The organism is Nostoc sp. CCY0012, assembly GCF_963920855.1.
Classification (GTDB): domain Bacteria; phylum Cyanobacteriota; class Cyanobacteriia; order Cyanobacteriales; family Nostocaceae; genus Cyanocohniella.
On record NZ_CAWUDM010000052.1, the window covers coordinates 1 to 42,296 of the forward strand.

Below are 42,296 nucleotides of genomic sequence, written 5' to 3' on the forward strand. Positions count from 1 at the left end.
TTTTCTCAAATTGTTGCCACATCTCATCTTCAACTGCCTTGTCACCCGTTAAGCCTGATGGCAGACTGTTTATTGTCACAGATTTAGTGAATATTCAAGAGTATGAGTCTAAATTAGAACATTGGTGGCAAGGTGGAGCCGCCCATAAATTAGTGTTGGGAACTGCCGATCGCAATGATATTCTGTTCTCAGTTCCTCACTGTCATACAGCTTTTAATCAGACTTGGGATGAATACAACACTGAGTTAGACCAATGGCTACAAAATTTCCATACCACTGGTTTAAGGACTGTCAACTTTGGTTATATTCTCATTTGTCGGGTGGATAATATCGGCTCATATTACAGCCGCACGATCCACAATCCCCATCAGCCAATTCACCAGCAAGTACAAGAATATTTCCAGCAACGGCAGTTATTAGAAGCAACGCCAATCCAAGATTACTTTTTGGTAATGTCTCCAGATTTGCGATTTAGATTAGAGACGAGTCCCCGAACCGGAGAACGCCAAATTGAGTTATTTGCTCCCAATAATCCTTATTTCACCACTTATCCCATCAGCGAACAAATGTATCGCTTGTTGCAAGATGTCAATCAATGCCAACCTACGTGGGCATCTTACGTCACCGCAACTAACCAAGAATGGCTGCGGGAATTAATTTATAAGGGCATCCTTTATCTAACTGTGGAAGCACCCAATGTCAACCGAAATCGCCGATTAAATGACCCAGCTCCCATTCACGGGTTAACTATTGAAGAATTGCAAACTAAAACAACTCCTACCTGCGTTTCTTCGTATTTAAGGTAGATAGGTGGTAGTAAATAGAAAAAAATCATATCCCCGACATATTCAACAAATCGGGGATTTTTTTGTGGTTGTTTTTTCCTTAGATTTCAATCTTCATAAGGTTGTGGGTCAAGAATTTCTATTTCTCTAGGTGATACTTGCCTAACTCCACCAGTTGGAGATAAATCTTCTCCATTGAGAATTTCCACAATTATTTTAGAACCCTTACTTCCCAATTGATATCCACTAAAAACTGCCAATTCACCTGTATTTTTTATTCTTAAAATTAACTTGTAAATTTGCCCTGAAGGGTTAACAGTTTTATACTCTTCTCCTAACATCTGTTTCTCCTGATTCAAAAGATTTTTCAGCAATATTGCAGCCTGTTCGTTACCTGGGGGTAAAAATTTTGGTAACCAATATAACGCCCTAGCTACTTGCTGAGGCTGTTCTAATAATTTGTTAGATAGAATGGCTATAACGCGCCGGAAACCAATACGTGGAAGTAAATACTTTAGCCAAAGTTCTATTTCACTGGCATTTGCTTTATCTAATCCTTGGTCTAAAAGCAGTTCAAGATATTTTTTGTTTTTCAGAACAGCATTAGCTAACTTTAAACCAATGAGAGAATCTCGATCTAAAAGGGCGTTTATTTCCTCGAACTGCTCTGACTCTGCTAAACTCCTGAGCCTCCGTTGTAAAGCCTTATAATCGGCAATTTTTGTATCAGGAATAAATCGGTTAGTCATATTATCTTTCCTATTCATATCTTATGACATTTCTTCTTCCGACTTAAGTGCATCCTGATGTCATCTTGCAGTGGCTATTCTGTATTAATCATTATCAGGGAGTAAAATTACACTGATTAGGCTTTTGAATTGACCTGGCTCAAAAAGTTCTTCGGGTAAACCTGCGTTGCTCATCAAGTCAGGGGTAGGTCGATAATGTCCAGATTCATTAGTCCACTTGCGGAGAATACCTCTTTTAGTGCGTCCCGAAAAGTAAAGCCGACCAGCGTAGTCTACATCTTTTCCCATTGCTAAATCTACATGACCAACTGGTCTGCCTCCTACTCTAGCACTGGCTCTACAAATGAATACTTTTCCCTCTAGGGTGACAAAATTATATACTCCTGATGCGGTGCGTTCTTCACGTTTGTATCTCACCTCTCGCCATTTTCCTTCTCGGAAGACAAGCTGCGATCTTTGGATGATTCTTGGCAAGTCCTCCGGAAAAAGATTAGCGAACTTCCTCAGTCCCAAAGCTCCTCACAGTTTGCTACCCTCCACATCATGATATTAATTTGTGCATTTCTGAGACAAAGTTCTTAAACAAAAATTAGATTAATGCCAATGTGGACAAAACGGTTGTCACTAATTTACAACAGGTGGGAACCTGCTTGACCGTAATATGAAACGTCTTTTATTAATTACAGAACGGTTTGCACCAGATTTGGGAGGTTTAGCTACTAGTGCGACACGTCTTGTAACGACACTCTGCCAATTGGGGATAGAAGTTGATGTTGTTACCTGGAGCCGTTATTTACAGCCGGGTGAAGTGTTACCACCGGAAACTCTAGATACTAAATCTCGAATCTATCGTATAGGCTTATACCGTCATTGGGATATGACAATGCCTCATACACTAAATTTTCTCGATTGGTTGCACCAAACTCATCACTATAATGCTGTGTGGGGACATTATCTTTTTCCTTGTGGCTTTCTCGCTACTTGGTTTGCTGCACTCCAAGGAATACCGAGTACAGTCAGCGCCCGTGGTAATGATATTGACAAAGAAATGTTTCCTCCAGGAGATTTTGCTCGTCTACAATGGACGTTACAAAATGCCAGTGTCATTACTGCTGTCAGCGCTGATATGTCTCGCAAAATTCAGTTACTTAGTGGGCGAAATGATGTGTTGGTGTTGAAAAATGCAGTGGATACAGATATATTCTGTTTGCCGAACTTTCAATCACCAGGAGAAATCACTAGGGAAACGTTAGGAATTGCGCCTGATGAAGTTGTCATGGGATTTTGTGGCGAATTACGAGAAAAGAAGGGACAGCAGTTTCTTTTAAATGCTTTGACAACAGTTCGCAGTCAGCGCCCGGCTTGTTTATTAATTATCGGTGAGGTACGGGCTTCTCAGGAATCGGTGTTGCAAATTTATCAAACTCAACAGCCAGAACACGCCCAAAGAATCATGATTACGGGACATTTAGGAAATTCGCGGTTAGTTGCTGAACATTTACGACTTTGTGATATTTATCTCCAGCCTTCACTGTGGGAAGGAATGCCAAATGCACTGTTAGAGGCCATGGCTTGTGGTTGTTGCTGTATTGCTAGTGATGCGGGGGGGATTCCAGAAGTGATTTTACATGGTGAAAATGGTTTTTTGTTGCCTCGTTCTCAGTTGCATAGATTGGGTGAAGCGGTGTTGGAATGTCTGACAATGCCAATAGCGCAAAAAAATATGCTGATTCAGGCAGCAGGCGATCGCATTCTCAATGAATATTCTATCGCCCAGGAGCAACAACGACTTCAAACTGTGATTGATCGTTTAATCCCCAATTCTCCATAAGCAGCGGTTAAAGCTTCACCAGCACGTTGCCAAGTGTAATATTGCTCAATGCGCTGACGGGCGTTGGTTGCTAGTTGGGTGGCTAATTCTTTCTGGTTTTGCAATTGCAACACCGCATCTTTAATGGCTTTGGCTGAACCAGGCTTGACTAACAAAAAATGTACTTTGTCTTCTCCAAGTTCCCGTACCACTGGTAAATCACTAGCAATTACAGGAACTCCCGTCGCCATACCTTCTAAAATTTTTAGGGGACAGCAACCTTGGACTAAGTTGCGATCGCTAGGCATTAATGGTGCCAAAATCATATCAGCAGCATGGATATGTTCTATTAACTGTGTTTGTGATGTGGGTTCTAAAATAGTTAGTTTATCTGTAACTCCCAACTTTAATGCCAGTTGCTTTAACTTTTTGATTTGATAATCTCTGGCTTGTCCTATTACTGTTAAATAGGCAGGAAAATCTTTATTTACTAGTTCTAAGGCTTCAATTGCTAAGTTGACACCTTGCCACGGTGAAAGTGTGCCAAAATATATCATTTGTAAGGCATTTGGTGCGTCATTCTTCAGTGTAGGTAATGTGTTTGAGTGTTTATAAATAAATACATTTAAATCTACACCATTGGGAATTACTTTAATTTTCTGGGCTGGTATACCCCGACTTTGTAAATATGCCGCTGTCACACTACTTGGTGTCACAATTAAGTCGGCTGCTGTTAAACAAATTTGTTCTTGGGTATGTAATTTGTGAAGTAACACTGGATCATCCGTAACCCCAGGATAGCGATATTTTAGTTCAATTGAGGGTAAACCATTGACTTCAAATATCAGGCGATCGCAATATTGCTGTTTATTACTGGCGATGATCAAACCTTCGTAAATTGAACGAATATGAACTACAGCAAATCTCTGATCTTGCAACCATACCCTTAATGAATTTTGAAAATACAAAACTCTGGCAATCAAGTTTTTACCTAAAGCTGGCAACATTGTTTGCCTTATATGTGGATACATTTCGTTGACATCTATCCTAGCCGCTGTAGGTGAAACTGTCACCAACTGAAGATGATCAAAATCTCCAGCTAAGGCCATAGAGAACGCCATAATATGAATCGCTGCCCCTTTGGGAGCGGGAACAATATCAAAACAAATATAAGCTATCTGCGGTTTATTCATAAAACTTTATATACTTCGTTGACACTTAGTTTTCCCTTTGTTATACTGGCGGCTATTTATACGAGTTTTATCCAAAGTCTTTTGACAAAAATCAATTGTAAAATACTTTGAATAAAGTTAACAAAAATCTATAAAATTGCACAACAAAACAAGATGTCTGGGATTAATTTAAATTAACGGGGTTTGCATAATATGCCCATTGAATTACAGCAATTTCGTAAAAATTTAACATATGAGGTCAAGGCACCTTTAACTATTATCACAACTGATTTAAATGATTTAGACGCACTTTCTCAGTTAGCAGAAATCAGGAAAAATAAACACGGTAAAAAAGCTATTTACTATTTTGTAGGAGCAGCCGTATTAGGTGTACTGAGTTTGATTGTATCTAGTCTCAGTATACTATCGTTGTTACTAAAATTGGGCTGTATAGGTTTGGGTATCGCCTGGGTTTATTCCTTAGCAATGATGTCTAAGTTTAGTAGACTCAATATTCTTAATTATCGCTATAAAGTCACTAAGCAAATTTTAGATATGCTAGTTCGAGATTTAGATGAAATATCTGACGTTTATCTAAAGTTATCTTTTCAAAACGATGAAATCAACGAAAATAAAATAAATACAATACCACATCCCTATCGATCAGGATGGAAAATAGATATTTATCAAAATCAGTGGTTAAATATTCAAGGAATATTTTTAGATAAAACTCGCTTTAAATTAACTACTATGGGGCTAACCAAAAAACAATATGGCTGGAAACGTGGTAGGAGTGGCAAGAGTAAGTATAAATCAAAAGTTAAATCAGTAGGCTTAGATATCAATTTAAGTTTAACTTATCCTCAACGTCGTTATGGAGCAGTAAAAATTTTAAAAAATGAAATTAGAGATGCCATCAAGCTACCTCAAGTAGCTGTTATCAGAAATTTAAAAATTACAGATAAAGCTATGCATCTTATTGTGAGAATCTCGCCCAATCAATCAGAAATTCAAGAAGAGATATATCAAACAATTGTAGCTATGTTTTTGAGTTTATATCAAATCCTCAATTTAGGAAAGATGCTTTCTAAGGATAAAGTATGAAAATTATTTTTCTGATTTCGGCTTTTTTAATAACCTTAATTTTAGGGTGTAATAAACAGACAGTAAATGAGTTACCACAAAAAAATATTTCAGAAACCACACCTACGGCAATTGCGGTTACTAACTCTACAGAAAAAATTAAATTTAAGACTGAGTTTGGAGCAGATTTATTTTCCTTAAAGCAGCAAGCAAATGGAGCTAAATTAGTAGATGGTAATGATCAAGAATTAGCCAAAATGCGAGAAGAAGAACCAGGAAAACTTAAAATTAAAAATGCTTCAGATAAAGTTTTAGGTTACGTAATTAGAGAAAAAGGCCTGTGGACACTAAAAAACCCAGAACAAACTCAATCGTTGTATATCCTCAAGCGACAGAATGATCAAAACTATACTTTAGAAGATACTGCTAAAAAAGAAATTTATCAGATAAAAACGCAAAAGGATAGGTGGGAAATTAATACAACACAGCAAAATTTAGTGTATCAAATCAGGATTAGAGATGGTAAAACTTCTTTAAGGAATGCATCTGCAAACACAGTATTTTCTACAAAATCGGAAATAGCACCCATTGCATTTGCTTGTTTTGGATTAGACATTCTCACGCGTGAACAACAAGCGGCTTTAGCTTATGCTGTAAATTTAACAGGGGGGCAATAAAACTTGCAAATTCAACTTACTTGGATAGATCCAAATACCGCAGAACGCCGAGAACCATTATTAGAAACACCAGTGGTGATTGGGCGCAGTTTTCAGCAAATGCCACAGGAAATTAATGGTAAACGAGTTTCTAGGGTGGTAATTAATGATGATTTAGTTGCAGATTATCATGCTTTGATTGATTGGCATAATCAAGAATTAATGATTATTGCTCAAAATACAAATCTGGGCATAAAAGTTAATGGTTTATTCGTAAATGATGGTAAATTGAAAAATGGCGATCGCCTGCAAATTGGTAACTGTGAAATAGAAGTCAAGTTAGCCTCCTCAGCAGGATCAAATGTCTGCGATCGCCTGGTAGGATTTCTATTTAAACGACGCTGCGATCGCACTGATAATATTGGCTGTCCTCACTGTGATGAGTCCTACGAAGAAGACTATGCCTTTTACGGTAACTATGGCAATTATGGCTCTGGTGACTGGGGTCATAGCTATTACGAGAATAAAGCTTATTATGTCTATGATCCCTATACAGGTAATGTCAATTTTACAGAAGCAGATGCTGTAAGTTTAGAACATGAAAGTGATACAGATTTTGAATATGATATGGGAGCTAGTTGAACAGTTATTATAGATTATTTGTATTTTGCAAAAAACTTGGTTAATTTATGCTTTAGGTGGTGGATGGGGGCATTTAAATCGGGCGTTATCTCTAGGAAGAATTGCTGCACACCACAGAAAAGTTAGGATTATTACCAATAGTCCTTATACACATTACATGAATCATGAAGGGTGTGTAATACATTGGATTTCCAACAATATCAGTTTTTCGGCAACCTGTTTACAAGTCCGAGAAATTTTACTGAATACTCGCTACGATGGCTTAATTATTGATACCTTTCCCAGAGGCTTGGGGGGTGAATTGGCAGATATATTACCGCAGTTGTATCCTATCCCCCGGATTTTAATTCATCGGGATATTAACCCAAAATATATTACTGCCAAGGGTTTAGAGTCTTTTGTCAAGAAAAATTTTGATGCTGTGATTGTACCAGGAGAAGGTACAGATTTAGGGTTGTGTGACTTACCTGGTGTTCACCACACAGCACCTTGGTTGATTCGTAATGCTGAGGAATTACCAGAGAGAAATGTCACGCGATCGCATATCCTCAGAGTAGATAAGTCCGTAAAAACTATCCTTGTGTGTGCAGCCGGGCAAGCATCCGAGTTAAGTATTTTTACACAAATAGCCCTGGAACTACATCAAAGATTTCCCGAATGCGCCGTGAGAATTTTAGCACCTGATTGTCCGGTAGATGTTCCACAAGCTTTGTGGGTGTCTCACCATCCAGGTATTGAATGCCTAGCCGCAGCCGACGTAGTTATAGGTGGGGCTGGATACAACACAGTTTACGAATGTGCCGCTGTGGGTGTACCTTTAGTAGCATTAGCTTTTCATCGACTGTACGATCGCCAAAAAAAACGAGCCAGCAAGGGTTATTGGGTCAAGAATATTCAAGAAGCTGTTGCCACTGTGAGCATACTTCTAGATCAAGTAGCAACACAAAAAACTTCCGTTGTCTCAACTTATATTAACGGTGCTGTGCAAGCAATGCATCAGATTATGAGTTATAAGTTGTAAGTTATGAATTTTATCTTCTAATTACTAAATTTTTACCTGTATTGAATCGTGAATCTACGCCATCTGATTCCCATTTTTGATAATTCCGTCGCTACTTGGGCCTTAGAAGCGCGATTACTGCGCTGGTTAACATTGATTTGGCTGTCTGTAGGACTAATCATGCTATTTTCAGCATCTTATGCCGTTGCCGATGCGCGTCAAGGAGATGGACTATATTACTTTAAGCGTCAAGTCGTTTGGGCTTTAGTGGCCTTAATTGGATTCAACATAATTGTGAATCAACCCCTCAGGAAAATTCTGGGGATGTCCCATTGGTTTTTAGCAGTATTTTTGGCGTTAATTTTTGCCACCTTGATTCCCGGAGTAGGGAGAAAGGCTTTTGATGCCGCACGTTGGATAGCCATTGGGCCCATTCCCCTCCAACCTTCAGAATTAATTAAACCCTTTTTGGTGCTGCAAAGCGCCCGACTGTTTGGACAGTGGGAACGTTTGACTTGGCTAGTGCGTTTAATTTGGTTAGGTATTTTTGGTTTAGTACTTTTGGGAATCCTCGCCCAGCCTAACTTAAGTACAGCTGCACTCTGTGGGATGACTATGTGGTTAATTGCTTTAGCGGCTGGCTTACCTTACAAGTATTTAGGAGGAACAGCAATTGGTGGTATACTCCTAGCCGTACTCAGTATTAGTATCAAAGAGTATCAGCGAAAGCGGGTGATGTCGTTCCTCAATCCTTGGGCTGATCCTACAGGTGATGGTTACCAATTAGTACAAAGTTTGTTAGCTGTAGGTTCTGGTGGCCCTTGGGGGGCTGGATTTGGACTTTCCCAACAAAAGCTGTTTTATTTGCCAATTCAGGACACTGATTTTATCTTTGCAGTGTTTGCCGAAGAATTTGGCTTTGTTGGCAGTATCGTACTTTTGATACTTTTAACTTTATTTGCCGCTTTAGGACTAATTGTGGCATTAAAGGCGAAAAACCCAGTAAATCGCCTCATAGCCAGTGGTGTAATCATTGTGATTATTGGGCAATCATTGCTACATATTGCTGTGGCGACAGGTGCCTTACCAACTACAGGCTTACCGCTACCCATGTTTAGCTATGGCGGTAATTCTATTATTTCCAGCTTAGTTTCTATTGGATTACTAATTCGGGTAGCGCGTGAGAGTAGTGAAGCTGAAGTAGTACCGTTGCGACAAAACAAATCTGAGAATGGACGTCAGCGCCGGACGTTAGCGAAACAGAAAATCTTAAAACGCTAGACTCGGAAACTGTTGTCTTAAATTCGCAGCCCCATAATAATCAAGTCCCGTTCTGTACCATCAAGTTCTGCAACTTGTGGCAAATATCCCCATTGTTGAAACCCGAAGGATTCAAATAACCGTAAACTAGGTTGATTATGGGCAAAAATAAAGCCCAAAAGCGTTTTTAAACCCAAATTAGGACTTTCTTGGATGGCTTTGGCTAACAGTTGTCCTCCTAATCCACATCGATGAACAGCAGGGGCAATATAAATACTAATTTCGGCGGTGGAATTATAAGCTGGCCGCCCATAAAAAGATTGAAAACTCAGCCACCCTACAACTATACCTTCTACTTCTACCACCCACAACGGTCGATGTGAAGGCGATCGCCCTTGAAACCAAGCAAAGCGACTTTGCACAGACACTGGTTCTAAATCAGCGGTTGCTGTGCGGTGGGGAATTGCCGCATTATAAATTGCTACGATTGCAGGTAAGTCAGTTTCAGTCGCATGGCGGATAGTCATCGCTGCCGTTTCAGAGAAAGTTTTGCACAAATATTTCAGAATAATACAGTTTTTGGCGAAAAAAATAGCAGAGAACCAGGAATTATGTCTGCAACACCTAACCTGATTTTGCTGAATGATTATTCTCTAGAAGAAGTAATTGGCTATACAGTAGTTGAACTAAATTTGGGTAAAGATAAACAGGCGATCGCTAAACCTTTTCACCCTTTGAACTAGCCGAGAAAATTAGTCAAGCACTACAATGGGGTGCCTGAGGTAGCTGCTAAGAAGTATTTTCGTTAAAACTCTTAAAATAGTCACAATTATGACAACTACTCTGATCACAGGCGCATCAGCAGGAATTGGTGCTGCTTTTGCCCAAGAATTAGCCTCTCGTCATCACAATTTAGTTTTAGTAGCTCGTTCAGCAGATAAACTAGAACACCTCAAGTCTACGCTGCAAGAAAAATACAAAATTCAAGTGGACTACATAGTCCAAGACTTAACAGCACCACAAGCGGCACAAGTAGTATACGATGCCGTCAGCAACAAAAAAATCACCATTGACCTGTTAATTAATAATGCTGGTTTTGGTGATTATGGCGATTTTGCTGAACAAGACGACGAACGGCAAGTTAAAATGATACAACTAAATATTTTGGCATTAGTTGATATCACGCAAAAATTTCTGCCAGGAATGCGACAGCGAAAATCGGGAGGAATCATCAATTTAGCTTCAACTGCGGCGTTTCAACCCATTCCTTACTTTTCAGTTTATGCTGCCAGTAAAGCTTTTGTCTTAAGTTTTAGTGAAGCACTATGGTCAGAGAATCAACAACATGGTGTGCGTATCTTAGCCGTTTGTCCTGGGCCAACAGAAACACAATTTTTTCAAGAAGCACAATTTCCCAATGTTCTGATGGATTCTTTAGGTAAAAATTATACTTCTCCAGAAGAAGTAGTACGTACAGCACTCCAAGCATTAGAAAAGAATAAATGTAATGTAGTTCCTGGTACTATCAGCCAAAAAATACAAGTGAATATACCCAGATTTTTCCCGCGACAAGCTGTAGTAGGATTTGTACATAAATTCTTTAGCAGTTAGATACTCACAGACAAAAGACCACAACAAGGACATGAAAATATTTTGTCCCTAGTCCCTAATTTTAATTTTGGCGTGTAAACTTTGACAAGTAATCTCTTGAAAGAAATATCCACGCCATGAAAAAAATCACTGCTTTCATACTGATGAGTGCTACATTGGCTATCAGTACAGAAGCCTTAACGCCCAGACTTGCCAATGCTCAATTGTTTTATCCCCCAGCAAGCGATCGCAATTCCTTGATGGTTATTGGTCAGGGTATAGTCAAAGTGCCAGCCGATACAGCAGATATTGAATTAGTCATCGGTACTGATAGTAATAATAATGAGTTGGAATCGCAACTATCATCTCTACCAATCAGCCTGCGCTCATCCTCAACAAATGTACTTTTAAATCAGCAAAAACCAGCACCAATTTCACGTAAACTAACTTTAGCTAGCCAAATAGCCCTAAATCAAGCAACTCTTAAGCCTATAGTAGATAGCTTAGTGGCTAAAGGTATTAGAGCTAACAACATTAAAGTACAACCCAGTGAAAATCAAGCCAAAATATTGGTGAGGTTAGAAAAACCAACAAGTGATCGAGTCAAAGAAATAATTGCTACAGCAAATGCAGCAACTAATAAACTTGATAATCTAACAATTAATAATGTCGGTGTAAATTATGCAGTAACCGACTGTCAGGCTTTGCAGAGTGCAGCATATCAATCAGCCATGAAAGATGCTCAAAGCCGCGCTCAAGCTTTAGCTACAGCTATGGGTGCAAAACTTGGTAATGCTTCTGTAGCCGAGCCATTTTATACATTGCTATATCCCTCATGTAGTTCCAAGGCGGGATTACCTTTACCTTCTTTTGGGGGGTTATTATCTTTTCCATCTTTCAATCCAGATAATCCCGCAGAAGTAGAGATGAAGAAAGATATTTTTGTTACATATACAGTGCAATAGTTTTACAAGCGATCGTGCTTTTTATTAGAGTGTAATTAGAGTGCGATCTGCTTGCAGTTAACTAATACGACTTGCCCATAAACACAGATTTAGAAGGTTGTCTTGATAGAATATGAATAAATTAACTGGTGAACAAGAATGTCAACAGTAAAATTAGAAGTACAACTGTCATCAGCAGAATTAATAAAAGCTGTTGAGCAGTTAAGTCATGAAGATTTAGAGCAATTTGTTTCTCAAGTTATTATGTTGCAGGCACAACTAAAAGCATCTAATTTGCAAAAATCAGAGGCAGAATTATTATTAAAAATTAATCAAGGTGTTCCTTTAGATATTCAAAATTACTATAATGAATTAATTGTAAAAAGAGAAAATGAAACTCTCAATTCAGACGAGTATCAGGAATTGTTGAGGTTAACTGAACAAATAGAAAACCTGCAAGTACAACGTATTGAATATTTGGCAGAATTATCTCGTTTGCGTGAAAAATCACTCACGGAATTGATAAACGATTTAGGCATTAACACACAAATATATGTCTGATATTTAAAGCATTAAATGTAGGTTGGGTTAAGCGCAGCGCAACCCAACATTGATCTGAGAAACTCAACAGGGATATTGGTGTTGGGTTTCCTTGCGTCAAACGCCACTCGCCCCAAGCCGGGAAACCCGCCCACGTGAGTGGCGCTCCAACCTACTGGCGTGACAAGCTGAAAATGTTGGGTTCATCAGATGGAAGAAAAATTCAATTATGATCATTGATTATTTAACCCAATAAATTAGACTAGACGCGCTACTACAATTTTTTTTGCATCAATTTAGTCAGATCACGCTAGTACTCTTCATCTAATCTACACAAAATTTTCCTAGTTTATACGAATTTCAAAAAACGACCATGCTAATAACATTTATATTATCTAGTTTTTTCTACTAATTTAAATTTATCTAAATATATAGAGAGAAATTATGGCACAAGGAGATCACATTTACTGTCAAGCTAACCGAATTGGTCATTCCATAATATATCATCATGGAATTGATTGTGGTAATCAAACTGTTATTCATTACCAAAAAAATTATAAAAATGAAAATTGTGGAATAATCCGCTGGGTTTCTTTTAATGAGTTTGCCAAAGGAAACAAAATTTATACTGAGCCATACGATTTATGCGATCAATCGCTAATTGTAATCGCTAGAGCAAAACGAAGACTAGGGGAAAAACGGTATAATTTTTTTTATAATAACTGTGAGCATTTTGCTCGTTATTGCAAAACAGGTCAACACACAAGTTCTCAAGTAGACAAGGCTAACAGCATAATAGGAGATAATGGAATTGCTATTCTTAATAATCTCAATCATTGTAGAAATCATAGTATAAGTTGTATTAAATCAACAACAAACACTACTAAAAACTATATTAATATGTTAATTAACTCTAATAAAAATAATGAAAACGATAACGATTTACCATATATAATTTGAACGTAAATTAGGGAATCTGGGATGTGTTATGGCAAAGCATAAAAACCCACAATAAATAGTGTGTTTCTATATCTTATAAAAAATTATTCTATAAGATACCTTATTTTAATTTTATCTTACACTAAGGATGATATCGCCTGAAATTTCAAAAAAATATCTTCTTAAGAAAATAACCATAATTCACAGATTCATAAACCTCTAATAGCAACTTCTAAACCTTCACAAACACCTGTGAGAAAATCTAAATCTAAAGTAGCGATCGCATCACTAGGTTTATGATAATGAGGATTCCTTAAAAACGCCGTATCTGTCACCATAATTGCTGCATAACCCAAATCCCAAAACGGCGCATGATCACTTTGTCTAGTTTGGGGAACTATCAAACCGCGATTTGGCGCTGGTAACCATTGACTAGATACACCAGCTTTACGAATACTCCGACTCATCCCAATTAAGTCACGGATGGTGCGTAAGTTACCAATCAACGCAATAAAATCGCCCTGAGGCGGATAAAAGCGTTGTAGAGGAGATGGATAGCGCTGAGAACCAGGCGTAAAATCACGATATCCTAACATTTCCAAAGACATCATCAAGCGTAGTGGTTGCTGTTGTTCATGCAATAAGGCTGCATATTCGGCACTACCCAGCAAGCCATATTCTTCCATATCAAAAGCAACCATCCGTAAAGGATATTTGCCTGGTTCAGCAGCAAATTTTCTGGCTAATTCCAACAATACTGCCACACCTGTAGCATTATCATCTGCCCCTGGTGTTCCGGGAACAGCATCATAGTGAGCCGCAATTAAAATCGGAGGTAAATTCTTCTTTTTTGATTCACTTTGGCACGGTAAATCGAGAATGAGATTTTTACAGGTTTTGCTGCCTACTTGAAAGGTGTGGAAATCCACACTTCCCCATTGAGAAAATTCTTGGCGGATGTATTCTTGGACAAAAAAATGACCTGCCGTCGCTAAGTAGGGATCGCGTTCTCGTGCTATCTGCCGCAGATGATTTTGTAATCTCTGTTGTAAAATCAAATGTTTAAAATAGTTGCCATATCAACTTTTTGAATCGATAAAAAGGGAAAAGCAACTTTTATGAGGGTGGATTTCCCAACTTGAAGCCATGATAAAGCCCTGTGTTGAGGCGATAAGATTTGCGGCTGCTTGGACATACTCAGCATCGTCAATGTTATCCTAGTCTTGCAACTAGCTCCTCAAGCTTAAACTTTTCTACTTCTTACCTTAATGATGATTATCATACCATTGAGGTGTTTTCATCCGATAGCAAACAGCTAGAGGTAGTCCGGCATAATCAAATTAAAAGTACAAGACACGCTAGGAGAAGAGTAACGCATGGGCAAGGTAGTCGGCATCGACTTGGGTACAACCAACTCAGTAGTCGCCGTAATGGAGGGTGGCAAGCCGGTGGTGATTGCCAATGCAGAAGGAATGCGAACAACCCCCTCCGTTGTCGGCTTCAGCAAAGAGGGCGAAAAGGTGGTTGGCCAAATGGCAAGACGGCAAACCGTCCTCAACCCACAAAACACATTTTTTGCAGTTAAACGCTTTATTGGTAGGCAGTATAGTGAACTGAGTCCGGAATCTAAGCGTGTACCTTATACTATCCGCAAAAACGAATTAGGTAATATTTCTATTCCCTGTCCCCGTTTGAAAAAGAATTTCGCCCCAGAAGAAATTTCGGCCATGGTGCTGAAAAAACTGGCTGATGATGCCAGTACATATCTAGGAGAACCAGTTACAGGGGTAGTAATTACAGTTCCTGCTTATTTTAATGATTCTCAACGACAGGCCACCCGCGATGCTGGCAGAATTGCCGGTTTAGAAGTGTTGCGGATTCTTAATGAACCTACAGCCGCATCTTTGGCTTATGGATTAGATCGGGGGACAACCGAAACTATCCTCGTATTTGACTTGGGTGGTGGCACCTTTGACGTGTCGATTTTAGAAGTAGGCGATGGCATCTTTGAAGTAAAAGCCACTAGTGGAGATACACAACTAGGCGGTAATGACTTTGACAAACAAATAGTAGATTGGTTAGCAGAGCAATTTCTGGAAACTGAAGGTGTAGACTTAAGACGCGATCGCCAAGCGTTACAACGTCTGATGGAAGCTGCGGAAAAAGCAAAAATAGAACTTTCGGCAGTTAGCGTCACCGATATCAATTTACCCTTCATCACCGCTACTGAAGACGGCCCCAAACACCTAGAAACTCGCCTCACTCGCGCCCAATTTGAAGGTTTGTGTCTTGATTTAATTGGACGCATACGCACACCAGTCAAACGCGCCCTTAAAGATGCCGGACTTTCAGCAATGGACATTGAAGAAGTTGTCCTAGTTGGTGGTTCCACACGGATGCCCATAGTTAAGCAGTTAGTGCGCGACTTAATTGGTATAGAACCCAACGAAAACGTCAACCCTGATGAAGTAGTAGCTGTGGGTGCAGCCATTCAAGCAGGTATTCTCGCAGGTGAACTCAAAGATGTGCTGCTGTTGGATGTCACACCCCTATCTTTAGGATTGGAAACCATCGGCGGCGTGATGAAAAAACTCATTCCCCGCAACACTACCATCCCAGTGCGTCGTTCTGACATTTTTTCCACATCAGAAAATAACCAAAACACTGTGGAAATTCACGTAGTCCAAGGTGAGCGGGAAATGGCAGCAAATAATAAGTCACTGGGGCGTTTCAAGCTCTATGGTATTCCCCCAGCACCACGAGGCATTCCCCAAGTACAAGTATCATTTGATATTGATGCCAACGGAATTTTGCAGGTAACAGCCCTCGATAGAACCACGGGTAGAGAACAAAGCATCACAATTCAAGGCGCTTCCACCCTGAGTGAATCAGAAGTGAATCGGATGATTCAAGATGCTCAAAAATACGCCGATGTTGACCGAGAACGCAAAGAAAGAGTAGAAAAACGCACTCGTTCTGAAGCTTTGATTTTACAAGCAGAACGACAACTTAGAGAAGTAGCACTGGAATTTGGAATGCAGTTTGCCCGCAACCGCCGCCAGCGCATTGATAGTATTTGCCGGGAACTGCGTGACAGCCTCAAAGAAGACGACGATCGCGGCATAGATCAAGCATACGCCGATTTACAAGATGCACTGTACGAACTAAACCGGGAAGTCCGCGAGTATTACGCTGAGGACGAAGACGAAGACTTGTTTGGGACAATTCGGGACATTTTTACAGGTGGAGACAAGGAACGCGATCGGGATTTTTCCCGTGATACATATCGAGAACGTGATTCCTATGGCAGAGATTATTACGGCAAAGACTATGGCAGAGACTACGATCAGAACTACGGTAGAGACAATAACCGTCCTCCAGCCTACGACAACCGTCCCCCAGCCTACGACAACCGTTCTTCTCGCAAACCCTCTCGCCCCAGCTATCAAGATAACTGGGATGACGATGACGATGATTGGTTGTAGTCATTAGCCCTATGACTACCCTCAGGGTAATATTGCTCATTAGTTACCCCCAATCCCCATTGCCCCTGATCCCCACAGGGGGTTCCGAGTTTTTCCCATCTAAAATTTCAAGTTAAATAACCGAGCTATGCAAAATTTGCAGAATTTTCGCGATTACTACGAAATTCTAGGAGTACAGAAAGATGCTTCCGGTGAGGAAATTAAAAAGGTTTATCGGCGGTTAGCCAGACAATATCACCCTGATCTTAATCCCGGAAATAAAGCAGCCGAAGAAAAATTTAAAGATATTGGTGAAGCGTACGAAGTTCTGTCTGATGTCGCCAGGCGATCGCAGTATGACCAATTTAGCCGCTACTGGAAACAAAAAGGTTTTACTACTAACAAGGCACCCAAGACTAAAAGCTGGTCTGGGGCATCCAATCGCAATAACACTCAAGAAGTTGACCCCAGCCAATTTTCTGACTTTGAAAGCTTTATTAATCAAGTTGTGGGTGTCGGCGGCGGTCGTAAAGACAGCAGAAATGGGGGTAGTAGCACCAAAACTGATCCATTTCGTTCTCCGAAAAGCCGAGTTGAATATACAGTACCCAAAAGCCCACCACGCACTCCGCGCCGAGATATTGAAGCCAGATTAACCTTACCCTTAGAAAAAGCTTATCAAGGCGGTAACGAACGCATTCGTTTAGAAGACGGGCGATCGCTAGAAGTAACTATGCCAGCCGGAATGGTTACAGGTCAAATTATCCGTTTACGAAACCAAGGTATTGGCGGCGGTGACTTGTACTTAAAAATTACCGTTGAGCCACATTCTTTATTTAAACTAGACGGTTTTAATATACTCTGCCAAGTTCCAGTTACCCCTTGTGAAGCAGTATTAGGAGGACAAGTAGAAGCACCAACTTTAGATGGCCCAGTCAAAATGACAATTCCACCAGGAGTCAGATCTGGCCAAAGACTGCGTTTAGCCAATAAAGGTTACCCAAGCGAAAACGATAAACGTGGCGATCAATTAGTAGAAATCCAAATACTTACCCCTAAAAACATCAGCCCCGAAGAACAGGAACTTTACGAAAAATTGCGGGAAATAGAAACCTTTAAACCCCGCACTGATTTGTTGCGTTAAATAAAGTAGAGTTTATCTGAATATCTTCAGGTGATGTTGAACCCGCAAACCACAGCAGATGTTGTCCTGGAGTACCTCGGACTTGAGATTTTACCAGTGCCTGGGAAACTCCAATACCTGCCATTATAAGTGCTGTGGCATAGCTCTTAATTGCTCGATTACTTCGTCAATTAGTCATACTGAACTCGCTTCATGCTTATTTTAGCCTGGACTTACAATAGGCCATTTAAGATAAGTAGATTGAATTAAACGTAGGATGGGTTAGCCTAGCGTCACCCATGCTGGTCAAGGATTTAATGCTTTATTAAGAGAATTACACATCTTACAAACAATGAAGCATTTCTACTTAATTTATTTTTTATTACTTTTCTTTTTTTATTTTTAGATGTACGAATTTTTTAACTACTTATTCTCTTAACTACTTATTCTCTTATTGAAAAACATAAGTTTATAGCAATGATTAATCTGCAATAAATACGCTAGGATCAACATGAAAAAAATTGCCTAAAGCTTGCGCTTGAGATTTACTAATTTCTCGCTGACCATTTATGATTTCTAAGAGAATATCATGAGAATCGAAAACATTTACTAAATCTGATTGTTGTACATTCTTTTCCTCCATTAAAAACAGCAACATAGAATGAGGTGTAGATTCCCTCCCTGGAGCGTAAAATTCTTGCTCGAATTTTTCAATTAACGTAATTAACAGTTCATAAAGTTCATTTTCCTCTGGACTGCGATTTTGAATATACATTAGTTCTTCAACTATAGCCAGAGCTTTTTCATTGTCTGCTTCATTTTTTATTAACTTTGGTTGATGTTTAATTAATAATTCTTTGTATTTATCGGGATTAAAAATAAGGGTCATTTTTCCATTCATCCTTATCATATTCAGCATGGGTAAGAATATTTTTGATGTAAATCAATTCTTTTTCATAATCTATACTCACAATTAAACGATATTTATTACCTTTGATATTGAAGATAGTAAAATTACTCACAGCTTCAGCTTGAGGAAAAACAGATTGCACCTCAATTAAATTAGACCAATCGGCTTTGCTGGAAATTTTATACCAGTTATCAACAGCTTGACGACAATCAGCGTGCCTTTCACAAAATTCTCTTAAACGCCGGTAGCTGATAACATGCATTTTTTATAACTAATTAATTTTAACTCAATTATCTCTCCATCCCAGGACAATATTGATTGCATCAGTAGTTTAATAGTTGTCCACAAAAATTATTTGTCACCCACCGTGGTGTATCAGGTTTACAATATGAGAAAAAACTCTATTGCAAAGTAGCTCAAACAGCCGTGAATCAAAATGGGGCAATGTCACAACGCAGTGAACCCACCTATTACTCCCTGTTAGGACTACATCCTTCAGCATCAGTAATAGAAATTCGTCGTGCTTATCGGGAACTGAGCAAACGCTATCACCCCGATACTACAGACTTGCCTGCTGCCTTAGCCACCACTAAATTTCAGCAAATCAACGAAGCCTACGCCACCCTTAGCAGTCCAGAACGCCGACAAAGTTATGACCTGAAAATTGGCTATTCCCGGTTTACAGTGATTCAAGCACCCCCGGACTTGAACCATCCTGTATCCCAGCCATACAATTGGTCAAAATCAGCTTATCTAGACGCAAGCGATCGCCCTCTGTCATCTGGTGAAATTTTTGCTTTATTTATTTTGGTATTAACCTTTGTAGGTTGTCTACTGCTGGCGATCGCCATTGGTTTCACACGTGGTGAAGCGGCTTTCCAAAGACAAACACAAGCAACTCCCACAATCAACCAGCAAGTTAGCCACTTATCACCACCAACCATCTCCTGGGAAAGTAGAAATTTTCCCGCAAAAAATACTTAATCTCAAATTATTATGTCTATAATTTCATCTGACACGCCCTTATATAGTCATCCATTACCACAAATTGAGCAGTGGTTAAAAGACCAAGGTTGTCAACAAGACGAAACACAACTACATTGTTGGCGTATACAGCGACCTACTTGGCAAGCCGAACTATGGCTAGATATTGAGCAACTTGTAGTTCGATACATCCAAGCTGGGGAAAATGGGCAAGATATTCAACGCTCATTTAAATATTCCCTCAGTCGGGAAGATATAGAACAAGCCGTATTCTCTGGCCCGTGATGGGGAGATGGGGAGATGGGGAGATGGGGAGATGAAAAACAAAGATTTTGGTACTAATGCGAAGTCTTTCCCCCCTGCCCCCCTGCTTCTTCTAAACCTTCCCAAATCTCCGCTCCCGTTGCTGGTAGGCACACAAGGCGCGGTGAAACTCAATACGATCAAAATCAGGCCACAGCGTATCGGTGATATAAATTTCCCCATAAGCCATTTGCCAAAGCAGGAAATTGGAAAGACGCATTTCGCCGCTGGTACGGATTAATAAATCAGGGTCAGTAATTCCGGCTGTGTACAAGTGACGCTCAAACAACTGTTCATCAATTTCATCAGGTTTGAGGATACCTTGCTGGACTTTTTCGGCGATCGCCCGACAAGCTTGTAATATTTCTTGCCGTCCGCCATAATTAGTCGCCACAGTAAAGCGAATAGCACGATTATTCTGGGTTTCTGCCATTGAGCGGGAAATTTCTGCTTGGAGCGATCGCGGTAAAGCATCCAAATTGCCTACAAACTGAATTTGCACATTCTCCTCGATCATTTCTCGCAGTTCTTGACGTAAGACTGTTTGGAACAAAGTCATCAAGAAATCGACTTCTTCCTGGGGTCTTTTCCAATTTTCCGTGGAAAACGCATAAGCTGTGAGTGCTTGAATTCCCCAATCTTGACAACAGCGCAGCAACTCCTTGAGGGCATCTACTCCTCGCTTATGTCCCATGATTCTGGGTAAACCTTGACGTTTAGCCCATCGACCATTGCCATCCATAATCACTGCAACGTGCTGTGGTAGCAGTTCTTGTTTCAAATCAGGGGGTAAATATTGCAGTTCAGTTTGTTGTGCTGTCATTTTTTATTTCGAGAAGCGGTCGATGGTAATCCGAGTAAACGTGAAACCAATATTAATGCCTTGCCGCCCATTTGACGACCCAAACTGAATAAACCAGGAGCAACAGCTTCCCGATCTACAGTGGTCGATAATCGAGCTTCTAATGACTCTTTAAGTGTCCTAATGGTCAGTGGTCTATTTAAGATTCCCCTTTCCGCTAAGGAAATAGAACCCGTTTCTTCTGATACAACGACACAGATACAATTTTCGACTCGCTCAGTAATTCCCATCGCCGCCCGATGGCGTGTTCCCAGCTGGCGCGAGGCTGTGCGTCCCGAAAGTGGTAAAATTATACCTGATGAGACAATACGTGAGCCACGAACTAACGTCGCTCCATCATGCAATAAAGTTTTTGGCTGAAAAATTGTTTGTATTAGTTCTTTAGAAACGTCAGCATTCAGCTTGACTCCAGGCACAGAAAAATCCCGTTCGTCAATCGGGCCGCTTGTTTCCAAAATCAACAAAGCTCCTATTCGGTTTTTCGACAGTTCTTTAACCGCATCCACAATTTCATCAATTACACTATCAGACTTCGGGATGGTTAAAGTGGATGGTTTAAATAGCTGCTGGAATTCACCACGCCCCACTTGTTCTAAAAAGCGGCGAAACTCTGACTGGAGAGCAACAGCCATCGCTACAGCACAGCCAATCACTAACTTTTCTAGAACAAAATTTAATAGTGGTAGACCCAATCTACCACTGAGTGCTGAGGCTAGCATCAATATAATAAATCCCCGCACCATCCACAGTGTCCGGCGCTCACTAATAATCACTAGTATCATATACGTCAGTGCCAGCACCAACATGATATCCAGAGTCCCAAGCAGCAAGGACTGTGACCATCCCAGGTTTGTCAGCCATTGCTTCCACCAATCTCTCATGACATCTGGATTACTCTTTGTTCTGCCTCAATAATCTGTTATTACCTGTGTCATTTTCATGCACCAAAGGTTAACACTTTGGTAGGAAGTAAATGATTAGTCATCAGCTAATAGTGATGATTTATTAGCTAGTGGCTAATCATACGTCAATTCGACAAAGATTTTCCTTCTCCAACCCCACTATAGGTGAGGACACTTAACACTCCCATTTTTCCCATCGTTGTGAGATGAGACAAACAACAAGGTTACAGACTATTTAAGTCTTTCTCATTGTGGTCAAGCGGTTTGTAGAAGGGTCAAATAAAATTTGTCGAACTCACATGAATATCACTTCCAATTTTCCACCTTTGAGATGTTTATTTTTGCACGTTGAGTCTTTCTGGTAGACAATCTTGTCGAATCAAGTCCTGATAAGTTTCGCGGCGCAGTATTAAATTAGCCTCGCCATTCGCCACAACAACGGCGGCTGGCCGAGGTAAGCGATTATAGTTAGAAGCCATACTGTAATTGTAAGCACCTGTTCCCATAATTACGAGAATATCCCCGGATTCAGTTTTTGGCAGTTGGGCATTTTTAATGATAATATCCCCTGATTCACAATGCTTCCCGGCAATTGTGACTGTTTCTGTACAAGAAGCCGACATTTTGTTGGCAACTACCGACCGATACACTGACTGATAAGTAATTGGGCGTGGATTATCAGACATACCACCGTCAACTGAAACGTAGGTACGAATTTCTGGGACAACTTTCGATGATCCAATAGTATAGGCGGTGACGCACGCTGTGGCAATGAGCGATCGCCCTGGTTCGCACAATAATTTCGGCAAAGGTAAATTTTCGGCTGCACAAGCTTCCTGAATAACTTCACAAATTGCCTTCACCCATTCTTCAATGCTTGGGGGATCATCCGATTCGGTATATCTAATCCCTAAACCACCACCCACATTTAATTCTGTGATAGCTAAACCATAATTTGCCGCTTTCTTTAACCACTGCACCATGACAGCAGCTAAATCCCGATGGGGCTGGCGTTCAAAAATTTGGGAACCAATATGAGCGTGTAACCCTACACAGTTTAAAGCAGGTTGTTGGCTGACAAAGGTAAATACCTCATCTAAGTCATTGGGATCAAAACCAAACTTACTATCTAAATGTCCCGTACGAATGTATTCGTGGGTATGGCATTCAATCCCCGGTGTTAACCGCAGCATGATGCGGATGGGGGATGCTTTATCGGTAATTTCTACTAAGGTACGTAGTTCTTGCCAATTATCCACAACAATAGTCACACTGGACTGGATTGCGAAAGTTAGCTCTTCACGAGATTTGTTATTACCGTGGAGATAGAGTTTATCAGGGCTAACTCCTGCACTTAAAGCTGTGTAGAGTTCACCGCCAGATACGATATCTATGCCTAATCCTTCCGATGCTGCGATCGCACAAACTGCAAGACAATTCCAAGCTTTTGAAGCATAGAGTACCTGAGATTCACCCTGGTAATATTGCTTAAAAGTGTCCCGGTATTGCTGACAAGCTAAACGCAGGGTTTCTTCATCTAAAATATATAAAGGTGAGCCAAACTGCTGAACTAGAGTTGTGACATCACACCCACCAATTTCCAGGATGTCTTGACTATTAACTTTGGCAGTCGAAGGCAAAAGTTCCTGGTTAGGCGAAAAATTCACATTGTTTTGGGCGGTTGTGCTGCGCCTTTGAGGTAAATACTGACTACCAGCATGTTGAACCCCAGTGGGGTGAGTCGATACCATAGCTATTATGAATTGTCCTTGCTCAAAATTACGGGCATGAGTAAGTCTCCCGATTCTCAGTTTACCGAAAATAGGGCGGGAACATAAAAAGCTCAGTGACTAACCCTATCTCTCTATCTCTCCACCTCCCCAACTCCCTATCAATAGTGATCTCATTAGACTTAAAACTTAAATCACTGACTGTAGACGATCTCAGTGCCATCTTAGAATTAGACCAAGCTTGTTTTGGTGGTTTGTGGACTCTAGAAGGTTACCAACGCGAATTAGACAGTCCTAACAGTGAGTTATTAGGTTTATGTTCCCCTCTCTCGAGGTCAACACTGCTGGGAATGGGTTGCTTTTGGTCGATTTTAGAAGAAGCACACATTACAATTTTGGCCATTCATCCCCAATATCACCGTCAAGGCTTAGGGCAGGCTTTACTATATTCTCTACTGAAAACAGCTAGCGATCGCGGTTTGGAACGAGCTACCCTCGAAGTTCGCGCTTCTAATGTAGAGGCCATATCTTTATATCAAAAATTTGGCTTCAAAACCGCAGGGCGACGGCGACGCTATTACCAAGATAACGGTGAAGATGCCCTGATACTATGGTTATCAGATTTACAGCATCCCCAATTTATAGCCACTTTGGACAACTGGCAAACTATTATTAGCGATCGCTTGAGCAAATATTCTTGGCAGATGCTGTAGTCATTGGTCAATCAATTTTAGATTAAATGTGCTGCGTACAGTTTGCTCAGAGACTGCCAAAATCCACAATTCTTCAGTCACCATCACATTAATGCGAAAAAAAATTTAGTTTTCATTTGCCCACTATCATTAAAATAATTAATAGTTTTTACTTTTTACTTTTAAAAAAGATATCAATTGTATAGAAAAATTGACAATGCCACTATAAGGATGCTAACAATTAATATTTGTGATTGGTTAAGTGAATACTTATCCAATAGTGGTCTGCTGCATAGTAGTCAACCCGGAAAACACTGGTAAACTCAAGCCCCTCAGTATAGCAGCCACACAAAAAGTAATAAATATTGAGTAACTGCACCATCACCTTGGGCGAGATTTCTGGGAAGCCTATAATCTTTATACAGGCATCCAAATTCTAAGCCTGTGCTAAAATCAGCATACCGGCACGACGCAGGTGATGGGAAAAATGCCATGTTTGAACGCTTCACAGAAAAAGCCATTAAGGTAATCATGCTGGCCCAAGAAGAGGCCCGCCGCTTAGGTCACAACTTCGTTGGAACCGAACAGATCCTCCTGGGTCTGATTGGGGAAGGCACAGGAGTTGCAGCCAAAGTGTTGAAATCAATGGGTGTCAACCTTAAAGACGCCCGCATTGAGGTAGAAAAAATCATAGGCCGGGGTTCGGGCTTTGTTGCCGTGGAAATTCCGTTTACGCCACGGGCAAAGCGTGTTCTAGAACTATCCTTAGAAGAAGCGCGCCAATTAGGGCATAACTACATTGGCACCGAGCATCTGCTGTTGGGCCTGATCCGGGAAGGGGAAGGTGTAGCAGCCAGGGTGCTAGAAAACCTCGGGGTGGATCTATCTAAGGTACGAACCCAAGTCATCCGAATGCTGGGAGAAACAGCAGAGGTTTCAGCCACTGGACAATCGGGACGCACCAAAACTCCAACCTTGGATGAATTTGGCTCGAACCTGACCCAAATGGCGACGGACAACAAGCTAGACCCAGTTGTCGGACGCGCCAAAGAAATTGAGCGGGTGATCCAAATTTTGGGTCGCCGGACTAAAAATAATCCAGTATTAATTGGTGAACCAGGGGTTGGTAAAACAGCGATCGCTGAAGGTTTAGCATCGCGCATTGCCAACAAAGATATCCCCGATATCCTGGAAGATAAACGCGTAGTCACTCTAGATATTGGCTTGCTGGTAGCAGGAACCAAGTACCGGGGTGAATTTGAAGAACGCCTCAAAAAAATCATGGATGAAATCCGCTCTGCGGGTAATGTCATTCTGGTAATTGACGAGGTACACACCCTCATTGGTGCAGGTGCAGCGGAAGGTGCCATTGACGCCGCAAATATCCTCAAGCCAGCTTTGGCCAGAGGCGAATTGCAGTGTATTGGTGCGACAACGTTGGACGAATACCGTAAGCACATCGAACGAGATGCAGCTTTAGAGCGACGCTTCCAGCCAGTAATGGTCGGTGAACCATCAGTGGATGAAACCATTGAAATCTTGCATGGTTTGCGCGAACGCTACGAGCAACACCACAAGTTAAAAATCTCCGACGAAGCCTTGGTAGCGGCGGCAAAATTATCTGACCGTTACATAAGCGATCGCTACCTCCCAGACAAGGCCATCGACTTAATCGATGAAGCTGGTTCTCGGGTACGTTTGATTAACTCCCAACTGCCACCAGCAGCTAAAGAGTTAGACAAAGAACTACGGCAAATCTTAAAAGAAAAAGACGACGCTGTACGCTCCCAAGACTTCGATAGAGCTGGGGAACTACGCGATCGGGAAATGGAAATCAAAGCCGAAATCCGGGCGATCGCTCAAAGCAAGACCAATGCCTCTGGTACTGAAGGTGAAGAACCTGTAGTAGATGAAGAGGACATTGCTCACATTGTTGCTTCCTGGACTGGCGTACCGGTGAACAAACTCACCGAATCGGAATCCGAGAAGCTGCTGCACATGGAAGACACCTTGCATCAGCGGCTAATTGGTCAAGAAGATGCGGTAAAAGCAGTTTCACGGGCAATTCGTCGCGCGCGTGTTGGTTTGAAAAACCCCAATCGACCCATTGCTAGTTTTGTCTTCTCTGGGCCGACAGGTGTAGGTAAAACCGAGTTAGCGAAATCCTTGGCATCTTACTTCTTTGGTTCCGAAGAAGCAATGATCCGTTTGGATATGTCGGAGTACATGGAACGCCACACCGTCAGCAAATTGATTGGTTCGCCTCCTGGTTATGTTGGTTATAACGAAGGCGGTCAATTAACCGAAGCTGTACGGCGACGTCCTTATACTGTGGTGCTATTCGACGAAATCGAAAAAGCTCACCCCGACGTCTTCAATATGCTGCTGCAAATTTTGGAAGACGGTCGATTAACCGATGCCAAAGGACGCACAGTAGATTTCAAAAACACCTTGCTGATTTTGACTTCCAACATTGGTTCCAAGGTAATTGAAAAAGGCGGCGGCGGTATCGGCTTTGAATTTGCTGACGATGCTACTGAAACTCAATACAACCGGATTCGCTCTTTGGTGAACGAAGAACTGAAGCAATACTTCCGTCCAGAGTTCCTCAACCGTCTAGATGAGATTATCGTCTTCCGTCAGTTGAGTAAGCCAGAGGTGACACAAATTGCCGAAATCATGCTCAAGGAAGTATTTGGTCGTCTAACTGAAAAGGGTATCACCTTAGAAGTTACCGATCGCTTCAAGGATCGTTTGATTGAGGAAGGTTACAGTCCCAGCTACGGTGCAAGGCCATTACGTCGAGCGATTATGCGCTTGTTAGAAGATAGCTTGGCAGAAGAGATTCTGTCTGGACGCATTAAAGATGGCGATACAGCCTTAGTTGATGTTGATGAAAATGGCATTGTCCAAGTCAGTTCTCAACAGCGTCGGGAATTAATGCCTCAAGGCGCTGAGTAAGATTTAAGATTTGGGGTTTAATTCTCAAATAATAAATATATAAACGGTAGGGTTATAAATGCTCTACCGTTTTTTTAGTCCAAGGTGATTCTCGATAAAACAACTTTATCAGTTTCTTGGGCGATCGCCTGTTGTAAAGCAGCCTGAGCCTGGGGTGTAGCAATTTCTCGCAAAGATACTACAGCAGCGTAACGTAGTCCCCAATCCTCCGGTGTCAGCAACGCCCAAATTAGCTTTTCTTCAGTACGACGAATTATGTCTGCATTTTGAGAAGTACGACCAATTAGCCCTATTCCCCGCGTAGCAATGCGGCGGACGTTTCCCTGACAGTGGTTCGCTACTGTTGTGCCTACAACCTCAGCTAACAAATCAAAAGCTCGTTCATCGCCAATTTGAGCTAATGCTTGAATAATATAAGCCTGGAATCCTTGGTCGGTAGAATGCTCATAAGCAGCAATTAAAGGATTTACACTTGCAGGTGCTAATTGCACCAATGCCACAACAGCTGCCGCAGCCACCGAGGGATGATGATGGCTTAACGCTGGAATTAAAATTTTGACAATTACTTCTTCTTGTGTATTGCTAACGGTTAGGGTGTTAATTATTGCGATCGCTTGTTGAGGAGTTGGGGCGTTATTTAATTGTGCAATCAAGGACTCGATATTATGAGAGTTTAATATATTCATCACAGTTGGATTAATAAATCATCAATTGCTTGAAAAACTAACTTCGATGTTTCCTGTGTAGAAACATTACTATCCAACAATGCTTCTAAAATCCGTTTTAAATTTAATAACTTTAAACTGTTAGGAACCTGAGCCGCCAAAATTGCCTGTATAGCTTGCTGGTGTCCCACTGCACCCAAATCAAAAACAGCCGCCCAGCGTAAATACATATTCTCATGGTTGAGATTTTGGATAATGCGTTCCATGTACTGGGGCTGCTGGGTTAAAAGATACATATACCGAGCCGCAGCACATTGCACCCGTTCCGAAGGATGTTGCAGAAATTGTTCAATCTCAGGACGAGCCGACCAAACTTTTAACGTTGCTAGTGCTTCAATTAAAGCTTCATAAGGCTGTTCTTGATCAGATTGTAAAAGACCCAGTAACGGAGTCACAGCTTTTTGGTCACCAATGGCAGCCAAGGATGCGATCGCCGCTTCTCGCAGACGCACATCTGTATCACATTCTAAGGCTGCAATTAACGCTGGTACAGCCTGGGGATTTTTCAATTGTCCTAAAGCCCGCGCCGCCTGACGACGCAGAGGATATCCGCCAGCAGGAATGCGATATTTTTCATCAAATAGGGCTTCACACAGCGCTGTACAACCACCTTGTACCTGATGTTTCCCTAACCACCAAGCAGCATAATAACGAATTTGATTATCGTCACCAGACAACGCAGCGATCGCTGTTTCTGGAGACAGGATTGGTTCAGTCATGTCATGGAGAGTGGAGATTAAGGGGACAAGGGGATTGGGGGACAAGGTGAGACAGCGCTGCATCACCCCATCACCCTATATCTTCCTAAACGGGCGAAATTTTAGTAATCTTACCGCCGCGCTTGTGAATATCTTGGTATGTGGCAGAAAGCCGCTCGTAAGGTACAGTGTAAACTTGTCTACTACGACGGACTGCTACATTTGTATTTTGTCCACCTGCGATCGCTTCAATGACGAACATCCGACTGTCTCCCCGGAGTGAAGAACTAACTAATGTCGGTGCCAATGATGCAAATTTAGCAGTTGCTGAGGTTGGTGGCAAAATCCCGTTAGCCAAATTCAAGGAGATTTTTGACCGTAGGCGAGAATTTTTACCGCCCATTTGCGCGTTATCACTGTTACCACGACCGCGATACAGCTCGAATATCCGATTAAATCCTACAGTCTTCATTCCCGGAATTGATTGAAATCCCCGGTAATAAGGAACGACAGAAGTACCAAAACTATTTTCGTATTCTGGGCTGTAAATGTAGGATTCAATATCAGCATCGTAACCACGAGCAGCATACATATCTACGTGGTAAGCAATTTCTGATTGATCATAGGGCGCACGTCCCAGTAAGTGCTTGTAGTTCAATTCAATGAAACGCACCTGGGAGTTTTTGTAAAAAAAACATTCTTTGTAAAATTCAGATTTTGCTAAAATCTCGACAAATTGCTGCACACCAATTCTACCGTTGCGTAATAAAGCTTCGGCACTAGTAAACTTTTGGCTAGCATAAATTCCTTGACGACCAAAAATTTGGTCATAAGCAGCTCGGAATACTAGTTGTAACTCTTCTTCAGTCCAATTGGGACGCAGTTCAACTTTTTTGCCTATCTCATCTCTAATTCCTAGCCGTTCTGCGACTGAAATACTCATTTTGACAATCGTTCCTTTGCAAATTTAGTTTGTAACAGGACTTACTTAACCAACCACGTATTGTCGTCATTGCGACCGTAGGGAAGCAATCTCAAAGCATTTATTTTCGTAGCGAGTGCGTAAGTCCTATGTAAATAAATTTGGGTCTTTGGCAGTAGATAAATGTGACAATTAAGAAGATAAATAGCCAATAATCAGATAATTCATAGTAACCATGAGGGCTATAGCTACTAAAAAATATTGATTTCGCTAATCTCCTTATTTGCCCCTAAATCTATTTCCCAAGACCCAAAAGTGTTTTCTTAGCTCAATGCGTTAATTGCATAATTGAGATAGGTGTTGGCTTCACCAGCAACATCACCATTTAGCCCATGATTGTCACGCACAAATTCCAGGGCTGCTACGTACCAACTAGGAGATAAACCCAAGGCACTGTTGAGTTCGCTCAAGCCAGCAACTACATATTCATCTAAAGGGCCAGTACCGCCAACTACACAACAGTAACTGATGGTGCGGAGGTAGTGGTCAATATCTCTGACACACTTGGATTTGCCTTCTGGAGTAGAGGCATATTGAGGCCCCTTCATTTGGGTGGTGTAAGGAAATTTTTGATAGACATGATTTGCTGCTGCTTCTGCCCATTTTTTGCCGTTATTAGAAAAAGCTTTAGCAGCTTCCAAACCTGCGCCGGCACGGTTGAAACGACCAAAAACCGCTTGCATTTCGGTGTTACTTAGGTAAGAACCGCGAATATCAGCAGTGGCGATCGCTTCAGTCAAAGGTGTTTTCATGATTCTCTTAATCTCCGGATTTTTTAACTAAACTACTAACAATCAGCTGGAAAAATTACAGGCAAAATATGTTTATTAAACAACAGCAGAAGCAGCACGATCAAAATAGCTGGCTACTTCAGACATTAGTTGGCTACAATCTCCTTTGGTAATTCCATTGGCATCGTTAGCAATATTAATCGCTGCTTCTTTCATTTTTTCAATTCCTGAAGCTACTGCATCACCAGGAGTACCCAAAGCTTGATAGGTTTCACGTAGACCATTCAAGCAACGATCATCCATCACACTGGCATCACCTGCTAATACTGAATAGGTGACATAACGCAGAATAAATCCTAAATCACGCAGACAAGCAGCCTGATTGCGGTTATGGAAGCAAGCACCACCAGCATTAAATATTTGAGGACGTTCAGCAACTAGCGCACGATAAGCATTAGAAACTATCGAGGAAGCATTACTAGTAAGTCTATTGACTACATCTAAACGTTTATTACTATCAGCAATAATTGCGGATAATCCATTAATTTCATCACCACTGAGGTAAGAACCTTTTCTATCAGCTTGTTCAACTACTTTGGAAAAAGCATCAAGCATTTTAAATTTCTCCTCAAAATTATTGCAGTTTTTGATCTAGGTCAAATACAATTAATTATTCAAGATAAACATCCAATACAAAATCCGGCAAAAACTCCACATACAATATGGAAAAAATGCCTTGTTTATAGCGAATAATTACGGGCAAAATTACAGATTTTTGCTCGATTTCTCATTGCTTTTAAAACCTTGTTCGTATTTTATATATCGCTTGAGTCAGTTTTTTACAAAGTTTTGTAAAATAGTGTTAAAGCATACATATTTGAGAAAATCTTCTTGTCCCATAAAGCTTATAAGGATTTTCTTTAACTAATATATTTACAATCAAATATTTTCTGTAATATTACTTTAGATATTCTCATTTTCACTTTTAGGTTTCGTATCAAATACAGCTTATATCTAGTTATTTACTGGTAATAAACCTCTGTAACCAAGTAAATATGAAAATTTATTTCCAAAAAAATGTGATTTATGTAACAAAATAAGATTTTTATTGATTAAATAAAAATAATTATCATTCTGATGCCAAATAGCTATAAAAATTTCTTAATACCCACCTAAAATCCTGTTCATCAACATTTCATGGACAATTACTCTTATTTATGGCAATTATCATGCAAAATCTATGCGTAATGTTTTGTAAACTTAAGTAAAGAAAACGTTGAAAAAAATTTTTTAAATTTTGATTTCTGCTAGCGGCACACTCGTGAATAGAAGTCGTTCCTTAGACGCGACCTATTCTGTATTCTGTTAAAATTAGCGGATAGCGAAAACCAAGCTAAACTGAACCACGACAACTAACACCTCGACTACGCTCGGTGCTAGCCCTGAGCGGAGCCGAAGGGCTAGAGATATGGGTTTCTGCTAGGAAATAGATACTTTTGTACTGATCCTTTACCTTTATTGCCGCTCCTAGTGTAGATATGGATGGCAGACATGAGCCAATTATGGGTTCATTGATGCATGGTAAAAACTAGATATCCATTTTTAAAGCTTTGATTGAATTTTATTCACTAAATCATTAAAAGGTTGCCAATTATCTTCCTGAGCGATAGGTTCCCAAATTGATTCTATTACTGGTCTTAACAAAACTGTTTGGGGATTTTGTTGAGCTAGAGTTTGGGCAATTATATCCATTTGCTCAGGGTGAAAATTATTCAAAATTTTATGATAAAGTACACACCAGTTATCAAAAAGATTTGACGTACCTAATGCTGGTGCAATGTGGGAATTATTCAGTACCATTCCTGGCTCATCGCGCCATTTCGGTGAAAAAGTCCGCGCCATTTCCGAGAAAAACTGATGATAACCAACTTGGCTATCTTGTAAAAAATGAATAGTTAATTTTAAAAGCTCGTCGGCTTCTGGAAATTCTAATTGCTCAAAACCTAATTTCTTCAACATCAATGAGCGATATTCAGCCAGATAATACTTATTAAATCTGCCTAACGCTACTTCCATTTCTGTTTTATCAATAATTGCCTTTAATGGTTCTTGCAACAGTTCTAAATTCAATTGGCAAATACTTGGTTGATGACTATAACAGTAACGACTATAGTAGTCAAAATAAGCAGCTGTAAAATATGGATCATAAGTAGGAATAAAAGCATAAGGCCCATAATCAAAGCTTTCCCCAGTAATTGACATATTGTCAGTATTGAGAACTGCATGACAAAAACCAGCCGCCATCCATTGGGCTACTAGTTCGGCTACTCGTTGGACTAATTCCGCATAAAATAAAACATATTGATCCGGTTTGCCCATTAAATGGCGATAATAATATTCAATTACATGGTCTAAAAGTTTTTGAATTAAATCTGGTCTTTGGAAATAATGCAAGCGCTCAAAAGTTCCAAAGCGGATATGGGAACTATTCACCCTGACCATAACAGACGAACGTGTAGGTGAAGGTTCATCACCCCGCCACAAAGATAAACCAGTTTCAATCATGGTCAAACAACGGGAAGTCTTTACCCCCAATTGATGCAATGCTTCTGCTGCTAAAACTTCTCGCAACCCACCTTTGAGTGTCAACATTCCATCGCCACCACGAGAGTAAGGTGTTCTACCAGAACCTTTGGTGCCAAAGTCGTACAACTCGCCATCAGTAGCGCGTACTTGCCCATAGAGAAAACCCCGGCCATCACCCAAGTTAGGATTATATTCACCAAATTGGTAACCATGATAGCGCAGTGCCAACAATGGCTTGCGTCCCTGAAATTTGCCAAATGCGTTAATGAAATCTGCATCTGTTACTGCTTTGGCATTTAGTCCTAAAAGCGGCAATAGTGAATCGTTGCGCCACCGGAGGATATGTTGGGGAAAATCTGCCGCTACTACCTCGTCATAGTAATCATTGCCTAAAGATTCCAAAGCTGGTTCATAGTTGAGGCGCAGAAACGGATTGAGAGAATTTTCGTTGTCGGGAGTGTCAGTCAGATTCATTACAGGCAAAGTTAATTTATCTCCCTTTCATCCTACCGCTGCCAGGATGTCAATGTGAATTACCTCCTAATGCTGATGCACAACTGGAATTTTTGGGTTCTAACTGATGTGCTTGTATGTAATACATCGGAGTAAAGTCAGATTCATAAATTCATAATAATATTTATCATATGTATTTAGCTATGTATCATCATCTCTAGCTTTATATTTGAGGATACATGAGCTATTGCTTATATCAGTTATCTGATATTTAATTAATAACTCTACCCTAACTCTGTTAATTTAAAGTTTGGGTGGTTTTCTATAATCTCTCTTAGAGCTAACAGATGGATGCGGAACACTGGACTTATCCACTACAACGGGCGCTACCTATGAATGCCCGTGCCTTGCTGTTAATTAATCGTCATGCGCGTCAAGGACACAAAGGTATATCAGCAGCAATTGATTGTCTAAAAAAATTAGGTTTTGATTTAGTTGAAGAGTCTACAGAAGATTCCCAACATATTTCTGAAGTCATAGTTCGCTATCAACATGAAGTTGATGTAGTAATTGTCGGCGGTGGCGATGGTACACTTAATGCCGTAGTAGATGCTTTAGTTGATACTCAACTGCCCTTAGGAATTTTACCTTTAGGCACTGCCAATGACCTGGCAAGAACTTTGGGCATTCCTGACTCCTTAACGGAAGCTTGTAAAGTTATTGCTTATGGAGAACAGCGACGCATCGATTTGGGTTGGGTCAACGGCAAGCACTTTTTCAATGTTGCCAGTTTGGGATTGAGTGTGAAAATTACCCAGCGACTTACCAAAGAAGTTAAACGCCGATGGGGTATCTTTGCTTATGCAGTCACGGCATTACGAGTGATTTGGGAAACTAAACCTTTTAGTGCAGAAATTCAAGTTAATGGTGAATCATGGCGTGTGAAAACGGTGCAAATTGCTGTAGGTAATGGTCGCTATTACGGTGGGGGGATGGCAGTAGTTCATGATGCTAGTATCGATGATCAAAGACTAGATCTTTATAGTGTCGAGATAGAACATTGGTGGCAAATTATTCCTTTATTGCCTGCAATGCGACAAGGAAAACACATTCATTCTCCGGATGTACGTACTATCCAAGCACAAGAAATTCAGGTTAATACTCGTAAACCATATCCTGTGAATACCGATGGTGAAATTACAACTTATACCCCTGCCCAATTTCGAGTTATTCCCCAGGCTATAGCTGTATTAGTCCCGCCAGTGGAAATAATTGAATTAGGAAACTGAGAATTATTCACCCAAAACTCATAAATTTACAGATATATGCGGTAAATATGAATTTGATTATCTAGAATAGTGGTGATGGTATTAGTATAGTTCAGGAAAGCTGGGTATTTTGGCCAATCACATCAAATCACGCCAAATGCATGTGAGATTTTCTCAAGAAATTAAATTCTTATTGCAACGCTTGGCTGAACAGCCCTTAACTATAGGTGATATTCTAGCTGAAACCTCTGAACGTGGTTTTAGCTTAGTTATTACATTATTAGTCTTACCTTTTTTGTTTCCCACGCCGCCAGGATTAACAGGGCCGTTTGGTGCTGCTTGTTTGATATTATCAGTACAAATGGCATTAGGCAGGCGATCGCCTTGGTTACCTAAAAGAATTGCTAACTACAAATTTCCGCGTGCTGTTACCGAATTACTTTTACAAAATCTCCGGCGCTTAACTAAAATAGTCGAAAAAATAGCCCGTCCTCGTCTTTTCAAAATAGCCCGTCATCCTTTGACTTGGCAAATCAATGGGTTATGTATTTCTTGGTTGGCTATATTACTGATGTCACCAATTCCTTTTACCAATCCCTTCCCCACTATAGGGATTTTATTTTTGGCAATTGCCACTATTGAAGCTGACGGTTTATTAATTTGTGTTAGTTACTTAATTACTGTTTTAATTACTTTATTATTTGTGTTTATTGGTTATGGACTGTGGATGGCTCCTGGTTTGCTGCCATCTATATTTAGGTAACTTTTAATGTGATATTTCTCTTAATTATTAAGATAATCTATGATTTTCGTGACAACCTTGTTGTCAGCAAAAGAAGATATGTATGATTATTTGGGGATTTTAAATATCGTCAGAAATATCAATATTTAAAACTTGATACTGTTTAAAAATTAAATTATAGTAGATACTTTGAGTAATAAAATATGCTGATAAACAGCAACAATTGATACAAGTTAAATCTTCCGGAATATCATCTTCATTACAACTTTAAAAATTATTTCCAGCGACAATGGGTGCAGAAAAAGAATACTAAAAATTTGCGCTCGGAGACGAATAAAATAATGGTAGCGATGTCTACGACCGGCAATGCCCAACCAGAGAACGTACAGCATCGACTGACAATACAGACTGTAGAAATTGCCCCTAACACAACGGCGATTCGCTCTCTTGACTGGGATCGCGATCGCTTCGATATCGAATTCGGACTGCAAAACGGTACGACTTACAATTCCTATTTAATTAGGGGCGAGCAAACAGTTTTAATTGATACTTCTCACCAGAAGTTTCGTCAGCAGTATTTAGACACACTCAAAAGTATTGTCAACCCCAAGACAATTGATTACATAATTGTTAGCCACACAGAACCAGACCATAGCGGCTTAGTGGAAGATGTGTTGCAGTTAGCACCTAGAGCTACTGTATTGGCATCGAAAATTGCCCTGCAATTCTTAGAAGGTTTGGTACACGAGCCATTTTCCAAGCGGATTGTCAAAAGTGGCGATCGCATAGATATTGGCAAAGGACATGAAATTGAATTTGTGAGTGCGCCTAACCTGCACTGGCCAGATACCATCTTCAGCTATGACCGCAAAACCCAAACCATTTTCACCTGTGATGCTTTTGGGATGCACTTCTGTGACGATCGCACCTTTGATGAGGACTTAGAAGCCATCGAAGCCGACTTTAGATTTTACTATGACTGTCTCATGGGGCCCAATGCACGTTCTTTGTTAAACGCCATGAAGAGAATGGGCGATCTCGGAAAAATTAACATAATCGCTAACGGTCACGGGCCTCTACTACACCATCATCTAGATGTACTCACCGAGTGCTACCACAGTTGGAGCCAAAGACAAGCCAAAACAGAAACCACCGTTGGCTTGTTTTATGTTTCCGAATATGGATATAGCGATCAACTCGGTATGGCCATCGCTGAAGGTATCCAAAAAACAGGGGTAGGCATAGAAGTCATTGACCTCAGCACCGCCGAACCTCAAGAAATTCAAGAACTAGCAGGGAGAGCCACCGGCGTAATTATTGGGATGCCCCCATCTACTGCGGTTGCGGCCCAAGCTGGTATCAGTTCATTGTTATCAGTCGTTAAAGACAAGCAACTGGTAGGCTTATTTGAATGTTACGGCGGCGATGATGAACCCATAGACACCCTGCGGCGGAAATTCATCGACTTGGGTGTTAAAGAAGCCTTCCCCGCAATTCGCATTAAAGAAGTTCCCACCGCCAGCACATTCCAACTGTGCCAAGAAGCAGGTACAGACTTGGGACAATTGCTGATGCGCGAACGTAACATCAAGCAAATCAAGTCCCTTGATGTCAACCTGGAAAAAGCCTTGGGGCGGATTAGCAACGGGCTATACATTGTCACCACCCAGAAAGGCGATGTGAAAAGCGCCATGCTAGCTTCCTGGGTAGCCCAAGCAAGTCTGCAACCATTAGGATTTACCATTGCTATGGCCAAAGACCGCGCCATTGATTCTTTAATGCAAGTAGGCGATCGCTTCGTCCTCAATGTCTTAGAAGAAGGCAATTATCAAGAACTGAAAAAGCAATTTCTCAAGCGCTTGCATCCCGGCGCTGACAGATTTACCGGAGTCAAAACCCAAACCGCCAAAAACGGTTCTCCTATTCTCACAGACGCTCTAGCATACATGGAATGTGAAGTCCAAAGCAGCATGGAGTGTAGCGATCACTGGCTTTTATACTGCACCGTTGATGAAGGTCGAGTTTCTAAAGCCGATGCACTCACAGCAGTGCGCCATCGCAAAGTAGGTAACTACTACTAATGGGGACTGGGGATTAGGGACTAGGTAAAGTCTCCCCCATCCCCCCATCTTTGCATCTCCACATTCCACATCTTCCACACATGAGCTTCCTGAATCCCTTCATTCAATCTGCTAAAAACTGGGCAACATCTACCCGGTTTTTCCATTTTTTCTCCACACTTGGCAAAAAATCTATGAGCAATTCCAAACCCCGTGACGTACAAGTTCTCCCCATCGCTACAAATACAAAATTCATTAGAGCGCGTAGTTGGTCACGTCTGCGGTTTGAAATTGAATATGCACTAGAAAGAGGTACTACCTCTAATTGCTATTTAATTGAAGGTGATAAAACCGCAATTATTGACCCACCTGCTGAAACTTTTACTGAACTTTACTTAGAGGGGTTGCAGCAAACCATCAACTTGAAAAAGTTGGATTATGCAATTTTGGGTCATTTTAGCCCCAATCGCGTACCTACTTTCAAGAAACTTCTAGAATTAGCACCACAGGTGACTTTTGTTTGTTCTCTTCCTGGTGCAGCTAATTTGCGTAACGCTTTTCCCGATGACGCACTGCAAATTTTAGTCATGCGTGGGAAGGAAACTTTAGATTTAGGTAAGGGTCACGTTTTAAAATTTTTGCCTATTCCCAGTCCCCGTTGGCCAGAAGGACTTTGTACCTACGACCAGCAAACCCAAATTCTCTACACAGATAAGTTATTCGGCTCTCATATCTGTGGCGATGATGTGTTTGATGACAATTGGGAAGTATTGAAAGAAGACCAGCGCTACTACTACAACTGTCTGATGGCTCCCCAAGCTACGCACGTAGAAGCCGCTTTGGAAAAAATCTCCGATTTGCAGGTGAGAATGTATGCGGTTGGTCACGGGCCTTTGGTGCGTACAGGTTTAATGGAACTTACCAAAGCTTACGCAGAATGGAGCCGCGCTCAAAAGGATCGGGAGATATCTGTAGCGCTACTTTATGCCTCAGCGTATGGCAATACAGCTATCTTGGCTCAGGCAATGGCTTTGGGATTGACTAAAGGTGGAGTTGCAGTACAATCAATTAACTGTGAATTTGCTACCCCTGATGACATTCGCGCTGCTGTGGAACAGTCAGATGGCTTTGTCATTGGTTCTCCCACCATCGGTGGTCATGCACCGACTCCCATTCATACTGCTTTGGGTATTGTGCTGACAGTTGGTGATAGCAGTAAACTCGCAGGTGTTTTCGGTTCCTACGGTTGGAGTGGCGAAGCATTTGATTTAATTGAAGGTAAACTGCGGGATGCGGGCTATCGTTTTGGGTTTGATACCCTCAAAGTCAAGTTTAAACCCGATGATGTCATGCTCAAGTTCTGTGAAGAAGTTGGCACAGACTTTGCTCAAACCTTAAGAAAAGCTAAAAAAGTTCGTCTACCGCAACAATCTGCTACCCCTTTAGAACAAGCTGTAGGTCGGATTGTGGGTTCAGTTTGCGTAGTCTCAGCTAAACAAGGTGATGTATCTACTGGGATGCTTGGTGCTTGGGTATCTCAAGCCACATTTAACCCGCCTGGGTTGACAGTTGCGATCGCCAAAGACCGAGCCATAGAATCTTTGATGTATCCAGGTGGTAAATTTGCCCTGAATATCTTGGAAGAAGGCAATCATCTAGAGTACGTGAAGCATTTCCGTAAGAGTTTTGTGCCTGGAGAAGATAGATTTGCCAACTTTAGCACCACAGTTGCAGACAACGGTTGTACTATTCTCACTGATGCTTTAGCATATGTTGAATGTTCAGTCAATCAACGTATGGAATGTGGTGATCACTGGGTAGTTTACGCAACTGTTGACAACGGTAAATTAATCAAGCCTGATGCGGTTACTGCCATTAACCACCGTAAAACAGGCACTCATTATTAGAGAGTTAATTGATACTAATTAGCAGTTATCTTTCTGATTTTTCATTACCCTGCTGCGTATAGCTACGGTGTACACACAAGTCGGAAGGAAAATTTCACCCCTGTTTGTTTTTAACTGGTAGGGTGCGGCGCTTGACGACTTTGGGGTGATTAGGGACTTCCAACTAAATAAATGTCCAATCACGGGGTAAGCAGGGGCGCAGGAGGGAGAAAGACAACCTTGCATCCCAGTAAATTGGATAATTTAATTTCTGGAAGTCCCTTAGATCATTTGTGTGTACACCGTAGGCACCGTATAGGGATGAAAACTTGGAGACTCTGCCTTTGATTATGAGGCTTTTGGCTGAGAACTCATCCCTAATGTCCCACCCCACCAAATGTGTTTCTTGAAAGTTAAATCTGATTGCCAAAAATTTTTGTAGACTCTAGAAGATAAGCAAGCTATAACTACAATAGTATTTTTAACTAGGAACTTTTAGCATTATACTCAGTCTAGCAAATCTGGCAGAAATATTTAGGTAAAATTCCGCAATTGCCACCAAGACAACTGAATATGTATCATGTCATCTTTAACTAGGAAATAAGTATCTGGCAGTTTTCACACAACATGCCAATTACTCTGCCGTAACGCTTTTATATATTTTGTTCCTCCTATGTCCGCACAAAACAACAAGATTAAATTTCCTTTTTGGCAGTATCTGAACCAACCCTTGTTTAGCCGTGATTCTCAATTAGAATTGAATCCCCGTCGCTTCGCCTATAGCTGGCGAATTGGGCTTCTAGAACGATGCTTGAATAAAGAGTGTGATGCCAAAGGGCCTCAACAGTATTAATCCATTTTGCAGTTTATAGATGACAGGAACGCTAATCTAGGGGCATGGCATGTAAATGTATGTCCCGTGTTTCTCATGATGTGAGGTAGTGTTGAACCCATTGGCTGGCTAATCGTGCTACTTCTTCCAGGGCGCCAGGCTAACCAATTTGGTGAGTTGCTCCTGGGATAATATCGAATTTCTTTTTTTTGCGGGCATTTGTGCTAAAGCATCGTCGTTCATGGTAATTATGGGAAGGTCTTTCCCAGCAAAAATAAGCAAGGTTGAGGTTTGGAGATCAGACAGTGCTTCACTAACTAAATCTGTTTGCCCACTGCGCGCCACAATTGCTTTGATTGCCAATGGACGGATTGTGGCTGCTAAAAATGCTGCACCGCCGCCAGTATCTGTACCAAAAAAAATAGCCGATATTGAGATGGTGGGTTATGGGGCTTTGCCATAGCCAGTAACTATTTGCTCATTAAGATTAAATAATGGTTTGTGATTGATAATTCTCTACCTAGGGCGTGTTTTCACGTTATATCCTAAAAAAAGATGCGATCGCTTGGTGATGATAATGAATCGAGGAGACTTAAGCAACGAATGTTGGGAGAGGTTAAAACGTTACTACCACCGCTAAAACTGAAAACAGGCAAGCCAAGTAATTTTATTTTAAATTTGTGAACTACGTATTATTTAAAATATGCGAAATGACTTTAGCGATCGTGATGAATTAATAGCTTACCTCCGCGAACAATTTCCCCAAGCCGCAGAACGCGATGACCAAATCAGTGAAACCATCGGGGGACGCAAAGCTGCTGTACAATTACTGCAAAAAGTAAATCCAGTAGCTTACGCCAAAACACGAAATTTGTTAACAGGTGCTGTCACGAGACTTTCACCCTACATTCGTTATGGGGTTTTGAGTTTACGAGAAATTAAAGATTATGTCCTTGACCAAGTAGAAAACCCCCAAGATGCCAGTAAACTAATTAATGAATTGGGCTGGCGTGATTATTGGCAGAGGTTATATGGCAAGCTAGGCAATGATATTTGGCAAGACCAAGAAGAGTATAAAACTGGTTACGCCCCATCAGAATACGCGCCGAATTTCCCCTCAGACATCATAGAAGGTAGTACAGGAATGGTTTGTATTGATAGCTTCAGCCGTGAATTACGCTCAACTGGCTATCTACACAATCATATCCGAATGTGGCTAGCCTCTTACACTGTCCATTGGCGGCGCATTCGTTGGCAAGCTGGGGCTAAGTGGTTTCTCCAACATCTATTAGATGGTGATCCTGCTAGTAATAATATGTCATGGCAATGGGTGGCTAGCACCTTTAGCCATAAACCCTATTTTTTCAACCGCGAAAATTTAGAACGTTACACCAAAGGTATTTATTGTCAAAAGTGTCCACTTTATGGTCATTGTGATTTTGAAGGTAGCTACGAAGAATTAGAACAGCGACTTTTTCCTAAAGGTGAATTTACAAAGAAACCTAACAGTCAAAGTTGGCAACGGGGGAAAAAAGGTAAAAGCTAAAACATGAATCAACCAATTGTTTGGATACATGGAGACTGCCTCAGTCCTGACAATCCTGGATTACAAAAATATCCTAATGCACCAGCAATTTGGGTATGGGATGAAGCTTTGATTGAAGAATGGCAATTAAGTCTCAAACGTATTGCATTTATTTATGAATGTTTACTAGAGTTACCTGTGGTTATTCGTCGTGGTGATGTGGCACAAGAAATTTTAGCTTTTGCCCAAGAACATGATGCTGATTTAGTGGTGACAGCAGCTAGTCCTAGTCCTCGGTTTAATGATATCTGTGACAAAATTGAGCGTTCTTTAAAGCTAGAAGTGCTGGAGATAGAACCGTTTTTTGAATACGATGGCTATATAGATCTGAAGCGATTTTCACGCTATTGGAAAGTTGCTGAAAAATATGTTTGGGAATAACTTAACGTGAGTTCAACGTTCGACGCATTTTAAAAACCCTACTTCCATTCCTCTCCCTTGCAAGGCTACCGTGTACAAACATCTGTGTATTGAGTGCAAAATTTGGGTTAGGGGGATAGAAACTTTGTGGGACTGGATTATCGGACTTATGTGTACACTATAGCCTTAGCCTTGGTAAGCGGCTGGGGACGAGGTTATCAAATTTTAGCCCAAGCTTAGTGGTGCAGAAAACTTTTTGGAGTCTCAAGTTGAAAAAACAGTAACAC

The 42,296-nt window shown here is 40.9% G+C and carries 41 protein-coding genes and 1 pseudogene; 26 read left to right on the forward strand and 16 right to left on the reverse strand.

Features of this window, described 5'->3' with window-relative positions:
• A pseudogene (locus tag ACM0OS_RS16210) lies at positions 1-806 on the forward strand (carbamoyltransferase); the annotation flags it as partial.
• Between the two features lie 86 nt (positions 807-892).
• Here the strand turns inward: ACM0OS_RS16210 and ACM0OS_RS16215 are convergent.
• A complete protein-coding gene (locus ACM0OS_RS16215; RefSeq protein WP_414544224.1) occupies positions 893-1,534 on the reverse strand; it encodes a hypothetical protein in 642 nt (213 codons plus the stop codon).
• An 84-nt stretch (positions 1,535-1,618) separates the two neighbouring features.
• Positions 1,619-2,008 carry a hypothetical protein gene (locus ACM0OS_RS16220; RefSeq protein ID WP_414544225.1) on the reverse strand — a complete coding sequence of 130 codons (390 nt, stop codon included), beginning with the start codon at positions 2,006-2,008 and terminating at the stop codon, positions 1,619-1,621.
• Between the two features lie 187 nt (positions 2,009-2,195).
• On the opposite strand from ACM0OS_RS16220, the gene ACM0OS_RS16225 reads away from it, so the two are divergent.
• On the forward strand, positions 2,196-3,365 hold the full coding sequence (locus ACM0OS_RS16225; RefSeq protein WP_414544226.1) for a glycosyltransferase: 1,170 nt from the start codon (positions 2,196-2,198) through the stop codon (positions 3,363-3,365).
• Here the strand turns inward: ACM0OS_RS16225 and ACM0OS_RS16230 are convergent.
• Complete coding sequence (locus tag ACM0OS_RS16230; RefSeq protein ID WP_414544227.1) at positions 3,326-4,537, reverse strand: glycosyltransferase family 4 protein; 1,212 nt, start codon at positions 4,535-4,537, stop codon at positions 3,326-3,328. The two genes, ACM0OS_RS16225 and ACM0OS_RS16230, sit on opposite strands and share 40 nt — an antisense overlap.
• 192 nt (positions 4,538-4,729) lie before the next feature.
• Here ACM0OS_RS16230 and ACM0OS_RS16235 point away from each other — a divergent pair, with 192 nt between their 5' ends.
• From ACM0OS_RS16235 to ACM0OS_RS16255, 5 genes are read left to right on the forward strand one after another with little or no spacing between them, the layout of a single operon-like run.
• Complete coding sequence (locus tag ACM0OS_RS16235; RefSeq protein ID WP_414544228.1) at positions 4,730-5,620, forward strand: hypothetical protein; 891 nt, start codon at positions 4,730-4,732, stop codon at positions 5,618-5,620.
• Entirely contained in the window at positions 5,617-6,276 is a 660-nt protein-coding gene (locus ACM0OS_RS16240; RefSeq protein WP_414544229.1) for a hypothetical protein, read from the forward strand. The genes ACM0OS_RS16235 and ACM0OS_RS16240 overlap by 4 nt, the downstream gene beginning before the upstream one ends.
• Before the next feature lie 3 nt (positions 6,277-6,279).
• Positions 6,280-6,897, forward strand: a complete 618-nt coding sequence (locus ACM0OS_RS16245; protein WP_414544230.1) for an FHA domain-containing protein — start codon at positions 6,280-6,282, stop codon at positions 6,895-6,897.
• 25 nt (positions 6,898-6,922) lie between these two features.
• Positions 6,923-7,918, forward strand: coding sequence for a UDP-N-acetylglucosamine--LPS N-acetylglucosamine transferase (locus ACM0OS_RS16250; RefSeq protein ID WP_414544231.1), 996 nt, complete (start codon positions 6,923-6,925; stop codon positions 7,916-7,918).
• A 48-nt stretch (positions 7,919-7,966) separates the two neighbouring features.
• Positions 7,967-9,178 carry an FtsW/RodA/SpoVE family cell cycle protein gene (locus ACM0OS_RS16255; RefSeq protein ID WP_414544232.1) on the forward strand — a complete coding sequence of 404 codons (1,212 nt, stop codon included), beginning with the start codon at positions 7,967-7,969 and terminating at the stop codon, positions 9,176-9,178.
• A 17-nt stretch (positions 9,179-9,195) separates the two neighbouring features.
• On the opposite strand, the gene ACM0OS_RS16260 is transcribed toward ACM0OS_RS16255, so the two are convergent.
• On the reverse strand, positions 9,196-9,684 hold the full coding sequence (locus ACM0OS_RS16260) for an N-acetyltransferase family protein (RefSeq protein WP_414544233.1): 489 nt from the start codon (positions 9,682-9,684) through the stop codon (positions 9,196-9,198).
• A gap of 84 nt (positions 9,685-9,768) precedes the next feature.
• On the opposite strand from ACM0OS_RS16260, the gene ACM0OS_RS16265 reads away from it, so the two are divergent.
• The 5 genes from ACM0OS_RS16265 (at position 9,769) to ACM0OS_RS16285 (ending at position 13,191) form a co-directional block, all read left to right on the forward strand.
• Positions 9,769-9,900, forward strand: a complete 132-nt coding sequence (locus ACM0OS_RS16265; protein ID WP_414544234.1) for a hypothetical protein — start codon at positions 9,769-9,771, stop codon at positions 9,898-9,900.
• An 88-nt stretch (positions 9,901-9,988) separates the two neighbouring features.
• Entirely contained in the window at positions 9,989-10,768 is a 780-nt protein-coding gene (locus tag ACM0OS_RS16270) for an SDR family NAD(P)-dependent oxidoreductase (RefSeq protein ID WP_414544235.1), read from the forward strand.
• Positions 10,769-10,884: 116 nt separating this feature from the next.
• Positions 10,885-11,712, forward strand: coding sequence for an SIMPL domain-containing protein (locus ACM0OS_RS16275; protein ID WP_414544236.1), 828 nt, complete (start codon positions 10,885-10,887; stop codon positions 11,710-11,712).
• 138 nt (positions 11,713-11,850) lie between these two features.
• Positions 11,851-12,252, forward strand: a complete 402-nt coding sequence (locus tag ACM0OS_RS16280; RefSeq protein WP_414544237.1) for an STAS/SEC14 domain-containing protein — start codon at positions 11,851-11,853, stop codon at positions 12,250-12,252.
• A 423-nt stretch (positions 12,253-12,675) separates the two neighbouring features.
• Positions 12,676-13,191, forward strand: a complete 516-nt coding sequence (locus ACM0OS_RS16285) for a lecithin retinol acyltransferase family protein (protein ID WP_414544238.1) — start codon at positions 12,676-12,678, stop codon at positions 13,189-13,191.
• A 188-nt stretch (positions 13,192-13,379) separates the two neighbouring features.
• Here ACM0OS_RS16285 and ACM0OS_RS16290 read toward each other — a convergent pair whose 3' ends face one another.
• On the reverse strand, positions 13,380-14,228 hold the full coding sequence (locus ACM0OS_RS16290; RefSeq protein WP_414544239.1) for a M28 family peptidase: 849 nt from the start codon (positions 14,226-14,228) through the stop codon (positions 13,380-13,382).
• Between the two features lie 318 nt (positions 14,229-14,546).
• On the opposite strand from ACM0OS_RS16290, the gene dnaK reads away from it, so the two are divergent.
• Together dnaK and ACM0OS_RS16300 are read left to right on the forward strand one after the other, a co-directional pair.
• Complete coding sequence (gene dnaK, locus ACM0OS_RS16295; RefSeq protein WP_414544240.1) at positions 14,547-16,655, forward strand: molecular chaperone DnaK; 2,109 nt, start codon at positions 14,547-14,549, stop codon at positions 16,653-16,655.
• 127 nt (positions 16,656-16,782) lie between these two features.
• Positions 16,783-17,778: a DnaJ C-terminal domain-containing protein gene (locus ACM0OS_RS16300; protein WP_414544241.1), complete on the forward strand. Its 996-nt coding sequence runs from the start codon at positions 16,783-16,785 to the stop codon at positions 17,776-17,778.
• A gap of 460 nt (positions 17,779-18,238) precedes the next feature.
• Here the strand turns inward: ACM0OS_RS16300 and ACM0OS_RS16305 are convergent, their stop codons facing one another.
• Positions 18,239-18,646 carry a helix-turn-helix domain-containing protein gene (locus tag ACM0OS_RS16305; RefSeq protein ID WP_414544242.1) on the reverse strand — a complete coding sequence of 136 codons (408 nt, stop codon included), beginning with the start codon at positions 18,644-18,646 and terminating at the stop codon, positions 18,239-18,241.
• Complete coding sequence (locus ACM0OS_RS16310; protein ID WP_414544243.1) at positions 18,630-18,929, reverse strand: type II toxin-antitoxin system HigB family toxin; 300 nt, start codon at positions 18,927-18,929, stop codon at positions 18,630-18,632. Before ACM0OS_RS16310 ends, ACM0OS_RS16305 begins: the two co-directional genes overlap by 17 nt.
• A gap of 182 nt (positions 18,930-19,111) precedes the next feature.
• Between ACM0OS_RS16310 and ACM0OS_RS16315 the strand changes: the two genes are divergently transcribed.
• Together ACM0OS_RS16315 and ACM0OS_RS16320 are read left to right on the forward strand one after the other, a co-directional pair.
• Positions 19,112-19,651, forward strand: a complete 540-nt coding sequence (locus tag ACM0OS_RS16315) for a J domain-containing protein (RefSeq protein WP_414544244.1) — start codon at positions 19,112-19,114, stop codon at positions 19,649-19,651.
• Positions 19,652-19,663: 12 nt separating this feature from the next.
• The gene (locus ACM0OS_RS16320) at positions 19,664-19,936 is read left to right on the forward strand and encodes a DUF3143 domain-containing protein (protein ID WP_414544245.1); all 273 of its coding nucleotides are present in this window, start codon (positions 19,664-19,666) and stop codon (positions 19,934-19,936) included.
• Positions 19,937-20,027: 91 nt separating this feature from the next.
• On the opposite strand, the gene ACM0OS_RS16325 is transcribed toward ACM0OS_RS16320, so the two are convergent.
• The 3 genes from ACM0OS_RS16325 to lysA all read right to left on the reverse strand — a co-directional run bounded on the left by ACM0OS_RS16325 (position 20,028) and on the right by lysA (position 23,469).
• Positions 20,028-20,777, reverse strand: a complete 750-nt coding sequence (locus ACM0OS_RS16325; protein ID WP_414544246.1) for an isoprenyl transferase — start codon at positions 20,775-20,777, stop codon at positions 20,028-20,030.
• A complete protein-coding gene (cdaA, locus tag ACM0OS_RS16330) occupies positions 20,774-21,697 on the reverse strand; it encodes a diadenylate cyclase CdaA (RefSeq protein WP_414544247.1) in 924 nt (307 codons plus the stop codon). The genes ACM0OS_RS16325 and cdaA overlap by 4 nt, the downstream gene beginning before the upstream one ends.
• Positions 21,698-22,053: 356 nt before the next feature.
• The gene (lysA, locus tag ACM0OS_RS16335; protein ID WP_414544248.1) at positions 22,054-23,469 is read right to left on the reverse strand and encodes a diaminopimelate decarboxylase; all 1,416 of its coding nucleotides are present in this window, start codon (positions 23,467-23,469) and stop codon (positions 22,054-22,056) included.
• A 146-nt stretch (positions 23,470-23,615) separates the two neighbouring features.
• Here lysA and rimI point away from each other — a divergent pair, with 146 nt between their 5' ends.
• Both rimI and ACM0OS_RS16345 read left to right on the forward strand, forming a co-directional pair.
• Positions 23,616-24,161: a ribosomal protein S18-alanine N-acetyltransferase gene (gene rimI, locus ACM0OS_RS16340; RefSeq protein ID WP_414544263.1), complete on the forward strand. Its 546-nt coding sequence runs from the start codon at positions 23,616-23,618 to the stop codon at positions 24,159-24,161.
• Between the two features lie 471 nt (positions 24,162-24,632).
• On the forward strand, positions 24,633-27,101 hold the full coding sequence (locus tag ACM0OS_RS16345) for an ATP-dependent Clp protease ATP-binding subunit (protein ID WP_414544249.1): 2,469 nt from the start codon (positions 24,633-24,635) through the stop codon (positions 27,099-27,101).
• A gap of 74 nt (positions 27,102-27,175) precedes the next feature.
• On the opposite strand, the gene ACM0OS_RS16350 is transcribed toward ACM0OS_RS16345, so the two are convergent.
• The 6 genes from ACM0OS_RS16350 to ACM0OS_RS16375 all read right to left on the reverse strand — a co-directional run bounded on the left by ACM0OS_RS16350 (position 27,176) and on the right by ACM0OS_RS16375 (position 33,297).
• Positions 27,176-27,787: a HEAT repeat domain-containing protein gene (locus ACM0OS_RS16350; RefSeq protein WP_414544250.1), complete on the reverse strand. Its 612-nt coding sequence runs from the start codon at positions 27,785-27,787 to the stop codon at positions 27,176-27,178.
• On the reverse strand, positions 27,787-28,545 hold the full coding sequence (locus tag ACM0OS_RS16355; protein WP_414544251.1) for a HEAT repeat domain-containing protein: 759 nt from the start codon (positions 28,543-28,545) through the stop codon (positions 27,787-27,789). Before ACM0OS_RS16355 ends, ACM0OS_RS16350 begins: the two co-directional genes overlap by 1 nt.
• Positions 28,546-28,630: 85 nt before the next feature.
• Positions 28,631-29,467 carry a phycobilisome rod-core linker polypeptide gene (locus tag ACM0OS_RS16360; RefSeq protein WP_414544252.1) on the reverse strand — a complete coding sequence of 279 codons (837 nt, stop codon included), beginning with the start codon at positions 29,465-29,467 and terminating at the stop codon, positions 28,631-28,633.
• 302 nt (positions 29,468-29,769) lie between these two features.
• Complete coding sequence (locus tag ACM0OS_RS16365; protein WP_414544253.1) at positions 29,770-30,258, reverse strand: phycocyanin alpha subunit; 489 nt, start codon at positions 30,256-30,258, stop codon at positions 29,770-29,772.
• Positions 30,259-30,333: 75 nt separating this feature from the next.
• Complete coding sequence (locus ACM0OS_RS16370) at positions 30,334-30,852, reverse strand: phycocyanin subunit beta (RefSeq protein WP_414544254.1); 519 nt, start codon at positions 30,850-30,852, stop codon at positions 30,334-30,336.
• 987 nt (positions 30,853-31,839) lie between these two features.
• Positions 31,840-33,297: a protein adenylyltransferase SelO gene (locus ACM0OS_RS16375; RefSeq protein ID WP_414544255.1), complete on the reverse strand. Its 1,458-nt coding sequence runs from the start codon at positions 33,295-33,297 to the stop codon at positions 31,840-31,842.
• 371 nt (positions 33,298-33,668) lie between these two features.
• Between ACM0OS_RS16375 and ACM0OS_RS16380 the strand changes: the two genes are divergently transcribed.
• The 8 genes from ACM0OS_RS16380 to ACM0OS_RS16415 all read left to right on the forward strand — a co-directional run bounded on the left by ACM0OS_RS16380 (position 33,669) and on the right by ACM0OS_RS16415 (position 42,030).
• Positions 33,669-34,565, forward strand: coding sequence for a lipid kinase (locus ACM0OS_RS16380; protein WP_414544264.1), 897 nt, complete (start codon positions 33,669-33,671; stop codon positions 34,563-34,565).
• Between the two features lie 136 nt (positions 34,566-34,701).
• Entirely contained in the window at positions 34,702-35,307 is a 606-nt protein-coding gene (locus tag ACM0OS_RS16385) for an exopolysaccharide biosynthesis protein (RefSeq protein ID WP_414544256.1), read from the forward strand.
• A 320-nt stretch (positions 35,308-35,627) separates the two neighbouring features.
• A complete protein-coding gene (locus ACM0OS_RS16390) occupies positions 35,628-37,367 on the forward strand; it encodes a diflavin flavoprotein (protein ID WP_414544257.1) in 1,740 nt (579 codons plus the stop codon).
• Between the two features lie 173 nt (positions 37,368-37,540).
• Positions 37,541-39,253, forward strand: coding sequence for a diflavin flavoprotein (locus ACM0OS_RS16395; RefSeq protein WP_414544258.1), 1,713 nt, complete (start codon positions 37,541-37,543; stop codon positions 39,251-39,253).
• A 652-nt stretch (positions 39,254-39,905) separates the two neighbouring features.
• On the forward strand, positions 39,906-40,085 hold the full coding sequence (locus tag ACM0OS_RS16400; protein ID WP_414544259.1) for a hypothetical protein: 180 nt from the start codon (positions 39,906-39,908) through the stop codon (positions 40,083-40,085).
• Positions 40,086-40,314: 229 nt separating this feature from the next.
• Positions 40,315-40,527 (forward strand): hypothetical protein, encoded by a 213-nt coding sequence (locus tag ACM0OS_RS16405; protein WP_414544260.1) that lies wholly within the window; start codon positions 40,315-40,317, stop codon positions 40,525-40,527.
• A 240-nt stretch (positions 40,528-40,767) separates the two neighbouring features.
• Entirely contained in the window at positions 40,768-41,610 is an 843-nt protein-coding gene (locus tag ACM0OS_RS16410; RefSeq protein WP_414544261.1) for an FAD-binding domain-containing protein, read from the forward strand.
• 3 nt (positions 41,611-41,613) lie between these two features.
• The gene (locus tag ACM0OS_RS16415) at positions 41,614-42,030 is read left to right on the forward strand and encodes a hypothetical protein (RefSeq protein ID WP_414544262.1); all 417 of its coding nucleotides are present in this window, start codon (positions 41,614-41,616) and stop codon (positions 42,028-42,030) included.
• Positions 42,031-42,296: the final 266 nt, after the last annotated feature.

Bases quoted from the DNA above. Each gene is read 5' to 3' on its own strand.
- ACM0OS_RS16325 (WP_414544246.1), bottom strand. From the start codon at position 20,777: ATGACAGCACAACAAACTGAACTGCAATATTTACCCCCTGATTTGAAA.
- ACM0OS_RS16230 (WP_414544227.1), bottom strand. From the start codon at position 4,537: ATGAATAAACCGCAGATAGCTTATATTTGTTTTGATATTGTTCCCGCT.
- ACM0OS_RS16240 (WP_414544229.1), top strand. From the start codon at position 5,617: ATGAAAATTATTTTTCTGATTTCGGCTTTTTTAATAACCTTAATTTTA.
- ACM0OS_RS16365 (WP_414544253.1), bottom strand. From the start codon at position 30,258: ATGAAAACACCTTTGACTGAAGCGATCGCCACTGCTGATATTCGCGGT.
- cdaA (WP_414544247.1), bottom strand. From the start codon at position 21,697: ATGAGAGATTGGTGGAAGCAATGGCTGACAAACCTGGGATGGTCACAG.
- ACM0OS_RS16380 (WP_414544264.1), top strand. From the start codon at position 33,669: ATGAATGCCCGTGCCTTGCTGTTAATTAATCGTCATGCGCGTCAAGGA.
- ACM0OS_RS16410 (WP_414544261.1), top strand. From the start codon at position 40,768: ATGCGAAATGACTTTAGCGATCGTGATGAATTAATAGCTTACCTCCGC.
- ACM0OS_RS16370 (WP_414544254.1), bottom strand. From the start codon at position 30,852: ATGCTTGATGCTTTTTCCAAAGTAGTTGAACAAGCTGATAGAAAAGGT.
- ACM0OS_RS16345 (WP_414544249.1), top strand. From the start codon at position 24,633: ATGTTTGAACGCTTCACAGAAAAAGCCATTAAGGTAATCATGCTGGCC.
- ACM0OS_RS16225 (WP_414544226.1), top strand. From the start codon at position 2,196: ATGAAACGTCTTTTATTAATTACAGAACGGTTTGCACCAGATTTGGGA.
- ACM0OS_RS16350 (WP_414544250.1), bottom strand. From the start codon at position 27,787: ATGAATATATTAAACTCTCATAATATCGAGTCCTTGATTGCACAATTA.
- ACM0OS_RS16260 (WP_414544233.1), bottom strand. From the start codon at position 9,684: ATGACTATCCGCCATGCGACTGAAACTGACTTACCTGCAATCGTAGCA.
- ACM0OS_RS16280 (WP_414544237.1), top strand. From the start codon at position 11,851: ATGTCAACAGTAAAATTAGAAGTACAACTGTCATCAGCAGAATTAATA.
- ACM0OS_RS16285 (WP_414544238.1), top strand. From the start codon at position 12,676: ATGGCACAAGGAGATCACATTTACTGTCAAGCTAACCGAATTGGTCAT.
- ACM0OS_RS16355 (WP_414544251.1), bottom strand. From the start codon at position 28,545: ATGACTGAACCAATCCTGTCTCCAGAAACAGCGATCGCTGCGTTGTCT.
- ACM0OS_RS16305 (WP_414544242.1), bottom strand. From the start codon at position 18,646: ATGACCCTTATTTTTAATCCCGATAAATACAAAGAATTATTAATTAAA.
- ACM0OS_RS16400 (WP_414544259.1), top strand. From the start codon at position 39,906: ATGTCCGCACAAAACAACAAGATTAAATTTCCTTTTTGGCAGTATCTG.
- ACM0OS_RS16310 (WP_414544243.1), bottom strand. From the start codon at position 18,929: ATGCATGTTATCAGCTACCGGCGTTTAAGAGAATTTTGTGAAAGGCAC.
- ACM0OS_RS16320 (WP_414544245.1), top strand. From the start codon at position 19,664: ATGTCTATAATTTCATCTGACACGCCCTTATATAGTCATCCATTACCA.
- ACM0OS_RS16300 (WP_414544241.1), top strand. From the start codon at position 16,783: ATGCAAAATTTGCAGAATTTTCGCGATTACTACGAAATTCTAGGAGTA.
- ACM0OS_RS16275 (WP_414544236.1), top strand. From the start codon at position 10,885: ATGAAAAAAATCACTGCTTTCATACTGATGAGTGCTACATTGGCTATC.
- ACM0OS_RS16235 (WP_414544228.1), top strand. From the start codon at position 4,730: ATGCCCATTGAATTACAGCAATTTCGTAAAAATTTAACATATGAGGTC.
- ACM0OS_RS16375 (WP_414544255.1), bottom strand. From the start codon at position 33,297: ATGAATCTGACTGACACTCCCGACAACGAAAATTCTCTCAATCCGTTT.
- dnaK (WP_414544240.1), top strand. From the start codon at position 14,547: ATGGGCAAGGTAGTCGGCATCGACTTGGGTACAACCAACTCAGTAGTC.
- ACM0OS_RS16315 (WP_414544244.1), top strand. From the start codon at position 19,112: ATGTCACAACGCAGTGAACCCACCTATTACTCCCTGTTAGGACTACAT.
- ACM0OS_RS16415 (WP_414544262.1), top strand. From the start codon at position 41,614: ATGAATCAACCAATTGTTTGGATACATGGAGACTGCCTCAGTCCTGAC.
- ACM0OS_RS16385 (WP_414544256.1), top strand. From the start codon at position 34,702: ATGCATGTGAGATTTTCTCAAGAAATTAAATTCTTATTGCAACGCTTG.
- ACM0OS_RS16270 (WP_414544235.1), top strand. From the start codon at position 9,989: ATGACAACTACTCTGATCACAGGCGCATCAGCAGGAATTGGTGCTGCT.
- ACM0OS_RS16405 (WP_414544260.1), top strand. From the start codon at position 40,315: ATGGGAAGGTCTTTCCCAGCAAAAATAAGCAAGGTTGAGGTTTGGAGA.
- ACM0OS_RS16360 (WP_414544252.1), bottom strand. From the start codon at position 29,467: ATGAGTATTTCAGTCGCAGAACGGCTAGGAATTAGAGATGAGATAGGC.
- ACM0OS_RS16390 (WP_414544257.1), top strand. From the start codon at position 35,628: ATGGTAGCGATGTCTACGACCGGCAATGCCCAACCAGAGAACGTACAG.
- lysA (WP_414544248.1), bottom strand. From the start codon at position 23,469: ATGGTATCGACTCACCCCACTGGGGTTCAACATGCTGGTAGTCAGTAT.
- ACM0OS_RS16215 (WP_414544224.1), bottom strand. From the start codon at position 1,534: ATGACTAACCGATTTATTCCTGATACAAAAATTGCCGATTATAAGGCT.
- ACM0OS_RS16265 (WP_414544234.1), top strand. From the start codon at position 9,769: ATGTCTGCAACACCTAACCTGATTTTGCTGAATGATTATTCTCTAGAA.
- ACM0OS_RS16395 (WP_414544258.1), top strand. From the start codon at position 37,541: ATGAGCAATTCCAAACCCCGTGACGTACAAGTTCTCCCCATCGCTACA.